We start from the raw sequence: 57,671 nt of genomic DNA on the forward strand, positions 1-57,671 counted from the left end.
ACTCAATCAAATACGACTACAACTTTGATCGCAACGACGTGATCGGCATCCTTAAGAGCGCCGGCGACTATGGCTCTGTTACCGGCACCGAGCGAACTGATCTGCGTCAATTCTGGAATACCTTCAGCGGCACCATGCGTGCTGATATCGCCGGCCTCTCCAAAAAGGTGGTCTTCTCCGATGACAGCAATGCCTGGTACACCGGCTACGACAGCATTCGCAATGAACTCGGCAATCTGGAAGCCGGCACCAGCACCCAAAACCTCAACCTGCTGATCGGCAAACACATGCTCGGCACCGATAGGCCCGAGATTCACCGCAACAGCAGCGGCAACCTGAGCGGGAGCTACACGGAAGCTGGAGGCAATTTATTCATGAACGATGTCAGCTTTGATGATGTTGATCAAGGCAACATGGGCACTTGCTACCTACTCGCCGGCCTCGCCGGTACAGCAAACGACAAGCCGAGCATGATCCGCGACATGTTCACTGACAATGGTGACGGCACCTACAGCGTGCGCTTCTACACCAATGGTCAGGCCGACTACGTCACCGTCGACAACATGATGGCAACCCGGAGCAATGGCGCCTACCTGTATGCCAATGATGGTGGAGACAATGGATCCCAAGATCTTGTGTCTGGAAACAACGAGCTGTGGGTAGCTTTAGCCGAAAAGGCCTATGCACAGCTGAATGAATCTGGGCGACTTGGCCAACAAGAAGCCACCAACTCCTATGCAGGAATCAGTGGCGGCTCCTCAGCACTGGCCACCGAACAGATCACCGGCCTCGAAACGAAGAGCGAAGGGGCTATTCACAACTGGTTCTCCTGGTTTGGGGTTAGCGATGGCGAGCTACAAGAACTTGTCAATGGCAACAACATCGTGACCGTCGGGGGCTTCAACAACAATGCCTCAACCGACGATGATGGCGATGGAGCGATCGACTGGAAAAGCACTAGTTCCACCAACATTGGCCGGGCCGTGCAAAGCCATGCATATTCGATCGTTGGCTACAACGCGACAACGGGGCGCTACGACATTCGCAATCCCTGGGACACCGCCAATCTGAGCCTGACTCACGCTCAACTAAGACAACTCGGTGCCAACATCCGCTACAGCCTGAGCTGAGCCATTCGCAATCAAGACGAAGTCAACACAAGGAGGCAATTGCGCCTCCTTTTCTTTCCTTTCTATCGAGGAGCAAGAGCCTCATGAAATTCACCACACTTGCATTCCTTTCCATCCTCACTATGGCCACCAACTTCTCTACGCAGCAACCTGTCATCGCCTGCCCCAATGGCGAAATTGTCCCTGAATTACTCACGTGGGTCAGCCCAATTCCTATCGCTCAAGCTCATGCGCTTCCCCCTGAAGAACCACCAGCACCAACACCGAGCAGAACAGATCACACCCATGTGCTGCACATGGAACTCCGCTTGCACAACACCACCCGTGATACCCACACCGCTGAAGTGTTGAAAGCCAACTGGAGCCAAAACGGACACACCCATCTGCTCACGTGGCACAAACAACCCGACCTGAGCCCTCTTAACCGGTTCAACACTATTGAGCATCGACCGATTCAGGGCGACACAACACAGCCCCTCACCGTGACCTTGAAGCTCACGATCGATGGCAAAAGCTGCACGCTAAGCAAGGTCACATCCGTGCCAGTGCGCATGGAGTAAGCATCCAGTTCTCAGGATTTAGCCACGAATCGTGGCGTAAAGCACTTTAAACCGAGCCTGCTGCTGCTTGTGATCCACCAGCAGCTCGGGATAACCACGGCGCTCCAAGGCAGCAATCTCACCACTGAGTAGATCCTTGGTGTTCACATGCCTCAACTCCGGCAACCACTGGCGGATGTAATCAGCTTCAGCATCAAACTTGGAGGCCTGGGTGGACGGATTAAAGATGCGCAGGGGCTTTGGATCCATACCGCTACTCGCACTCCACTGCCATCCGCCATTGTTGGCGGCAAGATCGCCATCCACCTCGAGTTCCATGAAGGCGCGCTCACCCCAGCGCCAATCACAAATCAGGTCTTTAACCAGATAAGAGGCCACGATCATGCGGCAGCGGTTGTGCATCCAGCCGCTCTGATTCAACTGACGCATGGCCGCATCAATCATCGGCATGCCGGTCTGACCAGTCTTCCAAGCCTCAAACCAGTCGTTGTTGTTCTGCCAAGGGAAACGAGTCCACTGCTCGCGGTAAGGGCCCTGTTCCAGCTCCGGGAAATGGAACAACGCCTGCTGGTAAAACTCCCGCCAGCCCAGCTCCTGCTCCCACACCATGATCGCCTTGCGCTGCTCATCACTGCGGGCCATCTCTTTCATCTCCTGGGCCGCGCACCAGGCCTGGCGCGGGCTCACCGTGCCCACACTCAGCGCTGCACTGAGAGAGGACGTTCCCTCGACCCCAGGGAAATTGCGATCGGGTTCATAGGCCAGCAACGGTCCGTCCACAAAAGTGGCCAGCTGTTGCGCTGCTGCTGCCTCACCTGGCCGGCAGGGGCAAAGTTCCATCCCGACGAAACCGTGCTCGGCCCGCAACCGCTCCAGCTCACCATGGCCGTAAGCACATAAACGACCCAGCTCACCTTCCCCGCTGGTGAGCGCCTCGAGGGTGTCTGAGTCCAGGTCGCTTAATCCAACGGGGGCTTGAACGGTGCTGGGTTGTCTGCGCTCAACCTGTCCGCGCCAATTGCGCAGAAAAGGGCCATACACCCTGTAGGGGTCACCGCCTCCAGTCTTGATCAGCTCCGGGGCCACCAGCAGCTGATCCCAATCCACCAAAAGCTTGCAGCCATCGGCCTGTAAAGCCTTGGCAACCTGGCGGTCACGAGCACGGGCATAGGGCTCCACATCCCGGCTCCACACCACCGTTGGGGCATCAAGCAGCGACGCCAAACGTGGCAGGAGCTCCACCGGATCTCCTGCAACCACCAACAGCCTGCTGCCGACCGCTCGCCAACGCTGCTTTAGCTCGATCAGGGTTTCAATCAAAAACCACAGCCGAGCCGGAGCCATCGGCGGCAGTTGCTGCGGAGGGGTGATGAGCAATGGATCAAGCACATACACCCCAGTGACCGCAGGCCCCAGTGCAACAGCAGCCTGCAGGCCAGTGTTGTCAGCCAGACGCAGATCGCGACGGTGCCAGAACAAGGTGCGAGGTGATGACATCAACAAAGCAGAAGCAAGAGAGCCCCGATCAACACGATTCCTGCAGGATCAAAAGGCAGGCCACAAGCAGAGGGTGACGCGCGCGATCCTGCTTAGAGCCCCAGCAATTGCTTGGCCCTGAACCAGGCCGTGACGCTCTTGCCATCCAGCCATTCCTCACCAGAGGCCAGTCGTGCATCCAACTCGGCCGGGCTCATCAGCACCACTTCAAGATCCTCATCGTCATCCCCAGCCGGAGGATTCTCAAGAGGACTCAGCTCCCTGGCCAGAAAGCAGTGGATCACCTCATCGGAATAGCCAGGACAGGGCAACATTGGCCCAAGCACGTCCCAGCGAGCAGCGCTGTAACCCGCCTCTTCGCCAAGCTCCCGCTGCATTGACTCCAGCGGATCTTCACCCTCTTCGAGGGTCCCGGCGGGGAACTCCAGCAAACGAGCCTGCACAGCAAAGCGGTACTGACGCAGCAACACCACCTGGCCATCAGCCGTGATCGGCACTGCCAGTGAGGCCCCGGGGTGGCGAATGATCCCGAAGGTGCCCTCAACCCCCATCGGGAGACGGATACGGTTGCACTCGAAGCGAATCTTGCGCGAGTCGAGTGCAGCGATGGTCTCCAACAACTGGGAGGGTTCTGGGGGCGGCAAAGGCGCCATGGGCTCGCGGGGCATTGCTGAGGCCCAGCATGACGGTTGAGCAGCAGGATCGTTAGTGCAACATCGATCCTGCTGCGTTGGTGGGACTTTGCATTGTTGATGGCATCAGCACCCCGTGGCCTTCCCCGTCTGCTGCAGATCAAACTGCTGAAAGACCTTGCACAGGAAGCCGGGTGGCGCCATCTGGTCTTACTGGGCTTGCTCAGCAGCATCAGCAGCCTGCTCGACATTGCCGGCCTCGGATTGGCGGTGACACTGCTGCTGGGATCTGGGTCTGCGGCCGCTGCATCACTACCGCTCGCCATCAGCCTGTCCTTGCCAGCAAGTCTGGCGCTGCTGGTGGGTCTGATCCTCCTGCGCGGTCTGATGCAAGCACGCGTTGCCATCAGCCGAGAACGGTTGCGCTCCGGTTTCACCGATCGCCTGCGCCATCAACTCCTTCACCAGGTGTTCACCGCCTCCTCGTCGCAACTCGACCGACTTGGGCGTGGTGCCCTGCTCGCCCTCTTGATGGGCGACATCAACCGCACCACCCTCAGCCTGGACCAGGCCGTACGCCTGGTCCAGGCCCTTCTGGCCATGGTGATTTACCTCGCCAGCGTGTTGCTCATTGGCCGCAGCGCTGCCTGGCCACTGCTGTTGGCGTTGCTGGCAACAGCAACAGCAGCGCTGCTACAACGCTCGGACAGCTGGGGACTAGGCCGCATCCAGAGCCGCCTCAATGCAGCGCTGCAGCGCACCGTGGGGGACAGCCTGCATGGTCTTAAAGCAGTACGCGCAGCAGCAGCGGAAGCCTGGCTCCTGGAGCGCTTCAGCAAGGAGACCGCACAAGGCCGCTGGCTTCTGAAAGAACGGGTGCGACGTCGAGCCGGCTACAACGCTTGGCGCGACACGCTGGTCGTGGCGATTGCGGGTCTGTGGATGCTCCTCCAAGGAGACGCGCTGACTGCGAAGGTGCTCACCACAACGCTGGTGCTCGCCTATCGAGCCGGCTCCTCCCTCAGCAACGTGGTTCAGGCCAGACGGCTCTGCCTAGGCAATCTGCCCGGATATGAAGCCCTCTGCCAGCGGAGGCAACAGCTGCGACCCATCCCTCGACTGGAAGGCGAAAACACCCTGTCAGACCGTGACCTTGACAGGCTGGGGCTGGCGCCATGGACAGCATTGCGATGGCAAGTGATGCCAACGGCTTCTGCCGCCGTGACCTCTCTCACCCTGAAGCCGAACAGACTGATTGCCATCACTGGGCCCTCTGGCTGCGGCAAGACCAGCCTGCTCGATCAACTCTGCGGATTATTAAGCGAAGAGCACAGCGCCTGGGAGTTGGTCTGCAACACGGAGAGTTGGCACCTCTCCGGCCCAGCCGGTGCCGTGCAAATGCACCAATTGATTGGCTACGCACCGCAACATGCTGTGCTGTTTGAAGCCAGCTTGCGCGACAACTTGCTGCTGGGTGGAGAGCAGTCGCGAACAGTGATCGAAACCTGGCTGCAACGGCTTGGCCTGAGCCATCTACTGCTGCGAGAAGGCGGTCTGGATGCTCCCATGACCCTGGCACAGGATCCCTTCTCCGGCGGTGAGATTCATCGACTCGGCCTCCTACGCGCCTGGCTGCGGGATCGACCAGTGGAGGTGCTCGATGAACCGACTGCATTTCTGGATACCGCTGCTGCAGAGAGCGTGCGTGCGGTCATCCAGGAAAGAACGCAAGGCCGACTGGTTCTGGTGAGCACCCATGATCCACAGCTGATTCAACAAGCCGATCAGGTGATTACGCTCAACCACTCCAAAAGCAGTCCAAGTCACCCATCTGGCTCAGCAGCCATCCTTTGAGCACCGCTGGATTCAAACCGTCCAGTCGACGGATGCCTGCATCGCCGCCAGCAAAGGCTCCATCACGAAGGCACGCAGATGCATCCGAGGGTGGGGCAAGACCAAGCGCGGATGCGCAAGGCGTAGTTCATCCCAGAACAACAAGTCGAGGTCAAGCGTGCGCGGGCCCCAGCGCTGCTCCCGAAAGCGATCCCGCCCGAACTGCCGTTCCAGCGCATGGAGCGACACCAACAGCTCCAGGGCTGCATCCTGGTGCGGCACTCGGTTCAGACCCCGCACGATGACCACCGCATTGAGATACATCGGTTGTTGAAGCGGACCGCCCACTGGTGCCGTTTCGAGCAACGGTGACCAGCGGTAGTGCAAGGCTTCACCGGCCCAATCAGCAAGCAACTGCTCCAAGAGAGGACGCACTGCAAGCAGGGTCTGACGCGGATCCCCGACAGAGCTGGGCAGGTTTGCACCGAGGGCCACTGCCAAGCAACGGGGTTGATCAGCGAGACTGGCGCTCACGCAAGGACCTGGAAACGTTCATGGTGTCAGGAGGGGTGGCAGCAGCGGGTGGTGTGGCCAACAGTGCCGCCCAAGATCAGGCCAGCCGTGCCTTCCCACTGGCGGCGATCACCGGCCACGGCACCCTCAAGCTCGCCCTGCTGCTGGCGGCCGTGGATCCGGCGCTCGGTGGTGTGATCATTGCAGGGGGTCGCGGCACGGGAAAATCCGTACTGGCACGCGGGCTCCATGCCCTTCTGCCGCCGATCGAAGTGCTGGATGTGGAAGGCACAGCTGGCCGCAATCTCGATCCCCTACGGCCTGAGGAATGGGGCGGAGAGGAAGACGCAACCGCTGCCAATCTGCCCACCAAGGTGCTGCCAGCCCCTTTCATCCAGGTGCCGCTGGGCATCACGGAAGACCGACTCGTTGGCGCCGTCGACGTGACGGCCTCCTTGGCCAGCGGCAGTGCCGTGTTCCAGCCTGGCCTGCTGGCGGAAGCCCACAGAGGCGTGCTCTATGTTGATGAGCTCAACCTGCTTGATGACGGCATCGTCAACCTGATGCTGGCGGCCGTCGGCAGCGGCGAAAACCAGGTGGAACGCGAAGGCCTCAGCCTCAGCCACCCCTGCCGACCGCTCCTGATCGCGACCTACAACCCGGAAGAAGGTGCCGTACGCGACCATTTACTCGACCGCTTTGCGATCGCCCTCTCCGCCGACCAGCTGGTGAGCACAGAACAGCGTGTGGAGATCACCGAGGCCGTGCTCTCCCATGGCCAGTGCAGCCGCAGCTTCGCCGACAAGTGGGGGGAGGAAACCGAAGCACTTGCCACCCAGCTGTTGCTGGCGCGCCAATGGCTGCCGGATGTCCAGATCAGCACCGAACAGATTCAGTACCTGGTCACCGAAGCCATCCGCGGCGGCGTTGAGGGGCACCGCTCCGAGCTCTATGCGGTGCGCGTGGCCAAAGCCCATGCCGCTCTGAGCGGCCGAGACCGAGTGGAAGCCGACGACCTGCAAGTGGCCGTGCGCCTGGTGATCGCGCCAAGGGCCCTGCAACTGCCGCCCCAGGACGAGCAAATGGAACCTCCACCTCCGGAAGATCAACCGCCGCCGCCCCAGGGCGAGGAGTCGCCTGAGGACCAAGAGCCGCCGGACGACAACCAGGACGACAGTGAGGACGAACAGGACAACGACGAAGACGACACTCCAGACGACGAGCCCCCACCGTCGATTCCGGAAGAGTTCATGCTTGACCCGGAAGCTGTCGCGATCGATCCCGATCTCCTGCTGTTCTCATCGGCCAAGGCCAAGAGCGGCAATAGCGGCAGCCGATCGGTGGTCTTGAGTGATAGCCGCGGCCGCTACGTCAAACCGATCCTGCCCCGTGGCCCTGTCCGCCGCATCGCCGTCGACGCCACGCTGAGGGCAGCGGCGCCCTATCAAAAAGCACGGCGAGCCCGCCAGCCAGATCGCACGGTGATCGTGGAGGAATCGGATCTGCGCGCCAAGCTGCTGCAGCGTCAATCCGGGGCTCTCGTGATCTTTCTGGTGGATGCCAGTGGCTCGATGGCCCTCAACCGGATGCAAAGCGCAAAGGGAGCTGTGATCCGTTTGCTCACTGAGGCCTACGAGAACCGCGACGAAGTGGCCCTGATCCCTTTCCGCGGCGACCAGGCCGAAGTTCTGCTGCCACCCACCCGCTCCATCACCGCTGCACGCCGACGGCTGGAATCGATGCCCTGCGGCGGCGGCTCCCCCCTGGCCCATGGCCTCACTCAGGCCGCCAGAGTCGGTGCCAACGCCCTGGCAACAAGCGATCTCGGTCAAGTGGTTGTGGTCGCCATCACAGATGGCCGCGGCAACGTCCCCCTCAGCACGTCTCTTGGCCAGCCTGCACTTGAGGGAGACGAGAAACCCGACCTCAAGCAGGAAGTGCTGGATGTTGCCGCCCGCTACCGAATGCTGGGCATCAAGCTTCTGGTGATCGACACCGAGCGAAAATTCATCGGCAGCGGCATGGGCAAAGACCTGGCCGAGGCTGCTGGTGGTAAGTACGTGCAACTGCCGAAGGCCAGCGATCAGGCGATTGCCGCCATTGCCATGGACGCCATCAACACCGTGACTTGAGACCTGAGCCTTTCGGAGCTCTCTCTGGCCCGGAGGCAACAATCAAAATCTCAAGCCAACGACAGGTTGTCGATTCGGAACAACAACACCATCAGCGCTCCGCCAGCACTCAGGGCTTGCTGGTCTCGGCCGGATAGAGCTCCTGAAAAAAAGCACCAAGACCAATCGCCACATCCCGCACCGCCTTGATGAACTTCGGGTCGTCAGTGAGCTGCTCAATGTCCCCGCCAACAGCATCGAAGCGCTGCGTCAACGAACGGGCGTTCGAGACAGTTTGCTTGAGCTCCGAAACAGTTTTGGGGTTATCGAGTGCCGCTGACAAGTTGTTGATATGAGCAGCAGCCTCAACCGCCTCTGCCGTGGCCAGATTGAGGTTGGTGATCGTTGGCGCTGCCCGCTCAAGTTCATCTCCCAACTGACCGAGCACCGTCTTGGCCTCCTTGGCGACAGCATCGAATTCCTTGGAGGAATTCACCAGGCTGGAGACCAACTTCTGGTCTTCGGCTTCTTGGAGGAGACGTTGCATCGAAGCCGTCACCGTGTCGAGACTTGCACCTGCCTCGCCGCGAATCGTCGTGCCTGCACACAGCACCTTGCCCCCTCTGCACTGATCAGATTTCGGACCAGGCGTGGTCGCAGAGAGCAACGCGGCATTACCGCCACTAATCAAATTCACCTGAGCATCACCACCCAACAACGAGCCTGAAGCCACCGTTGCCGTCACGGGGGTAGGAAGACGGAGATCCTCCTGATTGATTTCCAGCACAACCTTGACGGCAGCTGGAGTGACTTTCACTTCCTGCACCACACCGACCACGATGCCGCGATAAGTGACAGGCGAACGCTCGGCCAGACCACCTGCATTGGCGAATTCCGCAGTGACCGTCCAAGTTTCAGCGCCGAGGCTATAGCCGCGAAGCCAAAGCATGGTGCCGGTGAAACCCACCAACGCTCCAACGAGGGAGAATCCGACAATCGCTTCACGGACACTGCGACGCATAGCAATCAGTGATCAGTGGGTTGCATCGGCCCGTGCAGGTTACCGGTCCTGAACTGTTGGACGTAAGGGTTATCGCTTCGGCGGTACTCGTCGATCGATCCATCCCAGCGAAACTGACCGCCATACAGCAGTACGACCCGCTCAGCCGTGCGCTCAATCGTGCTGTGAACATGGCTCACCACAACCGAACAGCCGTTGGCAACAGCAGTGGTCTTCACAATCAGATCCTCAATCCGGGTGCAAGCAACGGGATCGAGACCGGCCGTGGGCTCGTCGTAGAGCATCAGCGGCATGGCCTCCGCATCCCGATCGGGATCATCCACAAGAGCCCGGGCAAAGCTGACACGTTTCTGCATGCCACCGCTGAGCTGACCAGGGAATTGGTCTGCCACATCGTGCAGGCCCACCGCTTCCAGACAGGCCATCACCCGTTCGCGAATCTGACTGGGCTTAAAGCGCCCGAGCCGCATCAATAAAAAGCCGACGTTTTCCTCCACCGTGAGCGAAGCCAAGAGCGCCGGGTTCTGGAACACCAGGCGCACATCCTTGGGATAACGCTGATCGAGGCGCAAATAATCCTGAGGCTCGCCGAACAATCGCAGCTCCCCAGCCGTGGGCAACTGCAGACCAGCCAATAAGCGCAACACAGTTGATTTGCCTGCGCCGGAGGGGCCAACAACCGCAAGCCGCTGTCCAGGCTCCATCCTCAAATCAACCCGATCGAGCACGGGCCGCGCTCCCCACTGCATCGTGAGTTTGCGCATCTCCACCACGGGATGGTGCGCTGAAGGAGTTGAGCTCGCCGTCAGGCTTTGCACGCGAAGAAGAAAACGGTGCTTGAGCCCCATCCTGCATGCTTTTGCAAGGGGGGTGATGGATCCTGGCCACTTCCGTACAGTTCAGGAAGCCCTGCCGATGCCGCCCAGCTGTTGAGCTCGCCTAACCCTTCATCACGGCCCAGGATGAGGCGCAGCAGCCGCACAGACAGGCTGCGTGGGCTGCAATCAGAACGGCAACGCGATCTGATGAACCGGTCGCGCCGGGCCGTGCGCTGGCTACAACCAGGTCTAGTGGTGAAGCGCTGGCTGCTCACCTCCAGTGTTGGGCTGATGCTGGCATTGCTGGGTGCAGCAGTGTGGGCTGACCTGCAGCCGATTTACTGGATGCTGTGGGCCATCCAGGAATCACTGGGCTGGATCACGCGAGTCCTGCCGCGCGAAGTGACGGGTCCCCTTGTCGTGCTTATCGGCATCGGCCTGCTCTTATGGGGCCAGAGCCGCAGCTTCGGGTCAATTCAGCAGGCTCTTGCGCCCGAGAAAGACACGGTGCTGGTGGATGCGCTGCGGGCCAAAAGCCGACTTAACCGCGGCCCGAACATTGTTGCCATTGGTGGCGGCACAGGCCTTTCCACCCTGCTCAGCGGGCTGAAGCGCTACAGCTCGAATATCACGGCCATCGTCACCGTGGCCGATGACGGCGGCAGCAGCGGTGTGCTGCGCAGGGAACTGGGCGTGCAGCCACCCGGCGACATCCGCAACTGTCTTGCCGCCCTATCGACAGAGGAACCACTGCTCACCCGCCTGTTCCAATATCGATTTTCGGCAGGCGGGGGCCTAGAAGGCCACAGCTTCGGGAACCTATTCCTGTCGGCACTCACAGCGATCACCGGCAGCCTGGAAACAGCCATCACCGCGTCCAGTCGCGTTTTGGCCGTCCAAGGTCAAGTCGTGCCAGCGACCAACGTGGATGTGCGCCTCTGGGCCGAACTGGAAAACGGCCAACGCATCGAAGGGGAGTCGGCCATTGGCCATGCACCAAGCCCAATCGTGCGGCTGGGTTGCCTACCGGAACAACCACCGGCCCTACCGCGAGCCCTCGAAGCCATTGCCCATGCGGATCTGATCCTGCTCGGCCCCGGCAGCCTCTACACCTCGCTCCTTCCCAACCTGCTTGTGCCCGAACTGGTGACGGCCATTCAGCGCAGCAGGGCTCCTCGGCTGTACATCTGCAATCTGATGACACAACCAGGCGAAACCGACGGGCTGGATGTGAGCGGCCACCTGCGAGCCATCGAAGCCCAGCTCGCAAGCCTTGGGGTGAGTAAACGCTTGTTCACGGCAGTGCTGGCTCAAGAAGACTTACCCGAATCACCCCTGATTACCCACTACCGATCCCGGGGAGCAGAACCCGTGCTGTGCAATCGCCGGGCACTGCAGACAGAGGGCTATGAGGTGATGGAAGCGCCACTGCAAGGAAGCAGGCCCACGGCCACGCTGCGCCATGACCCCCGCAGCCTGGCGCTTGGAGTGATGCGCTTCTACCGCAAACAAAAGTCCGACAAGCAAGCAGGACAAGGTCAATAAAAACGACCCGGCCCAGAAACAAGCGAGTGAACTAAACCGAAAAAACCTGCAAGAAAAAAAGGGGGCAATGTGAATCACACCTGAAGTCAAAAGAGACCAAAAAGAAAACACCAGCCCCCCCTCAGACCCTGCTAAAATCTTTCGTGCCCTCTAGACAAGAAGGATACAAGAAGAACGAATACAACGACTGGGAGGAGATCAACACCTATCAATCACCCATTTCGTCCTTACCACAATCAATACTTGAATGATGATTTTACCGTAGCTATTTCCATCAACGAGTGCAGAGCATCGACGAGCCGTGAGCGCTCTCCGCCTGCCGGCTCGAAAACATTCTCAACCAAGCAATCAAGTCGAACCCAATCAATAGGCGTCCTGCATTTCGTAAAAGTCAGGCTGCACATAATCCTTGCGCAGAGGCCAGCCCTTCCAATCCTCCGGCATCAATAAGCGCTTGGGATGGGGATGGCCATCAAAACGAATGCCAAACATGTCGAAGGTTTCACGCTCCTGCCAATCCGCGCCACGGAAGAGGCCGTAAAGCGAGGGCAGATGGGGCTCGCCTTCGCGGGAAAGGAACACCTTGAGCCGCACTTCACGCACCTGGTCAACATTGCCCTCCACCACTTCGGCCATCGCCACCAAGTGATAAAAACAGACAAGCCGTTGCCCCGGACCTTCGTCGTAACCGCCCTGGCACTGGAGATAGTCGAATCCATACCCTTTCAAGGCTGCAGCAATCACAGGCAGAAACATCGGTTCAATCCCGATGGTTTCCACACCAACATGATCAGCTGGCAACAGCTCATGCTCGAAGCCTTGTTGCTGCAGCCACAAACTCACAGGGCCACGTTCGCGCGCAGCTGGAAGCTGGCTCTCTTCAGAAGTGCTCGCTGCGGAAGACTTAGGCGTTTCACTCATGGCAATAGCGCTCAGGAGGCAGAAGAGTCAGTCGAAGGCGATTCCGCAGGGGCTGACGCAGGGGTGGAGAATGCTGGCATGGGGAGACCTGCGCCGGGCTGCAAGGCTGCAATTTGGGTTTCAGCTTGAAGGTATGCCCCGGTCACGATCGGCTCAACCGGCTTCATGGCATGTTTCACCGTGCAATAGCGATGCGTTTGCTCCAACTGGCGCCGATCACTGACTGACTCATTCGAAACTTTTTTTCGCAACTTGATCACCGCATCAAAGATCGCTTCCGGCCGAGGCGGGCACCCAGGCAGATACAGATCCACGGGGATCAGCTTGTCAACACCGCGGACCGCCGTCGTGGAGTCGGCGCTGAACATGCCACCGGTAATCGTGCATGCACCCATTGCAATCACATATTTGGGTTCTGGCATTTGCTCATAGAGCCGGACCAGAGCGGGAGCCATCTTCATCGTCACCGTTCCGGCCACGATCAGAAGGTCCGCCTGACGGGGTGAACTGCGAGGCACCAAACCGAACCGGTCAAAGTCAAAACGGGAGCCAATCAGGGCCGCAAATTCGATGAAGCAACAAGCTGTGCCATACAACAAAGGCCAAAGGCTGCTCAGTCGGGCCCAGTTATGCAGGTCATCAAGGCTGGTGAGGATGACGTTCTCACTTAGATCAGACGTGACAGTGGGAGCTGAGTCAGCGGCTCCAGCCACAGGGCCACAGCTGGCAGCCCGCAGATCACGAACAGCTGAGATTGAAGGGGACGTTGATTCAGGCATCAGTCAGCTCCACTCAAGGGCGCCTTTGCGCCAGGCATAGGCCAGCGCCACAAGCAGGATGGCAATAAAAATGAGGGCCTCGATAAAGGCCAACAAACCAAGGCGATGGAATGCCACGGCCCAGGGATACAGGAAGACGGTCTCGACATCGAAGATGACGAAGACCAGCGCAAACATGTAGTAGCGGATGTTGAACTGAATCCAGGCACCACCGATGGGCTCCATGCCCGATTCGTAAGTGATCTCACGCTCACCTTGCTGACTGCGAGGGGCGAGAAGCTTGTTGGTGATCAACGCCAACACTGGCACCGCTGCTGCAATCAGCAGGAAGCCCAGAAAGGCGTCGTAACCCGGCAGCGCAAACATGAATGAGCCCGACCTAAGCGTCAGTCTGGCATTCGCCAGCACCTGACTGCCGCCCCCGATAGAGTCTCATGACCCAGAGAAGCAGCAGTGAGTGACGAGATTTCTGGACCCAAGGCTGCTGCTCCGGCTGAGGCATCCGGCACAGAAGCTGAGGTCGTCAGCACAACGGTGACTGCCACTGAGTCATCGACCACCGAGTCTTCAACCGCCGAAGCATCGACCACCGATCCGCGCACCCATCGCTTTGAGTGCCGCAGCTGTGGCTATGTGTACGACCCCGCCGAAGGGGTAAAAAAGCTTGGAATCGATTCGGGTACAGCCTTTGAAGACCTCGACGCCATTCGTTTCCGCTGTCCGGTGTGCCGCAGCAAGGTGGGCGCCTTCCGAGATATTGGCCCTTCCACGAAGCCCAGCGGATTCGAGGAAAACCTCAACTACGGCCTTGGGGTCAATCGCCTCACACCAGGTCAAAAAAATGTGCTGATCTTCGGCAGCATGGCTCTGGCCTTTGCCTTTTTCCTCTCCCTTTATTCCCTGCGCTGATCGCATCACTGCCATCCAGCCTGCACTCCTGTTGTTCCCCATGAAGCGCCTATTCAAACCCTTGATCCAGCTGCTGCTGGTGGCCTGCCTCGGCCTTGGCCTCGGAGGTTGCGTAGCAACACGTCTGGCAGCGGCGGAGACCAGCCCCTGGCAGGCCATTGCCCTCGACACCCAGTCCAATCCCCTGGATGTGGCGTTCACGGACGCCAACCACGGCTTCCTTGTCGGCAGCAACCGCATGATCCTGGAGACCCAAGACGGGGGTGAGAGCTGGAGCGAACGCAGCCTGGACCTACCTGAAGAAGAGAATTTCAGACTGATCAGCATCGATTTCGACGGTCAGGACGGCTGGCTTGCTGGTCAGCCGGGCCTGCTGATGCACACCAGCGATGGCGGCAGCAACTGGACCCGACTCTTTCTTGACACCAAACTCCCAGGTGAGCCTTATCTGATTACAGCCCTTGGCCGGAATCAGGCTGAACTCGCCACCAACGTTGGGGCTGTTTATCAAACCTCTGACGGAGGCGGCAGTTGGGATGCCGAAGTCAGCGACGCCGCTGGAGCGGTCCGAGATTTGCGCCGCAGTGACGATGGCCGCTACATGAGCGTCAGCAGCCTGGGCAACTTTTACGCCAGCTGGGATCCCGGTCAGTCCGTCTGGCAGGTGCATCAACGGGTGAGCAGCCAACGCCTACAGAGCATCGGGTACCAGCCAGACGGCCACCTTTGGATGCTGGCCCGTGGTGCGCAAATCCGTCTGAATGATGACGCCGACAACTACGAGAGCTGGGGCAAGCCCATCGTGCCAATCACGAATGGATACGGCTATCTCGATCTGACCTGGACCCCAGACGGCGCCATCTGGGCTGCCGGCGGCAACGGCACTCTGCTCGTCAGCAACGACGGTGGGCAGAGCTGGCAAAGGGACCCTGTTGGCGCAAAGCAACCCAGCAACTTCACTCGCTTCGCGATGGTGGACGGGAAAGGGTTCGTGCTTGGCGAGAGAGGCGTTCTGCTGCGCTGGGTGGGCTGATCCAACACCACCCAGCCCACAACTCTGTGTAACCAACAGAGGCAAGAGGCCCCGAGGATCGGACCCAGCCCTTAAGATCATCAAGCTGATACGCCCGAAGCCATGGCTGCCGGCTCCACCGGGGAACGCCCGTTTTTTGAGATCATCACCAGCATCCGTTACTGGGTGATCCACGCTGTGACACTGCCTGCGATTTTCCTCGCCGGCTTCCTGTTCGTGTCCACTGGCCTGGCCTACGACGCCTTTGGCACTCCTCGTCCTGATGCTTATTTTCAGGCGAGCGAGAGCAAAGCACCAGTTGTGAGCCAGCGATACGAAGGCAAGTCCCAACTCGACGTTCGCCTGAAATAAATCATGACGCAGTCCCCTACAACCTCCACACCGCGCAACTACCCGATTTTCACGGTGCGTTGGCTGGCCCTTCACACCCTCGGAGTGCCTACGGTGTTTTTCCTTGGCGCCCTTGCTGCCATGCAGTTTATTCGCCGCTGATCACCTCACAGATCTGAGACACCATGGAGCGCAACAACAATCCGAACAGCCTTCCTGTTGAGCTGAACCGCACCAGCCTGTACCTGGGCCTGTTGTTCATCTTCACCTGCGGGATTCTGTTCTCCAGCTACTTCTTCAACTGAGGAACTGATTCATGAGCGGCAAAAAATCCAATCTTCCTGACGGTCGCATTCCTGATCGTCTCCCTGACGGTCGTCCTGCAGTCGCATGGCGGTCTCGCTGGACCGAAGGAACTCTTCCTCTTTGGCTAGTAGCCACAGCTGGAGGGATGGCTGTTCTTTTCGTCGTCGGCCTCTTTTTCTACGGTTCCTATACCGGAGTCGGTTCCGCCTGAATTCATTACAGCGAAGACTGTCAAACATTTCGCATCCACCCCCCTGTGCTGTTTTAGCCAGGGGTTTTTTGATGGGAGCGTTCTATGCGTATCCGGCATCGCTTAGGACACTCACCGTAGCGACGCACACTCTTAGAGCCGAGCCCTTAAGCCATACATTTAGAAAAGGCATACCAGTGGATTCCATGGTTGATGCGTCGACAGGTTCAATGCAATCTTCAACCTCCGCACCAACCCAGCACCCCAAGCTCCGGCCCAAGCGGCGTGAACTTTTTTGCCCCGCCCATCCGGAGCAGCGCGTCGAAGAAAACGCCAAAAAATACTTTCTGCACCTGGCTGCAGCCTGAGCAACTGCAGCATCGGGGCATGTCAGCCAAGCGAGCTCGCTTAGTGATCAACGCTTATCCAGTGTTTGTACTGAGCGATGAGTGGTTGGAAGAGTTGTTTTGTCTCAAGTGCGGCTGCAGCCATTGGTGCCACATCACTAGGCACGACCGGGTATCCCACAGCGTGCGCTGGTCGCCGCGAGATCTCTGGGAGCATGTAGCCCATGTCGATCCCAATGCCGCCAACCCTACAGTCAGTGAGTAGACACACCGCCACGCTCGCCGTACCCAGATCAAACGGGTCGACGGCAAACGCTTCTTCGTGTGAAGCCCACCGGAATAGAACTCAAACACCGTAGTAGCTGCGATACCAGTCGGCAAAGCGTTGCACCCCCTCTTCAATGGGGGTAGCGGGCTTGAACCCCACCCACTCTTCCAAGGCGGCGGTGTTAGCGGCGGTGGCTACCACGTCACCAGGCTGCATCGGCTGAAAATCCTTCACAGCCTCACGGCCGAGGGCCTGCTCCATCACCTCAATGAAGCGCATTAACGGAGTGGGCTGGCTGTTGCCGATATTGAATACCCGATGGGCAGCCGCAGCGGTGGCGGGATCAGGGGCCAGGGGATCAAAGGCTTGATTAGCCATCGCTGGCTTATCGCAACAGCGCAGGACCCCCTCAACGATGTCGTCGATGTAAGTGAAATCTCGCTGCATCTTGCCATGGTTAAACACCTTAATTGGGTCGCCGGCCAGGATCGCTTTGGCGAACAACATCGGCGCCATATCCGGCCGGCCCCAGGGGCCATACACCGTGAAGAAGCGAAGACCCGTCGCCGGTAGACCGTAGAGATGGCTGTAAGTGTGTGCCATCAGCTCGTTGGCCTTTTTGCTAGCCGCATAGAGACTCACCGGGTGATTCACTGCCTGCCGCTCATCGAACGGCAAGTTGCGATTGCCGCCATACACGGAGCTGCTTGAGGCGTACACCAAGTTCTCCACACTGTGGTGACGACAACCCTCAAGGATGTTTCCGAAGCCCACCAGGTTGCTCTGGATGTAGGCCGCAGGGTTTTCGAGCGAATAACGCACACCAGCTTGGGCCGCCAGATTCACCACCACCCTGGGGCGTTCACTCGCAAAGACACCGAGGAGGGACTCTCCATCTTCCAGAGCCATGCATTCAAAACGCCAGGCCTCAGCTGGAGCCATCGCCTTGATCTGGGCCAGCCTTGCCTGCTTCAGGGCCGGATCGTAATAGGTGTTGAGGTTATCAATGCCAATCACACGATCTCCCCGTTCCAGCAGCCGCTGGCAGAGAGCGGCTCCGATAAAACCGGCTGCACCGGTCACCAGAGTCGGACGGGAGGAAGACAAGGGCATCAGACCAACTGCTGAGAGTAAAAGATCAGGCCTCAGACTCGACACCACCAGCGCCCACGCGCCAGAGATTCAGGCCAGCGGCGGCGACGATTGGGGGATCGACGACTGAGCGAGCATCAAAGATCCAGGCAGGCTGGCGCAGAAGCGGGGCCAGAACGGTCCAATCGAGCTGACGGTACTGCTGCCACTCGGTGAGAATCAGCACCGCATCAGCCCCAGCAATGGTGGCCGCCTCATCGGCCCCTTTCCACCACGTGCCCTCGCCGCTGAGAGCAGCCCGGGACGGGAGGGCAGAAAGGTCTGGAGCTGCGATCGCGGGGAGATGCAGATCGCGGGCAATCTGCTCCGGATCAACCTTGGGATCGTGAATCGATAGCTGAGCCCCCTCCTCAAGCAGATCGCGACAGATACGGATCGCCGGTGCCTCGCGAGTGTCATTCGTATCGGCCTTAAACGCAAAACCAAGCACAGCCAGACGCTTGCCTGTCACCGTTCCGAACAATTTCTGGACGACTAAACGAGAGATGCGATGTTGCTGCCAGGTGTTCAGGGCTACCACGCTCTCCCAGTAATCAGCAACCTCTGGCAAGCCGAAATGACGACAGAGATAGACCAAATTGAGGATGTCTTTCTGAAAGCAGCTGCCACCAAAACCAGGACCTGCCTGAAGGAACTTGGGTCCGATCCTGCTATCTGTACCAATCGCCCGAGAAACTTCGCGCACATCCGCACCGGTGGCCTCACAAAACGCCGCGATCGAATTGATCGAGCTGATGCGTTGGGCTAAAAAGGCGTTGGCGGTGAGCTTAGAGAGCTCACTGCTCCAGAGATTGGTGCGCAGAATCTTCTCTTGGGGAACCCAGTGGGCATACACCGAAGCAAGCGCATCAATGGCTGCTGGTTCTTCTCCACCGATCAGCACCCTGTCAGGGGACTCCAGATCACTGATGGCGGTGCCCTCCGCCAGAAATTCAGGGTTGGACAAGACAGAAAAAGTGCGTGCAGAGTCACCAGAGCCCCGAGCTGCGCTGAGGATCTGTTTGATCGCCTGAGCTGTGCGCACCGGAAGAGTGCTTTTCTCCACCACGATCGTGTGCCCCTGAGACACCTTGGCCACCTGGCGAGCACAAGCCTCCACCCAGCGCAGGTCACTGGCCTGGCCAGCACCTAACCCCTTTGTTTTCGTGGGCGTGTTCACAGAAATGAACACCAAGTCAGCGTTGGCGATCGCCTCATCAACAGCAGTGGAAAAGGTGAGATTGCGACCGCGGGCCCGGCCCACAACCGCGTCGAGGCCGGGCTCATAAACCGGTAACTTGTCTAGGTCGCTGTCGTTCCAGGCAGCGATTCGTTGCTCATTGAGATCGACCACAGTCACATGGATCTGCGGACATCGATCGGCAATTACCGCCATGGTGGGGCCGCCCACATAGCCGGCGCCGATGCAGCAGATGCGGCGGATTAAAGCAGCTGGCATCAAGTGTCAGGGTCTAAGACATGAAGTAAGGAAAGGGTATCGCTAAAAGCCACATAAGGGTTATCACCAAGTGATGGTCGGAAAAATGGACACAACAGAAACTGAAAGAGTCGAAACAAAGTAACGGAGTTTAGCCGAAGAGGACACCGTAAGAGACCGTAAACCATGGAAAGCGAAACCTGGATAGCGAAAGCAGGAATAGCCACAATTTGCATGGAAACCATTGAACTGGCTGAAAGAAAACAGAGAGGGGAAGAAGTCGAGAGGAAGAGAAACAATAAAGCCAGGAAAGATCAATAAAGTAAAAAGCAAATAATCAGTCCATGGCAAAACGAGGAAAAGTATGTATATGATCAAACACCAAATTAGTGAACATCAAAACAGGTAAAGTTCGAATGATCAGAAACTTAACCAGAAAGAGTGAATAAGGTCGTGCTTGAAGCAAAATAGGTGCCAATGCAAGGGAGGATAGGGGAGATATGCAAAACGGAAAAATGGATATAGACGTCCACAAAAGAATGAATGCATGAGGCGGGGAGCCATGCAGGGAGAGAGTTGACGAGATATGACAGAAATAAATGAACAAGTAGCTCGAGAGAGACAGGAGTTGACGACAATGTAAATAAATTCCTGAGCCAAGAGAAAAATCTCGAAAAATGGCGCTAAGAATATTAGAGGATACCTAAAGAGTTAATGACGGAAGGAAGGAAAATAACGCATGACCAAAAAAGAGGAGAGAAGACAAAGCATTCTCGAAAAAATAAAGATAAAACAAAAAATACAAAGAATGAATGAAAAATCATAACGGACAATCCATAAACATAAAAAACAGGCGGCGAAATCAGACCATAGTAACCAAGCGGAATAGCATGAATGGACTTACATAAAGATTTCAGAGCAAAGAAATGGCTACATACATAAGAAGAAGAACTCAACTGGCGCTCCTAGAGTATGAACGGAGCAGGCAGTATAGACAACAAATGAAGCATAAATAAAAAAATGCTCACAAGGGTTAATTGCCTAAAATAAATACGGGATAGATTCTAACAAAAAATTGGAAATGGCAGGAAAATACAACCTGTCAAGTAAGCTCTAGTTTGTTGATCTTAAGACGATAGAGAAGAGCCAATGATGAATCAGAAAGCTAAACAATTTAGAAAAAAATACAATAAGAGAGGGTCAAGAATATAATGTTCGAGGGGAGGTAGATAAAGTTGAGAATATAGAAAAAAAGTAAAGGCGAAATTAGTTACGGGGATTAAGCCAGGTTTCGACCAAGTAGATCACGAAACCAGGAGATAGTAGGAAGCAAGCCTTGATCCAAAGTCACCGATGGTGACCAGCCAAGCTCACGGGTCGCGAGAGAGATATCAGGCTGACGTTGGCGTGGGTCATCATCAGGAAGGGGTAGGTTAATCCAGGGAAGGGAAGGATTGACAAGCAAGCGTACCTTTTCACCAAGCTGTCTGATGGTAAACTCCTCGGGATTACCAATGTTAATTGGTCCAGAATAAGATCCATTCATCAAACGAATCATTCCCTCAATCAAGTCGTCCACAAAACAAAAACTTCGTGATTGAATACCATCACCATAAAGAGTAAGGGGCTCACCCTTTAAGGCCTGAACAATAAAATTACTAACAACACGGCCATCATCTGGCAACATACGAGGACCGTAAGTATTGAAGATTCGAATAATACGAACCTCCAATCCGTGCATCCTTTGGTAATCAAAACATAGAGATTCAGCAATTCGTTTGCCTTCGTCATAACAACTACGAATACCAATTGGATTAACGCAACCCAAATAACTCTCTGGTTGAGGGTGAACTTCAGGATCACCATAAACTTCACTGGTACTGGCCAACAACAAACGTGCTCCTACCCTGCGGGCAAGGCCGAGCATGTTGTAGGTACCAAGAAAACTAGTTTTGGCGGTTTTAACGGGGTTAAACTGATAATGTACAGGTGAAGCTGGGCATGCCAAATGCCAAATCCGATCAACTTCGAGTTTTATAGGGTCTGTAACATCATGGCGGATAATTTCAAAATTTGGATGACCAATCCATTTTAAAATATTGGCCTTACGTCCTGTGAAATAATTATCTAAGCAGATAACTTCTTCTCCATCTTCCATCAATCGGTCGCATAGATGAGATCCAAGAAAACCGGCTCCACCAGTGATGAGATTGCGAGTTATGGAAGAAGGCATTACAAAAAGGGGAAAGAATTGAGTTTACAGGAACTTCACTCTAAAGGCTAAACATGGGATCGCAATAGCCATAATAGTATGTTTATAGTTACAGGATATAGGCACAAACCCTAGCCATATGGAAGAAAATTTAAAGTGAATCACCAAAGACAAAGAATACATTTAAGAAGTACTTGGGGGAACCCAAAGAACAAATGGGAAAAAAATAATACGGATTAGCAGGCGCGAATCAAAAAAATTGGACTGGAGGTTCAAGCAATGGAGTAGTTAAAAAGAAAGACATGCCTAGTGAGTGGTATCTCACGTATGATGCAAGAATGATGGAATGTGAAAGGATCCTTATGACAATTAGCCAGGCAAAGGACTCATGTAGCCATAAGTAGAGAATAACGCTCAAACCGAAACCAGAAAAAATATGGATGGATTTGAGGAACAAAAGACAAAAAGGGAAAGGAAGAATAGTAAAAAACAGGGCCAATGAAATAATATCAACGCAACCTAAGCAGCAGGCAGAAGAAAAAAGGAGGGGATTTGGATAGGGTGAATAAAAATTTTAACAAGTGATATAACTATTGAACGAGACACGGAGTTAGTGATTTTGCTGCCATTCTGGAACCAATTTAGACAATATTTTGAGGGCTGTGGATTCATCATGAGAAAAAACAGCGTCCTCAAGATCATCTATGAGAGGCCATAACTCATCTGGAGGAATAGAGGCTTCTTTAGCTCGAAAAATCAAAGGATGCTGAGTGGGCTCCGATGTAGCATCAATTAAAAGTTCCTCGTACAGTTTTTCACCAGGCCTCAAACCAGTATGAATGATTTCGATATCTCCAGTAGGATTAGATGCATCTCTAAGAGAAAGACCACAAAGGCTTACCATCTGTTCGGCTAAATCTTTAATACGAACAGGATCACCCATATCGAGAAGAAATACATCACCACCTTGAGCTAAAGAAGCTGTTTGTAAAACTAACTGAGCTGATTCGTAAATGGTCATGAAAAACCTGATTATCTCAGGATGGGTTAGTGTAATTGGCCCACCTGAAGCGATCTGGCGCCTAAATAAAGGTACAACGGATCCAGAAGAACCAAGAACATTCCCAAAACGAACCATCGCCAAACGAGTGAATGGAGCAAATCGAGTCTTAGAAAGTTGTGACTGCTCATCTGCAAAAGCCTGTAATATTAACTCTGCAAGCCGCTTACTAGCACCCATAATGTTAGTAGGCCTGACGGCTTTATCAGAAGAAATCATGATAAGAAGAGGTACGCCGCAACGTGTAGCTGCTTGACAGACATGACGTGTACCAAAAACATTATTAGACAAGCCGGAGAGCGGATTGCTCTGAACAAGAGGTACATGTTTATAAGCTGCAGCATGAAAGACTACATCTACCGGAGAGGTAGAAAACAAATGTTGAAGGAGGACGGAATCTGACGTACTACCAAGAACTGCTTGTACGGGTACGTTGGAAGCCTCTGTGGCAAGTAACTCTTGCTCAATAGAATATAGTGAAGGCTCACTTTGTTCAAGGAGAATTAGTCGCTTGGGATTAAGTTTTAAGATCTGACGGCAAAGTTCACTACCAATGGAGCCACCCGCACCTGTGACGCAGACAACAGCCCCTCTAATAGCAGGAGCCATAAGTGAAGGATCTGGAGTAACAGGATCACGACCGAGGAGATCCTCAATAGATATTGGACGCAAAGAGTTAATAAGAGATATACCAGAGGTAAGATCATTTACAGAAGGAATATGCATGACTGGAATAGATAATTTTCTAAGCTCAAACACAATCTGTCGACGTTCACTACGAGTAAGAGATGGGATCGCAAGTAGAACCTGGTCAATTTGGTTATAAATCTGATGAAGAACCTGCGGAGGTTGTATAGGGGTACCGTTGAGTGTACGTTCCCAAAGAAAGGGTGCATCATCAAGAAAAGTAATTATCTGATGATTGCCACCAAGACGGAGAGCTGCTGCTAACTGAGCTCCTGCTTGACCAGCTCCATAAATGGCAACTCGAACCGTTTGCTTTTTCCTGACGGAGTTTAGTGAAAGTAAAATATCTCGGAAAATAAAGCGTATGGCTCCAGTGAAACCTGTGAGTAATAACCATAAGAGTAACCAGCTACTGCGTGGTGGCATTGGCAACCTGAAGGTTATACCGACTAAGACAAGAAGTAAGACAAGAAGACCATTACGGTAAGCAAGCCGATAAACAGCAATACTACCTACGTACCGTGTTAGCCCCTTATATAATCCTGTAAGTGCATAAATGGGTAAACCCAAGAGCAATATCGCCGGTAACATCCAACTGCCAGACACCTGGAATGAGAGGTGAAAAGGATTTGCGAGACGAAGCCAAAAACTGAGCCAAACCGATAAGGAAAGGAGTAAAATATCAATAAATACCAGAAGAAAGCGCCGAAAACTAGGAGGGAGTCGGAGAATAGGATCAAGCAAAACCATTTAATGACTAAACAATTCGAGAGAATCAGGCGCGAGAGGCAAGATGAAAAGGAACAGCAATAAACCTATCTAGCAAAAAACCAAGGACAAGTACCAATAAGCCAGCCAAAACCAAAACCATAAAATCAAAATATAGATAAACAATAGACAAAAATGTAGTTGATAAGATATAAAGAAGAGAGACTTGGCGATGATTCCATCCAGCCTGCGTCAACCTCTGAAACAAATGTAGGCGGTGAGCTTGAAAGATCGGTTGACGAGCTAGGAAACGGCGACAAACACTCAAAGAAGCATCAGCCAACAAAGGGGTCGAAACTATCAAAAAAGAAAGAGCATCTAACCAGGAGTGTGCATATAAAACCAATGCAATAAATATGGATCCTAAAAAAGTACTTCCTGAATCACCCATAAATAATTTTGCTGGACTCCAATTCCAAATCAAGAAACCGAGAATTGAGCCCAACAATGACCAAATGGGCCAAGGTGCACTTAGATGGAAAGCAAGGGTAGCGAGAAGAACAGACATACAACCTGCCAATAAACCATCGAGACCATCCATGAAATTGGTAAAGTTAATAACAGCAGTAACTATAATTATAAACAAAACCAAGGAAGATATGAGAAGAGGCAAATTTGTAATTTGCAAAATAGATTCATGCGGAAGAGGAGAGGTTAATAATATGAAAACTGCCATAGCCAAGTGCGCTCCGTATCGCAAAATACGAGGGAGATCATGACAATCATCTAAAAAACCAACAAATGCAATAGGAACGGTCGCAAGCGGTAAAAGAGCTAATGAAGAGTAGCCTGAGAATATTATGAAGAGAGTACTGGCAATAGAAGATACGAATACAAATACAATACCCCCGCCAACAGGGGTTGGATTGGTGTGAGAGCTACGGTGATTAGGGTTATCGAGAAAACGAAGCTTTAATAAAGGAATTAAGATACCTATAAGGAACCAACTTATTGAAGCAGAAAGCAAGACAACACAGGATACTAATATTACATTCATAGATCTATACCGCGATAAAGAGAAACCTCCATTTGTATTCCCTCATGAAAAGAGATGGGTTTATACCCAAGAATGTGAGCTGCATTAGTGTATGAGAAATTTTTATTTTCGTTTAAGCGGAGAATCTGCTCGGATTTCAATGGTAAAAATAGTTGGAAGAATTCTAACAGTTTGAGCAGGTAAACAACAGGAGTAAAGGGTATATGTATACGGATTAAAGGGCGGCCTAAATAGAAAGCAATCAGACGAACTACTTCGTTATAGGTGAGTGGTTCTTCACCTGAGATATTGAAATCAAGACCAATGGATTCGGGATGTTGCAGGGACTCAACAAGAGTCCATGCAACATCGGATACATGCACTGGTTGTTGAAGAGAGAGGCCATCGCCAAACACTGGAAGGATAGGCCAGCGATCGATCCACCGAACTAGACGTATCATGTTTCTATCCCTATTTGTACCATAAATCATTGTGGGTCGAATGATAGTATAGTCTAAAGAACTAGACTTGATCGAGGCTTCTGCAGCCAAACGAACTTTTTTAGAGCCGGCATTTAATTTCGTATAAATAGAAGTTGTGCTGACAAAAACAACTCTAGAGATACCGGCCCTTTTGCATGACTCAATAATGGAAGGTGCACTTCCAAAGCCAATAGATGCAACATGCAAAAGAGAGCTACACCCCCGAAGTGCATGAACAAACTGCTGAGGATCTTCTAGATCGGCAAAGCGGTATCGTATTCGTTTATTTAACATCCAGGATGGGTCATTACCGGGACGAAGTACAGCAATAAAGGGAAGCTGACGGCGAAGTAATTCAGAACAGACAAATCGACCCGTAAAGCCATTGGCTCCAGAAACAGAAATAGTCATTGGCCAATCACAGTGCGCAACAAAGCATTAAATCGAACGTTAATAAGCTGTCGAGAGTAAACCGTTTTAGAGAGCACAACAGCCCTTTCGGCCATAGCTTTTCTTTCTAGGATAGAGGTTTCAAAAAGTTGTTGAATAGCAAAGGCTAGATCTTCAGGTATACCAGGAAGAGCAGTAAAACCAAGCTTATAGCTTTCAACCTCGGTATTAATATCACCTGGAACTGTAGTTATAACTGGTCGCCCTAAAGCATAAGCATCATAAAGCTTGTTTGGGGAGACTGCATAACGAAAAAGAGGTACGTCAATAAGAGACAACAAAATTGCATCTGCATCTGCCATTATCTCAGGAATTAAAGATTTAGGCACCGGTTCGCTAAACGTGACTGAATTCAAGTCAGAAGCAAGTTGAATTAATTTATCCTTTTCAGGGCCATCTCCGAGAAATTGAATTGATATAGGAAGTGATTTGTTCTCAAGTAAGCGAGCCGCCTCTATTACATTATCAAGACCATTTGCGACACCATGAGCTCCAGCGTAAAGAACCTTGAAATTTGTTCTTTCGGGAGGAAGAGGGGTTGGAATAAACAAGTCTAAATCGGGACCATTAGGTAACCATTCAATATGCCTGGCTCCACGAGCTTCCACATAAGAAACAGCACCTTTAGCTAAGACAACAAGCTGAGAAGAGTGAGAATAAATATAACTTTCCATAAAGCTAAGGAGGCGAACCAGGATATTATTGCGACTTTTGCCGCATTGATCAATCAATACTTGGGGCCAGAGATCACGAACTTCCAGTACGAAAGGTATATGATAAAGACGTGCAATACATAAAGCTGTGAATGCAGCTGGAAGTTGAGGAGAACTCGCAAGTATAACGTTAGGACCTTTGCCGGTGAGAATTCCAAACAATCCAGTAGGAAGCAATCTCAGGGCGAGATGAAAACAGAAACTCAACATATTGAGTTGCCTTCTCCAGTTGTTACATCGGTAAGGGAAAACCCAAAGCCAGAACCAGTGGATACCAGAAGGTGTTTCCTTAGATGCTAATTGGGGAAAACGAAGGCGCCGATATTTACGTTGAGCTAGATTGAAGTCAGACGAAAAAACTGAAACATCCCATCCATTGTTAACAAGACTTGCGGCTACCTCGTATTGACGGGTATGACCAGGGAGATCAGGAGTGTTAGCAAACTGGTTAATAAGCCAAAGTCTAGGCATTCCTATGAGGGTGTAAGGAAGGCAACGGATAGCGGGAGAGTTACTCTGAGAAGGTGGTCACCTGAGGGCAAAAAACCAATGATACAGAAACTTTGACTAGGCAAACGGTGACCTAACCCCATGGCAAACCATGTGGGTTGCCAAAAGGTTTTAACATCTAAGGCAGAGGAAGCGTCAATAAGCAGAGAATTTAATAGTGAAGTAGGGGAGCTGGGAGAAAGATGCAACCAAAGACGGAAGTATAAAGGAACGTGCGTAGAAACACTATCCTCGATAATAAGCGTAATCTGGTCGGAAGAAGCAGCGCTTAGCTGAACACGACGATGATGTTGTGCACCTCTACTGTCGAAACCATTATGGCTGCCTGCAGCGAAGTAGACTTGATCAGATGAATGAGAGCATTCGCGATGTCGAGGTAAGGCTTTTCGACCTGCACGGAAACTTCCCCAAACATCTACAGGTTCAACCCAATCAATTTCACCAGATGGAGAAGAGAAACCAAGTTGCAATACATTATGAGCAGCACCAGACCTTTCGTATAGACGATCTGAACAATAGCGGTAAATACTAGTACCAGTTTCACTGATAACTGGTTGGCCAAAGTAGGTTAGGTCAAAACTCAATTGATCGGAATGGACATGTGCAGGGAGATGTGGAGGACAAGGAACACCACATTTAAAAATGAGCTCCCAACCATATCCAGGTCGTAAAAGCGTCCAGCCAGTTGCAGGTAAATCGAGGACACTAGGAGAAATCGTGAGTGGTCGGCGATTGGAGGAAGATTCTGGGAGGGAAAATAAGGAAGAAGCCAAATATCGCCGCAGGGGAGAAGTAAGAAAGAAGTTGTTTTCTGAACAATGTGATTGATTGAGATATATTTGAGCAAACGATACCACCTCATCAAGTGACGGGGATATATCAACTGGACTGTCGTTGAAACGTGGATATTGGCCATTATATAAACGTACTGAGGAGGCCCATGACGCCATTTTTCTAATGGCGGAAACGAGCCAAGACGGGCGTTGATGGGTAATTAACGCAATGGCAAAACCTAGTTCAACCAAACGGTCTAATAGCAAGAGATGATAACAAGCAGAGCGCTCTTCATGCCCTCCGTCCGATAGTATTTGAGTTTTAATCTCTATTTCAAGTAGGTATAGGGCCCGAATGTGCATGGAATAGGCATCAGGTCCAAAAAATTGAAGACCGCCAAGCGCCAAGGCAGTTAGATTTTCTATCCAATGATTACCTCCATGACAATGCTCAGGATGAGACTGTAACCAACGCAACTGCTGCCAAAGAGATTGTAATCGCGATGAAGATATAAGCTCAGGGCAACAACGGAATAACCAAATCCAATTCCTGGTACGGAGAGAAATAGTGTAACTATTCCAACCATCACCATTTCCAGGTGTATTTGCTGAGATCCAATGATCAAGAAGTTGTTCTAAAGCAATAGCGTCAAATGACCAGGATTTAGATATCAATGCATGTTCGAGCCAATCACGAGCCCAATCAAAATAATGTAAATGGAATTGCCATAGTCGGGGCCAAGAAGAATCATTCCACGAGAAGGGGAAAAATAGTTGACGTTCCTGTTGAAGAAAAGAAAAACGTATTGAAGAAAGAGGTCGTTCTAGACTTGCCGGTGGATGGAGACCATGACAATAAAGCTCACGAAGTACAGGACGCCATCCTGGATTGGAATTATTGGCATCAGCCAAAGCAAGGGAGCAGTTAGAGGGTAGAAAACTATCAAAAAACTTATGAATATCATATACTATGCGACGTTTAAGCCGGATAGGACCTATATCAAGCAAAGTGCGAAATAAGCGCCGATAATAGGAAGCAAAAAAAGGAAAGTTGGGCTTAAACAATGTTAGTGACCCCACAGAAATCTAATATGGGACGATCAAGGAGGCGAAGTCTTTTAAAATCGGTATGAGCAACTAAGAAAACAAGCAGATCAGCATTGGCAAGAACAGAATCGATAGAATATAGTCTGAAGTCAGGATGGCTAACAAGGTTAGGTTCACAGACAAGAACATTTAGACCTGACGAAATTATTTCTGAGACAATATTGAGAGCCGGGGATTGACGCAGATCATCGACATCAGGCTTGAAAGTGATGCCAAGAAGGCCTATTTGTACTGGACGTTCTAATTGAGAGGCAAGAGAATCAGCTCGTGACTTAACTTGTTGTACAACCCAGAGACTTTTTTGATCGTTAACGAGCCGAGCGGCTTGGATGAGAGGGGTAGAGTTAGGAAGAGCAGAGGCAATAAACCAAGGATCTACTGCTATACAGTGCCCCCCAACACCACAACCAGGTTGTAAAATATTAACTCTGGGATGGTGATTGGCCAAACGTATCATATTACTAATATCAATATCTAACTCATGGCAAATAATTGAAAGCTCATTGGCAAAAGCAATATTTACATCGCGGAAGCTATTTTCTGCAAGTTTAACAAGCTCTGCAGTACGAGAGTCCGTCAGATAAAGCTCTCCGTCGCAAAAAGTGGAGTAAAACCTTCTAGCATGCTGAGATGCGCTGTAAGTCAAACCACCAATTACACGATCATTATTGACCAGTTCAGAAAGAATACGTCCAGGTAAAACACGCTCTGGGCAATAGGCTATGCTTAATTGATCTTTAGTGAGACCGCTAATCTCCTCAAGCAATACACAAACTTGCTCAGTAGTGCCTACCGGAGAAGTGGATTCTAGTAATACTAAGTTACCAGGAAGAAGATATGGAGCAATAGACTGTACCGCAGTCAACACAAATTCTATATTAGGTTGAGGGATACTATTGTGAGAGGTGTCAAAAGGAGTGGGCACAGTTATAATAAAAATATCAGCAGAGCATGGAAACAATTGAGCCGAAAGATTACCTGATGAAACACCATCAGCGACAGATTGTTCTAAATCAGGTTCAATAATATGAACATTTCCATCGTTGACAATGTTTACAACATCGGGATTGATGTCTACACCAAAAACACGATGACCTACTTTTGCCAATAGAGCAGCAGTTGGAAGGCCAATATAGCCGAGGCCAAGGATGCAACATGTACTCATTAATCTAATACCTGTAAAAGTAAGCGTTGTACCTCAAAAATTTGAGATATGGGTATAGGACTACTAGAACCAGTAGCAATTGATCTGAGAAAAGCAGCAGAACATTGAACTTGACCTTTATTTTGAGATAAAAGACGTCGAGTTCGGAAACCCTCTACTCCCCAAGCTTGAAGTTTGCGGAAATTGGATAGGCAAAAGACCTTTGTGCCAGCGAAAACCTCGATGCGCTCCTTAGGAAAGGACTTATGACCATTCGCAAAATAGTGAATGGTACCAATTGATCCATCAACAAAACGAAGTTGAAGAGAAAATGTGTCCGAACGGGCCATTGAGTCAGAAGCCTTGAATAGATGAAGGGTGTCTATAGGACTATCTACAAGGAAGCGAAGAAGATCGACAAAGTGACAAGCTTCGCCTAATAAACGTCCTCCACCAATTTTGGAATCATGAACCCAATGGTCAGGTGATACAGAACCAGCATTACAAGTATATACAAATGCCTTTGGTCCTGTAAGGACGGATATATGTTGCTTAAGTTCAACAGTGAGAGGAGCAAAACGTCTATTAAAGCCAACCATAAGTAAACTGTCACCAGTATAACTAGACTCGATAGCTGCTAATTCATCAAGAGAGAGGCAAAGAGGTTTTTCAACAAATACATGTTTGCGAGCGGACAAAGCCTTGATAACATAATATGCATGACTATCGTGGCGAGTTGCTATAACAACAGCATTGACCGATGGATTAGAAATAGCATTATTGGGATCTGTTGTTGCATTACGAAAACCAAACTTCTTACCATAATAAACTGGACCTATGCCAGAAATAGCACAGAGGGTATGAAAACTACCGCCTGCAGAAGCGAAGGCGGGGATAAGTATCCTACGAGAATAGTTTCCACAACCAATAAAACTGAGGGCAGGGATCGAAGGTTTGCTCTTAAAATCGGCAAAAGGCAGATTAACTGTAGATTTGGGAGAAGCAGATTTAAGAGAATATGTCAATATAATGCCCAACGAGGGCTCAGAACTTGTGAGTAACTCATAAGCATTTGGGGCATCCTGAAAAGAAAAGTGATGGGAGATGAGGCCTTCTGTTGACAATGAACCCCGTGAAAGTGCTTCAAGTACAGCTGAAAAATTACGCTGCTCAGTCCATCTAACAAAACCAATAGGATAATCATTGCCAAGAAGCTCGTAAGATGAATCATAACGCCCAGGTCCATAAGAACAACTGACTTGAAAGGAAAGCTCTTTTTTATAAAATAAATCACGCTTAAGTTGCAAACCTGAAACACCAACTAACACAATACGACCACGCTGACGACAGACTGTAGATGCGATATCAACTGGTTCGGAAGAAGTTGTAGAGGCAGTAATGAGAACACCATCAACACCAATACCAGAAGTTTGACTCATACACCATGAAATGGGGTCGTCATGCTTCGAAGTACAGATAGATTGTATACCAAATGTTTCAGCAATCGTGCATTTTGATAAATCAGGATCGAGACCCAAGACACGACATCCATGTGCAATTAATATTTGCCCAGTAAGCAATCCAATTAAACCTAAGCCACTAACTAGGTATGTTTCTCCAAAAGTAGGCTTAGATAATCGAACGCCCTGCAAACCAATGGAAGCGAGAACAGTGAACAGGGCAGATTGATCACTTACATTATCTGGTATACGAGCACAGAGATGATGAGGAACTGAGACAATCTCAGCATGTGGACCATTAGATATGACACGGTCTCCAACAGAGAAGCCAAGTACGTTCTGGCCAACTGATAAAACAACGCCAACATTGCAATATCCAAGGGCTAGGGGATCATCAAGTTTGCTTTGAACGGACTCAATAGCAGGCTTTGGACCATCAGTACGTACTTTATCCATAAGTTGCTTAACCTTATGAGGTTGTTTCTTAGCTTTATCAATGAACCCAGATTTGCCAAAATCTACAAGCATACGCTCTGTACCAGAGGATAATAATGAGGAATATGTTTGTATGAGAAGGTGACCTGTTGAAAGAGAAGGCGAGGGAACCTCCAAAATTTCACATTTACCGGTACGTAGTGAAAGAATTACTTGTTTCATAGTAGTAAATATGGAAAATTAGAGATGGGAAAGGACAAATCTAAGCTTTGAAGAATTAATACGCGGTATAGCTGACACACGAGTGAAATCAATTTGAATCTTGTCTCCCAAACGCATCCTCACTGATTGCAACAACGAGTTCATTAGGTCGTGTGTATTCGAAAGGTTAGTTACATAATACAACTTGGCATGTCCTGGTCGATATTGTACGAACTGTGCCTCTTGAATAAAAGGAAAGTCTTTTAAGATGAAATCCATCCTACCGACTCGAGTTCCATCGCAAAGAACGAGACAATCCTCGATTCGACCATCAATAGAATCAACTAGTCTCCACCCAGAATGGTCGTGCAAATTATTAGGATTAATAGAAACTAGATCTTGAGTGTCATACCGAAAAAGAGGGAAAGCGATATTAAAAAGAGTAGAACCAATCAGTTTATAGGAATTCGGTTGATCAGAAGGGATTAGTTCTACAACGGAAAAATCCTCATCAACTCGCAAATAGCCATTATTTTGTTGTGAAATATTTGCAACATATTCTGCTTGGCCGTAGTGATCAAATATGGGAACTTTAAACACATCAGAAAGAAGTTGTCGTTGGTGCTCTAACAGACTCTCTGCACCTGTAGAAACAACACGCAAATGATCAGATAAATCAAAATTATACTTTTGACAATATGATGCAAGCAATACCAAGAAGGATGGGTAACCATGGAGCCAAGGTAGGCCGGATCTGCGTATTTTAGTTAAATAAGAAAAAGCAGTATCATCATTAAGATGATATGAACTGAATAGGATTTGTTTAGCTGGATAATTTAGCCTCCAATAAGGTGGTTTAGTCTGATTGGGGCTTACTATTGGTCTACCAGCAAATATTCCGCACCAATCATTGAAAGAGATGTTATGAGAGTGACGATAACGCCACCATGTAGCCCACTGTTCTCGTTCGGCAGATAAAGAAGCTTTGAAGACTAGCCCAGTTCCAGTTGTACCACTTGTGTGACATGATATAAGTTTATTAGAGGTATAGGTAGAGATAAAATCAGAAGCAGGTGGTATTATTGCTAGATTGCGTTGAACCTCTTTCTTGGTGATAATTGGCAACTTAACAAGATCATCTAAAGGACACTTGGAGGAGAAAGAAACTCCATAGTCGAGAAATTTAGAACGCCAAAAAGGACTGAAGGAAGCAGCGAGAAAAAGAAGTTTTAATCGTTCATTTTGATATTGACGAATAAAGTCTATCGATTGTTCTGATCTGTAAATAGAGTCTTGCAATCGTTTAGTAAAGTCACCGCCATAACGACGTCGGTTTAGAAAATAACCGTTAATTGAACAAACAGCATTTTGAAATTGACATGGCAGGCGATGATACAACTTTCCTTTCATTATTTTGTTAACGGTTGAAAATAAATCTAATCGAGCTAAATGCCAAACCAACAATTGCTTTAGGGCTATAGATAGAGAAAAGACATAAACGCCTTGTAAAGGGTAGATCCTGGTTGAAAAATATTCTGATTAAAGCGAGAATGCGCCCTAGGTGACTATGGAAAGTTTTTAAATTAGATTGTTCACGAGAAAGGAAATATCGGGAATAGCTAGGAATGCTTTTACCTGTATGTTTGACAGCTAGGGCATAAACTAAATAATAGTCTTCACCTATTCCGCCATAAGTACCCAACATCTGGTAAAGATATGAGAGGCCGAGGGAAGTTTTGTATGAAAGAGTATTATGAAAAGGGAGAGGAAAATACGATAAGCCGGCGTATGGAAGTTTACGTAGGATAGCGTTTTTACTATTGACAATATATACAGGTTCCCAACAATAGTCGCAACCAGAGTTCAGTAAATTAAATATATTTGCCAAACGAGTAGATGGGTATGTATCATCAACATCCCAGATAGTCGTAAAAGGAGATTTCACATGGAAAAGAGCAAAGTTTCTTGCAAACCCACGACCCATATTACGAGGAAGATGAAATAGTCTGATACGAGGATCAGTTGATGCAAGAGTATTACAAATTTCGGCTGATGAATCTGTCGATCCATCATTGACAATGATCCATTCCCAGTCAAAAAAGGTCTGTGCTTTTATAGATTCATGCGTGGAAACGAGAAAAGAATTGACATTATATATAGGCGAAATAATAGAGATCTTAGGAGTAAAGTTAGGGTGACTAGTCATAAGCTGGTCCTATAGTTCGAGGATTGATACTATGATAATATCTAGACGAAATAATTGCAGTAAGAGCAAAAACAACTGAACCCGCAGAGGTAAACAAAAGATTATAATGTAAACTTGCCAAAAGGAAAAGAACAGTAGTGAAGGAGGGTGAAATAGATATCAATAGTATACCAAGCAGAACACTGCCGATAAAGCCAAGATAATAATATATTTCTAAGTAACCAAAATCACTACCGAAACCGACATGATCTAGAACTGAATGCGTATAACCTAAGAGAGGATGCTCAGATGAAAAGACCAGAGAAAGCCGCCAGATCTTATGATCAACAAAAAGATATGAAATATAACGGAGGCTAAACATAGGAAAAATATATTCAGCATAGGTGAAAAACAAAAACAGAATCAGTGAAAAGATTACGAGGATAACAAGAAAAGTGGTAGAAAATTTGAGGCGTTTAGCCAAATATATGGGAAACTGATAATAGGGGACTAGAATATAGTAAAAAATTAGAGAAGCCAATACGAGTCCAGCTGCTGTACCTGATGCAATAAGAATAAAAGCAATGCAAAATATTGCAAAGCTGATGAATGATAAATATGGTTTATTCTTGAGGTAAGAAAAAGATTGAGTAATAGATACAAATAAAACAACCAATAGTGATCCGGTTGTAGATGGTCTGCCAGTTAACCCGTAAACACGAGCGCTTAACAATTGAGTTGAACCTGTGATCAGTCTTGAGCTTTCTTTAAGCATAGAAGTGAATAAGGGGAACGAAGGATAAAACCACTCTAAAAGTAGTAAAGCAAATACTACAAACAGCATACTTAGAAATAGTTTTGGAAAAAAATTGGATTTAGATGGATAATAAAGCTCTAGGGAAGCGGCTGCAAAATCAACAAGAAAAAGAACAAAAAACCAAGCAAAATATTGACGAAGAATAATAATTTCACTGTAAAGCGAGGAGTCAACGAAAAAGAAACGCGCTGAAAAATAAACAATGATAAGCAATATGCCGATACAATATTTTTTTATTGGAATCGCCAAGGAAACAGAGAAATTATTTGAGATAAAAAGAGAAGCTAGTATGAGGAAAAAACCGTAGAAATACAAAGGTTTATAAAAAACAGTAAGAATGAAACAATAGATAGAAGAAAGGAATAGGATAGACATGATTATCGAGATAAATAAATAGACCTACAAGACCGACTCAGAAAAAATGGGTTTGGTCAAATATGAATAAAGTGTGCTTGGTAGATTTGGGGAGGGATTGCTGTAAGTTTGAATAAAGGAGCTTCTAGCGGCTTGAACATCAGAGGAAAACCACCAGTCGGATAAATAAGACCAGTTATCGATCATCATACGGGCGGCTGAGACAGGGTTATCATGCAATATACCTACATCAGATAGAGAAGTTAGATGGTATTTGGCAGATTTACGAACCTCCCAGTAGATAGGATCCCAAAATATAAGGGTGGGGATATTTAGATAAAGAGATTCAAGAAATGTGGTTGCATTATAAGTGCTGATGAATAGTTTAGTAGATGGATATAATGAATAGATAGGTTTGGTGCCAAGATCAATATCAATATTGGGGAAGAGATGTGACCATCGTTCAGACTGATGATTATTATAATCAGTAGGACATAGTCTTACCTTGAGTATGGCTTGGAGATGAGAAGGTAATTCATTGACAAAAGCGCACTGATCACGGAAATAAGAATTCCATTGACATGCAGAGACTGGTACGCTGTACATGTAATAGCTGTAACGTGGCAGAGCACATTGAACTAATAAGGCAAAACCATCAGAATTATAACGATATTTTTTTCCATATAGCTTTAAGTTTCCACCGGGTATGACCTTGGGTTTCTTACGATCAGCCCACCCCCAACTAAGAAAATAGTCACTAATAGATATCTGATGGTCTTCCGTAAAGTTCCATAGAGAAATCCCATAATTACCACCATGCTGGCCTACAAAAAAAGTTGTAGTAGAGTTGGATATTGTTTCAGCCACCCAAGCTTTAAAAAAGTCTTGACTGTGGTTGGAATTGGAATCAAAAATAGTTCTTGGATTATTAGGCCAAGGTGATTTCAAAATAAGGTCGATAAGATCTAAGTATCCTTCTAAATAAATAGTAGGCAGGTGCCTAGGAATAAAGATGGACAAAAGCTTGATGAATTCATCACTAATGGAGGGTATGCTACAGTTTTGTAGATTTAGTTGAAAACAACGAGCGTTAATGTTGAGAGAGCTATGTGAAATATGGGGAGAAAAGTTGTGTATAGGAGTCTGGCGAAGAAGAGTGAGAAGAGCAGAATTTAAAGCAGAGCTAAAGTATGTTGAAATGAAGAAATGCTTTTGGTTCTTTAGGGGAAACTTATACAGAATTGAAGAGATTGAATAGATCAACCGTCTGAAGAGGATTGAAATACGGGGAAGTACATTAAATAACTTAGTCTCTGCGCCTGCTTCAACCAAACTGACTCGTTCAATGGCATGAAATTCTAAGAAGTTGAGAATTTGGCCAAAAATCATTTCATTCCAAGGGTCATTTGTAATCATTTCATTGAAAGTCAACATATCTCTTGGAACAAGATCATATATATTGCGATTAATAATGCTTACATATGATATGTCATATAGATTTATAGCGTATTTAAGCATGTACCAACGATCAAAGAGTATTTGCGTAAATGTTCCAAGCCAAGGAGCGAGAAGTATCCTCCAATAACGCTTATCATAGGACTTGTTATGAATGAGATTAAGCTGATGAGTGAGAGTGTCTAGAAGATGTTCGTGAAGTAAGCTTAGAGAACAGTAATCCCTATATAATTTAGTGCGGTCATTCCAATGATATTTTACTGTTAATGAATCAAGACTGCTCCAAATATGTTTACGTGGAAACAAACAACACCATTCACCTAAAAATAATACAGGTTGAGCATCATGAGGCCATGTAGCCTCAATTGGGGTGGTGATCAAAACTCTCTTTGCCATAGTATTTAAAGTTCATTAGTTAGATGGGGTTGATTGAGGCTGGCATGGAAGAAGTTTGCTAAAGCATTCGATCTACTAGCGAATAATACATAAGATCACTTATGTAAGATGTAGTTGAATACTACATCACGGAAAAAAGAGAAATGGTGCCACAAAATTAGCATGTTGTTGGCAGATGCAATTATGTATAGGATAAATAACTATGCATTAAACAAATTCTTCTTGATGATAAGTATTTAGTGATCTTAAAATAATCAATGGGCAAGGGGTGCGTCGCATAGATGTATTATAAGAGGAAATATGGGTTGGTATGAATTGGTTATAGAGCAATGAATCTAGAGTAAAAGAGGCTATAGACTCGATAACTTACTAAACATGAGGTTTGTAAGAGGCTGAAAGCAGCATGACTTCTTTAGAGAACCGAACCCATTTAGATGATGACTTGAAAATTGATGGAATCAGTAAACGTGTAATCTCGGCTAAAGGAAAAAGGTATTTGCCATAATTGCCCCAAAGAATAGGAAGTTGACGGAATTTTTGAACCTTAACAGAATCGAAACCGTGAATTAATAGAATGTCCCGTAATGAAGAACTCATAAAAGGGGTTCTATGTGTATAGTCTTCAAAGTAGATTCGATAGTTATAGGTCCAATCTGGACATAAAATGATTGCCAAACCCCCTGGCTTAAGAACCCGATAAACTTCAGAAATCATACGTTCAGGATAATAAAAGTGTTCAATGACAGATTTTGAATAAACAACATCGAAAAAATTATCTTCATAAGGAATACCATCAATTTCTATATCGGATATTTTAAGTATGGCTTGTGGGCAGTAATGTTTAGCAGCAATTGACTGATCAACACCGTAACCATTTACACCCTGGTCAATAAAACCAGCAAGAAATTCACCACGGCCACAGCCAACATCGAGAAGCTTGTCACCAGACTGTATATTGAAACGCTCAAATAGATAACGAGTTAATTTCTTCGGGTAGGAAGTCAGAGGACGATCAACCTCGTTGTAAACAACAGATACATAATCAATGCGCTTATCAGCCATAAAGAAAAAATTCTGAACTGAACGGAGGAATGTGAAAGGGATATGGTGTTACTGAATAAATCAATCAAGCATCAGTTGAAAATCAAACTTTGTCTTCATTCTAGCTTTCGAAAAGGGGGCTCATGAAGATTCTCATAAATTTTTCATACAAGTAGATTTGACGGGTAAGGGCTAAATATGGCAATTATATGTAGGCTATTCAAATTTAGTCAAAAATCTACGCCAGAGAGGTAAAGACAAATCACAGTTAAATATTTTAGTAGCGTCAAATTGGTGATCAGATGCTTCGTCTATAAATGTTTGGCAAAACAGTAAGAGATCGTCAGCAGAACGAGCATAATGCACAAAAGAAGAGGATCTTAAAGGTGAGTTATTCAAAAATTGCTCATCATGAAACAAGCAAACCTTAAAACCCATGAATAGACAATCTAAAATAACGGAGCTATTAGCAGGTACAATAGCTAGTTTGTAGAGAGGACGGAGGCTGGATAAAGGAAGATAGGAGATTTCTACAAATGGTATGGACTGCTTAACAAAAGAGAGAGTGGATGCAGTTGACGAGGGATGTGGTTTAAACAAAAAAGTGTATGTTCCGCCAGAGAGTGAGTATAGTTTTGATACAGCTGAAATCATTGACCTTGTATAGTTGTCATAAAAATCACCAAAAAATAGTATAGTAGGCTTGATATGCGAATTGCCAATAGTAGAAAAGGGTTTATGAGCCAGAGAATCAACTCTACGTACTAAATGAAGATAACGAAGAGATTCAACACGTATAACTCTGGATGGGTGAATGCCAAATGAGGTCCAGATCTGATCGGATAGAGGTCCAGATGAGGCAATGATGTCTGCAGAAAGCCTAATGTCCTGGAGTAGTGTATCGTCAAGTGGTTGACGTAGCGAATTATCAAATAGCTTTAAATCCCAAAATCGAGTAGTTGAGTGAGGGTATGCAACAGATCTGCCGGAATGATTATTGTGAAATGCTTGAAGAGCAAGAGATTCCCAGCCAAAGCCCTCAGACAGATATAGGAAGAGAATAGACGGAGGACTCGCTCTGAAGGCAGTATCGAATAAGTGAGAAAGTAGAATAGAATGAATAGCTTGTTTCCCGAAAAGAGAATTAATATACTCTTCTAAAAGTAGGGGATAAAAATCAAATTCTAAGATCTTGAATCTAGGCACATGAGTGTTGCTGACAAGTATTTTAAAGTAATCACAAATTGTGCTTTTGAGCACTTTTAGCGAGACAAAGGAAGAAATATCGAGATGAATATTATTTCCATTGTTATGGGCAAGTAGTTTAAAGAATAACTTTATAGACGGCAAAAGACCATTTGAGGGCATATATATATGCAAAAAACGTAAGGGGCTATTTGAATATGCAGGCAAAGCAGAAGGTAGACTAGCCCAAAACTTGTCTGTCAATGATTGGTCAAATATGGAGGAAACTGTAGCGTAGTTAAGTACAATAAAACTAGAGGGTAAAGAAGCCCATCGCTTAATATTCAAAAAGAGAATTGGAAAGCGAATGAAGCAATAGCCAAGTAGCCAAGAGAGTGATTTAAATGAATAAAGAAATTTTCGCGTGATCGGTAGTGAATCAATTTTGTTGATTGAGGTTTTGAAAGGAGAAGATGTCCGATGATTGAGGACTGAATAAGATTTTTGTGTATCCGAAAAAATACTTCTTAGCAATAAGCATTCAGTCTCAAGGTATACATTAACGCGTGCTTTGTCATCATACGTATCATTTATCCAACAACTAAATGCAAGACATTTAAGAATCAATGGTATGCAGCTGTTTGCTGAAAGATTATGCTTTTCATAAATAGTTGAAGCAGGCCAAATGTCAATATTGTTTGACAATGTGGAATAAAAAGGGATAGATTTGCAAATATCAGATTTAAGAGAGTGAACCCAATTAAGATAAATATCCTTGACTTGATTGGCATAGAGCTCGATGATGCGAGTAATAGGTAGGGCATTTATTGCCTCATGAGAATTATTATTCCACAGAATTATGGAGTCATAGCCGTATGTCGATGGATTATGCTTTGAATCCCAAATTAGTATATTAGGCATATTTATAGAATTAATTGCGCAACAAAGTCAAGAAATGCGTTTCAAGTTTGACATTAATATATGTGCAGCATAGTTCTTGTTGTTGTATTTAATGGAAGCGTAGTAGCCCTTATGTGCGTATTCATATGCCACAGCACGGTGAGTGAGAAGATACTTCAGTTTATCATATAAAGACCAATTATATGTTACTAACCAACAGTCCTTAAAACCTGGATTGATAAATGGATTTTTGTACGGATCGGCTGAGGTCAGGAGTGCATTAAAGTTGGCAAGTGCCTCGTATGCAAATAACCCTGGTGCCATAGAATAAAGCTCGTTGATTACAATGTGGCTTGGAGGAGTTCTAATTCATCGGCGGCATGATGAAAATATTGCACAAGTTCTACTGTTGTCTCATCAACAATCAAGAGTAATTTTTCCTCAGGGAGCATACCTCCAAAATGGGAGAGAAGATATCGAGAAACATTGGAGAGCTGGGTAAAAGAAGAATCATTAGTCATAGTTCATTCATAGATGTGATGATCAAAATATGTATCAGGATGGATTAGTAAATAAATTAAGGGATGCAGGGAACGGACATGCTCAGAAATAGATCTGGTATCACCAGATTGCAATTTTCCATGCGAATAACATTTCCATTGAGTCCACTCAGAGTCACTAATGTAGAAAGATGAATTAAATAAATTAAAACTCGGAGAATTGTCATAGGCCTCATAAACAAGGCCAAACTCTTCAGGATTACGATCAACCCAAAAATCTAAATTGTTAAATCCTGTCATGCCGCCGTGACTAGCTACACCACGGACTGATATATCGAGAATAGTGTTCAAAGTTGATAAATCCCTACGTAAACAATCTGCCGGATCTTCATGCCAGATACAGGCTTGGTCAATAATTTCACTATGATAACCTATTTCATGTCCTGAATCGCGAATTGACCTTAAAATTTTATAACTTTCGAAAGAGAACGGGTTGTATTCTTTTGCATGTAAGCGGACAAAAAAAGTAGCATTAATCCCTAGCCGATTAAACATCTCTTTCAAGCGATCTGCTTTTTTGACAGACATATCGATATCTACTCTGTTGACAATGGTTAGAGGCGAAAGATTGCATTTTTTTTGAGAGTATTCAAAACATGAAATAAATTCATATCCAGCTTTAATTGCTGCAATATATTGATTTTCCAAATTTTGATATGTAAAGCTAAATTTTTTTTTCATTTTAAAAGCCCATGAATTAATTTGTTGTCTGGGAAATTTACTAACACTCCCATGCCTTGTTTTTGAAACACAACCATACTGCCTAGAGCTACTGCAGAAGAGCCACCCTTCTTCACAACATTAACAATATCCTGTAAGTTGCCTGCACCACCATGAGCAATCAGAGGAATAGACAAGGCGTTGGCAACACTATGTACAAGCTCGAGATCAAAACCATTCCAAGTTCCTTCGCGATCGATAGAAGTAAGCATGATCTCACCAGCGCCGAACATTTCAGCTTTCTTCGCCCAGACCACCGGATCAAGGTCTGTGCGCCTTCGGCCATTCCGAGTACGCACAGTATTTGCTCCGAAAAGTCCTCTCTTGACGTCAATAGAGACAATAACTGCTTGGCTCCCATAAACGGTCGATATTTCGCGGATAAGATCAGGTCTCTCTATCGCAGCAGTATTGATAACCACCTTCTCAATACCGGCAGCAAAGATAGCGCGAGCATCCTCCAACGAGCGGACACCGCCACCGATACCAAGTGGCATGAAACACTCATCAGCCAGGTCAGCAATTAGGTGATAATCGGGTCCGCGATGAAAACGATCTGGAGTAATATCTAGTACTAATAGCTCATCAACCTCGAGCTCATTGAAAATACGAACGGTATTACAAGGGTCTCCGACATATTCAAATCGATTAAATTGGATAGTCTTGACTAGACAACCCTCACGAACAAGCAATACAGGAATAACTCTGGTTCTTAACATGAAAAGTACGCAAAGTTTTTTAATAGCTGCATACCGAAGCGGTGACTCTTCTCAGGATGGAATTGTGCACCCATTATGTTTGAATGTTGCACAGCAGCAGCAAAATCCTGTCCATGCCTGGTTCTCAGGACCGTGTCATGCGGATCGTCAGTTTTAACACAAAACGAGTGAACGAAATAGAAGCGAATCTCCCCATCAAGGTGATCTGTGAGCTTAGATTGACGAGTTCGTTCCGCAACGTTCCAGCCCATATGCGGAATCTTGATACCAGATTCCGAAGGGATCCGACGAGTGACCGCAGGAATCCAACCTAAGCCAGGTCGGGTACCTTCCTCGCTTCCGCGTGTTAGCAGTTGCATTCCCAGACAGATTCCCAATATAGGCACCTTTTGATGCAGAGCTTTATCGTCTAACACTTGCCGAATTCCTGAATCATCAATCCTTTCCATCGCGGCATCAAACGCACCAACACCAGGAAGAATGATGCTAGAAGCATTCGAAATTCGCACCGGATCACAGGTTACTTCACAATCAACCTCAACCCGACGGAGCATATTAACCACCGAGCCTAAGTTGCCCATGCCATAATCAATAATAGTAATCATTCAGATTATTTAGATGGGAAACAATACTTCAAATAAAAGCTCATGGGGACTAGATCAGCTTTTGCGAGCAACTTAAACAGTAGTCTAAACCGCTCAAAACGTCTTTTATAGGTAGGGAATTCGGACCAATCACGTGGTGGCTCGCTCATGACAAGAGAGTACTCAGAAGGAGAGATATTAAGTCTCTTTAAAAAGTAGTCAAGCAATTGCCGCTCAACTATTGGAGGTGAATTGTACTCAGCCCAAGCAGTAGCGCGATCCATAGATCCATTGCGAACACGAGCTGCAAGTGTGTTATTCCGAAGATCACCACCGAATTTTTCCGGCATGTAGATACTATGGTAAAAAGCCGTCATACGGTTTTCAAGATGGTGTCCACCGTAATATTGCCAGCCATAACGCTGATTAAGAAGAAGTTGAGCTTCTTCCTTGGAGTAGTTAAGATACCAAAGAGGACGGATAAATTTCGGCTTGTCGATAATAGCTGACTTTAAAAACCTCGAAAACGTCATCAACGGATAGGTCCGTAACTGCTGCTCACCAAAAAGTCGATGGATAGACTGAATGTACTTGCCGTCGAAATAATTCCGCCCGAGTGGAGTAATACCTTCCTCAATAAATGAATGTCCTTCCAATATTGCACTAATTCCGTATTTAGCAGCCACTCTCCTCAGTGTATATGCATAACCCAAATCAGTAGAGGCTTCAATTTCAGCAACACCCGCGAAAAAAAAGGATCGAAAAATATCATCAATTTCTTTATTGTTTACAACGTGAGTGTATAAATCAACCCCTGTGCTAAAAAGAACTTTACGAATATTCTGAGTCGCGATCGCAGTATTCCATGTGTTGTCGTAATGAACTGCAAGTGGTCGCAAACCCTGTTCGACTGCCCAATGAATAAGATATGACGAATCAGTCCCTCCACTAACGCCGATAACGCAATCATATCTTTTTTTTCGACCTTCAAAACGGATCTCATCTATAATTTTTTTAAGGCGATTTTTACCATTTAACTTTCCTGTAGCGTACTGCGCTGACAAACTTTCGACCTGTCTACAATAGTTACATACACCCTCCGAATCGAAAGTGATAGAGGGTACGCGTTCATCGTAAATACATCGACTGCAAATACGAACGTTAGCAAGAGAAATATCCGGATTAAGCCTATACATTGCTGTTTCGGTCATTAACAACAGGTCCAACTATTTGACATGGATTTCCGTAAGCCTTCATTGCATTTGGCACATCATTCAAAACAACACTATTTGCTCCAATAATACAGCCATCTCCGATACTTACACCTTTAGCAATGATAACGTTTGGACCAACATAACAATTACTCCCAACCGTTGTAGGAGCCCGCTCAATTTCAACATTGCCACCAGAAGTTGCCCATTTCACGGAATCGTGAGTATAAATCTGCACCCCCGCGGCAATAGAGCAATGCGAACCAATTGACAAACTCCCGGTACCATCAAGTAACACCCAAGGACCTATCCAAGTATTAGCGCCAACAGATACATTGCCCAATACAATAGAACTATCGTAGATACTGGCTCCCTCTCCAAAACCAAGAAGTCGTGCTTTTTCCCATCGATTAACGATATAATCACCGAACGGTAAAGTTCGCTTAATTTTAGTATTCAGATCATCGCGTGCAGCACGCCATACGGTTTGGAGCCGACTCAAAGTATATTCTTCGTTCATGACAAAACCTCATTTAAATACTGATCTACATTTAAGATTGACCAAATTAAAAGACGATTATTACGTTCACCACGCAAATGTTGTTCTATAAGGGGGACGATAGCATTGCGGTCCAAAACAGAGTAGATAACGGCGTCATTATCAACGAGTCTATGTCTAACGAAATCGATGCTCTCGCCCCGAAACCAGCTTGCATCGGGAGAAGAAAAACCTTGCTTTTTAGCTTGCACTGCCTCGCTGGGGATATATTTTGCCATAACTTCGCGAAGTATCTGCTTCCCATCATTAGTCTTCTGAAAGTAGATATTCGGTTTATCGCTATGAACATTCTCATTGATTCGTAGAACTTCTGAAAGATTATTGAGCTTCAAGCCTACAGGACAAGACATAGCAAAATCCACAAGTTCGTTATCCATAAAAGGGACCCTATTCTCTAAACCATTCGCCATCGAAAGCTTATCTTCAACCACAAACAATCCATGCAGAAAAGTCTTGGCCTCAAGATATAGAGAATGATTGATATAATCTTCTGGTTTTACCAACTCATTGTCATGAGTTGCAAAGACACTCCTAAAGACATCTCGAGTCCATACTCCATCAACTTCATTAGCAATTGGTGCAAACATTTTTTTAAGTTGCTTGTTGTCCACTAGGCGCTGCCAGTAGAGATAATACTGATCGATGTATTGCTCGAAGTTCTGGCAATTAGCGGCCCTGTAGTACCGCCATGGATAACCGCCGAAAAGCTCATCTCCACCACTACCAGATAACACAACCTTCACAAACTTACTAGTAAGTTTTGCTGCGTAATAGTTTGGATAACTCTGCCCAACGCGGGGCTCCTCAAGGTGACGCGCCACATGAGGCAGTGATCGTTCCATATCTCCTGCCTTGAGAACCATCTCGTAGTGCTCAGTCTTAAACTGAGCGGACATAGCTTCAGCTTTCGTACGTTCGTCAAAAGATAATTCAATGCCAGAGGCGGAGCTGAGATCGAATCCGCAAGTGAAAGTCTTGAGGTTAGAGCAACTCTGAGCAGCGATAGCTGTAATTGAACCCGAATCCATGCCTCCTGATAGGTATGCACCGAGCTCTACATCGCCCACAAGTTGCCTATTCACAGCTTGCCTGAAAAGCCGGTCAAGTTCCTCTACATACTCTTCGCGGCAAAGTGGGCTCTGAGGCTCACGGAAGCGGTAGTCCCAGTAACGATGGAGCTCCAAGCAATCAGCTTGGTCTAATCTCAGCGTCAGGAAGTGACCAGCCGGCAAGATGTTGATGTCCTGCAGCAGTGTCTGGTCGGTGAAGATGTTCTGAAAGGTGAAATATTCGAGCAATGCCGGCTTATTAAGCTCTCGTCGAAAACCTGGATGGGCAATGATTGCCTTCTGTTCTGAGCCAAACGCAAATCGGCCCGACTGGTCGCTGTAGTAGAGGGGCTTGATCCCGTAGCGATCGCGCGCAAGCAGCAGAGTTTGTTCCTTGCGGTCCCACAGAGCCAGCCCAAACATGCCGTTGAATTTCAGAAGCGCCTCCGTGCCCCAGCGCGCAAGCGCATAGAGCACTACTTCGCTATCGGTTTGGCTGCGGAACCAGAACCCTTCTGCTTCTAATTCGGTGCGAAGTTCGCGGTAGTTATAGATCTCACCGTTATAGCTAAGCACCCAGCGGTGGTCAGCGCTGATCATCGGCTGATGGCCCGCGGGGCTCAAATCGATGATGGCCAGACGCCTATGCCCGAGGCCAACATTGCCTTCTATCCAATGGCCTTCACTGTCAGGACCGCGGTGCTCAATCGCATCGGTCATCTTTTTGAGAATGACCGGAGATATCGGATCCCCGTTGAAATCGATCAGACCCGTAATGCCACACATCAGAGCAACCGACTAAGCACAACATCAATCACATGCTTCTGCTCATCGGCGAGCATCCCATGAAACAGGGGCAACGAAATACTGCAATCGTTGGCAGCCTGAGCTGCAGGGAACTGTTCAGCCTTTAATTCGTACTTCTTTCGGTAGTAGCTGAGCATGTGCACTGCATGAGTGGCAGGGCGGGTTGACACACCCTGCTGCTGTAACTCTTCCATCCAGGCATTCCGCCGCTCATGCACTGCGTTGAGCTGCTGCTGATTGCCCGTCTTTAGGGCCTGGTGCACTTGGATGGGTTCAAACAAGCATGGGTAGCTCTGAAAGCCGTGGCCGTAACCGGCTGGCGCCGCCGGTGTCTGCAGCCAATCCAGATCAGCAAAGGCAGTGTCATAGGTCGCTGCCAGATGTCGGCGTTCAGCCACGATTGCATCAGCGCGTTGCATCTGAGAGGCGCCCAGCGCAGCCTGGAGGTCGGTCATACGCTGGTTGTAACCGGCCTCAGGATGATCTGCTAGCAGATAGGGCCTCGGACCTAGGTGCCGCTGGAGATCACTCATAGCCGCACCGTGATCCCGCAGACGTCGCAACCGCTCAGCCAACTGGGCATCGTTAGTGGTGATCATCCCCCCCTCGCCAGTGGTGATCGCCTTTCGAGGGTGAAAACTGAAGCAGCCAGTATTCCCTAGTGACCCGACATGGCTGCCCTTAAAGGTTGAACCGAATCCGCAAGCTGCATCCTCCACCACCCAGAGCCCATGGCGCCGGGCTACGGCATTAATGGCCTCCATATCAGCAGCCAGGCCGAACAAATGCACCGGCAAAATCGCCTTAGTACTAGGGGTGATCAGCTCTTCAAGGCCGGCGGGGTCAATGTTGAAAGTTGCCAGATCAATGTCGGCAAACACCACGCTGCCACCAAGGTGCTCCACCACGTTGGCGGTAGAAATCCAGGTAAAAGCGGGCACAATGGCTTCGTCACCTGGACCAAAACCTAAAGCCGCCAAAGAGAGATGCAGGCCTGTTGTGCAGCTGGTAACCGCAATACTGTGCTCAGCCCCCGTGAACGCGCTCCAGGCCTGTTCAAAATCCCGCACCTTGGGGCCCTGCACCAACCATCCGCTACGCAACGGCTCAAGCACGCTTTGAATTTCAGGCTCAGTGAGGCCTGTGCGAGCAATCGGAATGTTCATTGAAGGATGATTGCTCATGCCGAGACCCTCTGTGCATCGCGACGGGCTTCCACCTCAGCCTTATGAGAAGAGCGCCAATCGATCAAGCGCTGCAGGCCCTCCCGGAGATCGGTCGCAGCGGTATAACCGATTTCTTGACTTGCTTTCTCAGGACAACCGATACGGTTACGAACGAGAGTGGCCTGGCTACGCGGTGCATAGTTAATGGTGTTCGATGTGCCCGTGAGTTCGATCAACAACTCAGCTAAATCTTTGAGAGATGTTCTAATTCCTGTTCCGACATTGTAGAAGGAATCAGAAGCTGTCGCCTTCATAGCGCACACATTAGCTTGAGCACAATCTTCAACAGAAACAAAATCAAACGCCTCTGAGCCGTCTCCAAGAATGGTTGGACTTTCGCCACGATCAATAGCATCCAACATCTTCATAATTACAGCGATGTAAGCTCCCTGATAGTCCTGACGGGGCCCGTACACGTTCATGTAGCGCAGACCCACATAATCAAGTCCATAGCGATGATGAAATGAGCGCAACATCGCTTCGCCGCATATTTTGGTAGCTCCATAGAAATTTTTATTATTAAAGGGATGGTCTTCGGTCATTGGCTCGCTTAGGGCATCGCCATAAACAGAAGCCGATGAGGAGTAAACCAGCCGCTCTACCCCTGCCTTAGTGCATGCCTCCATCACATTGAAGGTGCCGCGGACATTCACATCAAATGCGGAGCGCGGAAACTCATGACACTGGAGCAGCCATAGCGCTGCCAGATGGAACACACCGTCAGCGCCCTGCATAGACGCCTCCAGGATGTCGCTTTGAAGAATATCACCGCCGATATCATAAACCTTGAAGCGTGGGTCCTGGCGGGCCTGAGCCAGATTTTCCATGCGCCCACGCACAAAGTTGTCATAAACAATCACCTGACCTACATCTTCTTTGAGAAGTGCATCAACCGTGTGGGAACCTATCAGGCCGGCACCACCAATCACGAGGAGCTTCTTACCGCGAATGTCCATCAGTTAGAAAACAAAGAAGATTGATCAAGGATGAGGTCAGCCAAAGCGAAGCTAGCCGTGAACGCAGGGGAAATAGCATTCAGCACATGTGTACTGGAATGGCCATGCTCCAGTCGAAAGTCCTGCACTAACTCCCCTGCTCTTCGATCGTAGAGCTGAGCACGAATGCCTACCTTCTGACTCGGGATTAGATGCTCACTGCGCAAGCCCGGTACCAAGGCCTGAGCTGCTTTGAGAAACAAGGGCTTGATGCCATGCAGGGCCTGCTCTCTCGCATAGCGGCGAAAGCCGCCTGCGTTGCGCCACCACTGGCTAGCTAGATCGCCCATGAACTGAATGGCCATGAGCGGCTCAATCCCCTCGAAACCTCGGTAGTTTTCACGTCCCAAGGCCGGGATAGCCGTTGGCCCAAGGCTAACCGTGCCATCCGGGCTGGGTGTCACATGAACACCTAAAAATGGTACGTGCAGATCTGGAACTGGATAAAGATTGGTGCGAAAATTAAAGGGAGCACGTGGATGAAGCTGCCAGTAGATGCCCTTAAATGGCAAAAGTGTGCAGCATTCTCCTAGTCCAAATGCACGCGCCACACGATCGGCCTGTAAACCTGCAGCATTAAATAAAAAACCATATGTAAACGTAGTAGTGGTGTCGCCAAGTTGTGAAACGCGGAGCTGCCTCGCTTGCGGGTTAACAGCATCCAACTGAGCTCCGACAATAAACCTTACTCCCCGCTCCTTGAGCCGTTGCTCTAACCGCTTAAGAACCAGCTTGGGCTTTACCACGCAAGTACTTGGACTCCATAGAGCTCGACTCGAGGCTGTGTGGCCATCAGGCACCAGCTCGAGAAACTTCTCTTCATCGATCAGCTTTACCTCAGCACCATTGGCACGACCGCGCTCGAGAAGCAACTCCAACTGGCCATCAAGCTCAGCAGTCTGAGGCACAATTACCTTGCCACAGGCCAGCACAGGTAAGCCCTCAGATTCACACCATGCGCGTAAGCGCTTGGCTCCCTGCACGCATACATTTGCCTTGAGAGTTTTCGGAGGGTAATAAATTCCGGCATGCAAAACACCACTATTGCGACCGGAACTGTGTCGCCCGATCTCGGGTTCCTTATCGATCACAGCAATCGAAAGATGTTTGTCATGTTCGATGAGTTGATTGGCTATTGCCATCCCAACCATTCCACCACCCAATATGACAATATCGCTGATGACCTCAGTCATGAGTCAATGCTCCAATGGCAGGTGCACCGATCGGCCATCACGGGCAGAGCGATAAGCGCCGATCAGCAATTCCAAGCTACGTAGCCCCTCGAGACCGTCACACATGGCTTCTGCCTTACCCTGCAGAGCATCAAGCATATTGGCATAGTATGGCAGATGGCCAAAACCATATACGCTAGTGGTTAGGTAACTGGCATGCTGCACCTCGGCATCATCTGCGCTTTCGTCGGCGAAGGCCCAATGCTCAATCTTGTTAACAGCCGGCCCACCGATCTTCACCGTACCAGTTTCTCCCAATAGCGTGATCGAACCCTCCAAGTTCTTCGGGTAGGCAAGCATCGTCACTGCCATCGTTCCCAGGGCACCGTTACACCAACGCATCTGCAAAGCAGCGGTGTCTTCTGCCTCAATCTTTCGACCCAGAGTTGCAGTTGAAGCACTCAAACTTTCGACCGGACCAATCAACCAGTCAAGAAGATCGATATAATGACTTGCCTGATTCATCAGAGCTCCGCCATCCATATTCAGAGTCCCACGCCATTCATCTTGATCGTAGTAACTTTGGGGTCTTTGCCAAAAGACATTAACCGCCACCAATGCCATCTGACCAAAGCGGCCGCTCTGTATTTGACGCTTGACTAACTGCAGTGTGCTATTAAAACGATTCTGCTTCACAACAAATAACCTCACGCCCGCTTGATCACATGCCTTGACCATTCCCACCCCATCATGCCATTGAGTAGCCATCGGCTTTTCAGTGCAAACGTGAATTCCAGCTTCAGCTGCTTGAATGGCTTGACTGGAATGAAGGCCGCTTGGAGTTACTAAAACCATCAAATCCACTAACGTAGATTTAGTCTTGACAGCTTGAACCAACTCGCCATAGCTGGTGAACTGATCCACATTCTTAGCAGCACCCGGGTATTCGCCCGCTGCATCAGCGATCAATTGCTGGGCCTGCTCCAGGCGGTCGGCCTGGGTGTCGCAAATGGCCACAAGCTCTGCCCGATCTTGATGCGCTGCTATCGCTTTGATGTGGTTTCGGCTGATCCGACCACAGCCCACCAGGGCAATTCTGATGCGGTGTTCGGTAATCGGAGTACTTGGTTTATCCATCTAGTCAAGCCCTAATGACGTTGTTGGATGGTTGAAAACGCCCTCGGCTATCAATCATCACCTGGCTGTGGCTGGCAAGGAGCGTGTATTCAAAGGCGTCATGGTCTGTAGCCAGTACCACCGCATCAAAAGAGGCCACAGATTCGGCTGTGAGCACCACACTTTGAAGCGCAAACTGGTGCTTCCGCATCGGAGGAAAGCTTGGGAAGAAGGGATCGCTGTAGTGCACATCTGCCCCCTTCGACCGGAAGAGCTCCATCAACTCCACAGAGGGCGACTCGCGCATATCATCCACATTTTTTTTGTAGGCAATCCCCAGAACCAACACCCTGCTTCCCATCAAAGGTTTACCAGCCTGATTTAGAGCATCGGCCGTTTTTTGTACTACATAGGCGGGCATAGCTGTATTGATCTCTCCCGCCAGCTCAATGAAGCGGGTATGCATGCCATATTCTCGCGCTTTCCACGTGAGATAAAAGGGATCTATCGGAATGCAATGGCCGCCGAGGCCAGGACCAGGGTAGTAAGGCACAAAGCCAAAGGGTTTGGTCGACGCAGCTCGGATCACCTCATAGAGATCGATCCCCATGCGATCAGCAAGAGGCTTCAGTTCATTCATCAAACCAATGTTCACAGCCCGGTGAATATTCTCGAGCAACTTGGTCATCTCAGCAGCCCTTGTACTGCTTACCGGCACCACCTGGCTGATCGCCTGTTCATAAAGCGCTATGCCCACTTCTCTGCAAGCTGAAGTGCTCCCTCCAACTACCTTTGGAATCGTAGCTGTATTGAAATCAAGATTGCCAGGATCTTCACGTTCAGGCGAGTACACCAAGAACACATCTTCGCCGATCGTAAAGCCACGCTGCTCGATGAGCGGCCGAAGCTCTTCCTCAGTGGTGCCCGGATAAGTGGTGCTCTCCAGGCTGATCACGTGACCGGAGCGCAAGTAGGGAAGCAGTGCCGCCATCGTGTTGTGAATAAAACTGAGATCCGGCTCGCGGTATTGATTCAGCGGCGTGGGCACACAAAGAATCAAGGCATCCGCTTCCACAGCCCTAGTGAAATCCGTTGTGGCATCAAGCCGTTGCTGCTGCAAGGCCTTAACAACACGCTCACTATTAATGTGATTGATGTAGCTCTGCCCTTGATTGATCGCCTCAATCTTGCTCGTGTCGATATCGAACCCTAGAACTCGGTATCCCTGCTCGGCATAGGTGAGCGAAAGAGGTAAACCCACGTAACCCAAGCCTGCCACGCCAATCAAAGCTTCCTTTTTGCGCAGGCGCTCCAGGAGAATTTGATGATGCTGAGAGGAAGAGAAGGCAGACATTCAGCGATTTTTACTTAAGGTAGTGATTGAGGTGCAGCCAAAGATGATTCATTTCGTTAATGCAAAGCTGCTGTCACCGCAGAGACCACTTGATCCTGATCCCGCTCGGACAGATAGGGATGCATGGGCAAGCTCATCACCCGCTCGCTGGCGCTCTTTGCCAAGGGAGTCGAACAGATACTGGTGGAGCTACTTTTAAACGGCTGAAGGGCGGGCTGCTGAGAGAGCAGGAGTGGGTAGTGCACCGCGGTGGGAATGCCATAGGCTTTGAGGTGCTCTTGAACAGATGTGCGATTATCCACCTGAATCGTATATTGCGCATAAACACTTGTATTGCCCAGCTCGAGATAGGGCGTAGTGATAACACCAGCCTTCTGTAAGCATTTGCTGTAACGCTCACCAATCTGCTGGCGACAAGCTACTTCTCCATCAAAAACTTCAAGCTTTGCCAGTAAAATCGCGGCTTGCAGCGTATCAATACGGCCATTCACACCAACCTCGGTATGGAAATATCGCCGGCTTTGACCATGGCGGGAAATACGGCGCATCAGACCCGCGATCTCAGCATCATTGGTGAAACATGCTCCGCCATCGCCGTATCCCCCAAGAGGCTTGGAAGGGAAAAAGCTGGTAGTACCGACTGTGCTGAGACTGCAGCTGCGTTGCCCACGCTGTTGAGCCCCAAAGCTCTGGGCACCATCTTCAATGACAGGCAACCCATGGCGCTCGGCGATCGTGTTAATAGCGAAGAAATCGGCCGGCTGCCCATACAGGCTCACCGGAATAATGGCCTTAGTGCGGGGCGTGATCGCCACCTCAATCTTGCTGGGATCCAGGTTGTAAGTACGCGAATCAATGTCGGTATAGACTGGTACCGCACCGAGCAATGCAATGGTTTCCGCGGTCGCGATGTACGAAAACGGCGTAGTAATCACCTCATCTCCAGCTCCAACACCAAGCGCCATCAGGGCGATCAGCAGAGCATCGGTACCACTGGCCACAGCGATGCAGTGCTCAACTCCCACATAAGCAGCCAAGCGCTTCTCCAGCTCAGCCACCTCAGGGCCAAGGATGTATTTGCCGTGGTCCAGCACAGCTGCAATCCGGGCATCCACTATCTCCCTCAAGCTTTGCTCATCTGCTAAACGCTGTTGCTGCTGAGCTTTAAGATCTATGAATTGCATCGTGATCATCCGGCGGAATGAGCTGATGGCGCAGGTTGGTATCTCAATTGCTCTCCGTACAGAGCATATTGATCACCGGTATGAGGACAAATCCATTTGCCAGCTCCAGACAATGGAAGATCAACCCGCTCGCCATAAGCACTCATCCATCCAATCTGACGCGCAGGTACACCGACCATCAAGGCAAACGGTTTCACATCCCTGGTCACTACAGAACCAGCGCCCAAAAAAGCGTGATGACCTATCCGAATTCCGCATACAATAGTACAATTGGCACCAAGAGTGGCACCGCGCTCAACCCAAGTTTCACGGTATTCTTCTCTACGAGATACTTTTGAACGTGGATTATACACATTTGTGAACACCATGCTCGGCCCGCAAAACACATCATCCTCCAGAGTCACGCTTTCATACACTGAGACATTATTCTGAATTTTAACGTTGTCTCCTATCCGAACTCTGTTGCCGACAAATACGTTCTGACCAAGCGAGCATCCCCTACCAATTACCACACCTGAGCTAATATGGACCCAATGCCAAATGCGACTAAAGTCACCAATAACTGCGCCTTCGTCAACAATAGCAGTGCAATGAACACTAGCTGTAGGATGAACCGACATGAGTCGCCTGCGAAAAAACAGCTTTAACCAAGTTACTAGAACAAAATCTTACTTCAATACCAGCAAGAGAACACGGGATTATTTTTAAGTGGAATGAATACGCATTGCCAACATTAACCACTCGAAACGGATTACCTGCATTCAAAAAGGGGGAGAAACATTTTAACAAGATTTCATCCCAGAAAGGCAGATTTTCGGCGAATAAAGCATGTCAATTCAACATAGCAGCAACAGGAATGAGGCGAGGCCTCATTTTAGCCTAACTACTTCATCATAATAGCCCGGATAAGCTGACTGATTTTAAGCCTACGGGAAATAAGCGCTTTTTAGCCCAGCTTTAACGATTCACCAGGTCTAACAACGTCCAAATTGTTACAAGGCCAGTGAGCGGTTGGCTCACCGCCCCAATCGCATCACTACCTTTAGCCATAAGACTTCGTCCAACACGCACTGTGTCTCCCTGCCGAAGCGGGGGGTTAGAAGCATTAGAAACGCCTTGACTCATGTCGAAACGGAAGCGCTTTAGAGTGGCGGTACCATTTCGATTGATCCGCACCAACTCAACATTGCCACCATTCGCCCTCCAGTCTTTCAAGCCCCCAGCTGCTAATATTGCTTGTACAAGTGGTGTATTTGCCATTAACTCAAGACGACCAGGACTATTCACCTCGCCAATCAAATTCACTTCGATCATCTTTGGCGAAAGGTTAGCAGCCGCCAGCTCAATTGCTTCGGATGGCGGTTCCTCAGCGCGATCCAACCGGATCATGTCTCCATCAAAAAGAAAAGGATTTTGCTGCTGATCTCCCTTCAGCACTAGATCGAGCAAGTTTAGATGCGTGCGTTTGTAACGAAACGGTGTGCCGGGCAATCGTCTCTGCAGCTGAACCACTCTCAAATTTGCCTGCTGGGAGATTCCACCTGCCTTTTGTATCGCATCCACCACCGTTGGTAGACCGCTCATACTCAAAGCGGGAGCGCCTTCAGTTTGGGTGGTTTCCCTCGTGGTAAGTGAATACAAACCAGGTCGCTCCACAGCCCCCACCACTGTCACGCGAATAGGCCTTGGCTTGACAATGAGCAGCTGAAGCTCAGGCCGTAAAAGTTGATCTCCAAGCAGCTGTTGTGCCCAAAGACTGGCCTGCTGAATCGTGAGACCACTCAGACGCACACTCCCCACTAATGGTAAGGACACGCTGCCGTCGTTCAAAACTTCTAACGTCCCTGAGAGATCCGGAGCACCGAACAGCTTGAGCTCAAGAAGATCGCCAGGACCGATGATGTAAACGTCATCTTGCAGAGATGGATATTGGGCTTGCAGCTCCCTCTCGGGAGGAACGTTAGGCAACACAACCTCTTGCCCACTAGCCGCCAATCCAAACGGACCAGACACAAGCAGCATCAAGGCAAGACTCAAGCGACTCGCTCGATTCACGGCAACAGCAGCAACCACAACACTTCGAGGCTTTCATGCCTTTAGTCAAAAGGGTTTGAACCCTGTACAGTTCGCGTTCCGAATGCTTTGTGAATGTCGAGTCTGATCCCACGACCGGGCACTTCGCCCTCGGGGCCAGGTCCTGAAATTCAGACGGTGCACGTGCGTGATTTAGGCACGACTGGACAGCCCCTAAAGCAAGGCAATGACAACAATGACGTTGATCTGCGCGAGCTTTGGCAGGCACTGGTCAGACGGAAAAAGCTTGTTGGCGTAACCGCCGGATCCATCATCGTGCTGGCTGCGTTGATGACTTGCTACCAGCGCCTCTTCCGGCCTGTCTATCAGGGTTCTTTTTCATTGCTGATCACCGATCCAATCAGCAGTGATGGTCGGGCTCCCAGCACTGCCACTGGAGCAAGCGGCGCGGTCTTTGAGGATCTGGCGCTCAACACGACGAGGAATGACATCCCCACCCTTATTGAGGTGCTTCAAAGCCCACTGCTGCTATCACCAGTCGCCAAGCAATTCGGCCTGACCGCCGGAGAATTGAATGAGCGCATTTCGATTACCACTGGAGGAGAAAAACGCAATGAGGCCAAAGGCGTTCTCAACGTGAGCCTCATAGGACGCAAGCCCAATGAGGATTCGAAGCTACTTGAGGCTGTCAGTGAAGTTTACCTTCAGGCGGCCTTACAACAACGCCAGCAACGACTGTCAGATGGCCTGGAGTTCCTCAACAAGCAGGCTCCTTCTCTAGAAAACAAAACTTCCGAGCTCCAAGGAAAGCTTGCCTCTTTCCGCGAACGTCACTCCCAACTTGAGCCAAGCGTTGAAGGAGGAGCTCTCAAAGAACGCCAGATTGCTCTTGAAACAGTTGTAATGAACATAAAGTCCGAACGCAACAGGCTTTCCAGAGTGCGAGCAGAAATTGCCGCGGGCAACCTCAGCGCGCGAAGCTTTCAGGAAGCCGTTAGCACCGGCAGTAGCAATGCAAGCAGCGGCCAAACTCAAGGCTTATCAGTAACTGATGCTGACCAAACCCTGCTACAGCAAACTCTCAAGGTGGAAAGCGAACTCGCCGAAGCACGTTCCAAATATCAGCGCAACTCTGCGATGGTGCGAAGCCTGGAATCGCGCCTCAACCAACTCCAGCCACTGCTCCGCAAAAACCAGCTCGAAGCCGTTGATGCTGCTTTAAAGCTGAACGCGGGGCGGCTAGATACTGCCAATCGCCAGCAAGAACAGCTGGAAAGTCGCTTTCTCAAGCAACCCGCCTTAATCCAAGAATACGAAGCTCTGCAACAGGATCTCAACATTGCCAAGGCAAACCTGTCAGGGCTCGTGAAAGCACGCGAAAAATTTCAACTGGAAATGGCTCAGCGCTCTGTGCCATGGCGGGTACTTTCTCCTCCAGAAATCAATCCTGAACCGATCAAACCCTCGGTGCCCCGCAACATGGCCCTGGGAGTGTTGATCGGTCTGATCTCTGGTGCTGGAGCAGCTCTGCTGCGAGAACGTTTCGATCATGTCTTCCGCAAACCCGAAGAAGTGAAGGACGATTTGGGTTTACCTTTATTAGGCCATGTGCCCCATGTACAGTTTTTCGAAGGGGTAAGAGAAAACAAACGTTTTCTACTCGAAGAACTTGATCGCTCAGTCTCAAGTGATGCAAACACACTTGAGACCACAGATTCAGAGTCACGACGTCAACAAATCTATCAACGCTTTTTCTAT

General features: G+C 48.9%; 53 protein-coding genes (1 of these 53 running past the window's edge). 14 read left to right on the forward strand and 39 right to left on the reverse strand.

Annotation, left to right across the window (positions count from 1 at the left end; translation table 11 throughout):
• Together DXY16_RS05505 and DXY16_RS05510 are read left to right on the forward strand one after the other, a co-directional pair.
• The coding region (locus tag DXY16_RS05505) for a C2 family cysteine protease (RefSeq protein WP_244281565.1) at positions 1-1,130 on the forward strand (1,130 nt) is incomplete at its 5' end.
• 83 nt (positions 1,131-1,213) lie between these two features.
• Positions 1,214-1,690: a hypothetical protein gene (locus DXY16_RS05510; RefSeq protein ID WP_115120256.1), complete on the forward strand. Its 477-nt coding sequence runs from the start codon at positions 1,214-1,216 to the stop codon at positions 1,688-1,690.
• Positions 1,691-1,708: 18 nt separating this feature from the next.
• On the opposite strand, the gene DXY16_RS05515 is transcribed toward DXY16_RS05510, so the two are convergent.
• A complete protein-coding gene (locus tag DXY16_RS05515) occupies positions 1,709-3,187 on the reverse strand; it encodes a deoxyribodipyrimidine photo-lyase (protein WP_115120257.1) in 1,479 nt (492 codons plus the stop codon).
• 92 nt (positions 3,188-3,279) lie between these two features.
• Positions 3,280-3,840 (reverse strand): NUDIX hydrolase, encoded by a 561-nt coding sequence (locus DXY16_RS05520; protein WP_115120311.1) that lies wholly within the window; start codon positions 3,838-3,840, stop codon positions 3,280-3,282.
• Positions 3,841-3,876: 36 nt separating this feature from the next.
• Between DXY16_RS05520 and DXY16_RS05525 the strand changes: the two genes are divergently transcribed.
• A complete protein-coding gene (locus tag DXY16_RS05525; RefSeq protein WP_244281566.1) occupies positions 3,877-5,673 on the forward strand; it encodes an ATP-binding cassette domain-containing protein in 1,797 nt (598 codons plus the stop codon).
• A 12-nt stretch (positions 5,674-5,685) separates the two neighbouring features.
• On the opposite strand, the gene folK is transcribed toward DXY16_RS05525, so the two are convergent.
• Complete coding sequence (gene folK, locus DXY16_RS05530; protein ID WP_115120258.1) at positions 5,686-6,186, reverse strand: 2-amino-4-hydroxy-6-hydroxymethyldihydropteridine diphosphokinase; 501 nt, start codon at positions 6,184-6,186, stop codon at positions 5,686-5,688.
• A gap of 20 nt (positions 6,187-6,206) precedes the next feature.
• Between folK and bchD the strand changes: the two genes are divergently transcribed.
• Positions 6,207-8,297 carry a magnesium chelatase ATPase subunit D gene (gene bchD, locus DXY16_RS05535; RefSeq protein ID WP_115120259.1) on the forward strand — a complete coding sequence of 697 codons (2,091 nt, stop codon included), beginning with the start codon at positions 6,207-6,209 and terminating at the stop codon, positions 8,295-8,297.
• 109 nt (positions 8,298-8,406) lie between these two features.
• Here the strand turns inward: bchD and DXY16_RS05540 are convergent, their stop codons facing one another.
• Positions 8,407-9,297 carry an MlaD family protein gene (locus DXY16_RS05540; RefSeq protein ID WP_170953858.1) on the reverse strand — a complete coding sequence of 297 codons (891 nt, stop codon included), beginning with the start codon at positions 9,295-9,297 and terminating at the stop codon, positions 8,407-8,409.
• Between the two features lie 5 nt (positions 9,298-9,302).
• A complete protein-coding gene (locus DXY16_RS05545) occupies positions 9,303-10,046 on the reverse strand; it encodes an ABC transporter ATP-binding protein (RefSeq protein WP_115120315.1) in 744 nt (247 codons plus the stop codon).
• Between the two features lie 276 nt (positions 10,047-10,322).
• Between DXY16_RS05545 and yvcK the strand changes: the two genes are divergently transcribed.
• Entirely contained in the window at positions 10,323-11,660 is a 1,338-nt protein-coding gene (gene yvcK, locus DXY16_RS05550) for a gluconeogenesis factor YvcK family protein (RefSeq protein WP_244281567.1), read from the forward strand.
• 363 nt (positions 11,661-12,023) lie between these two features.
• On the opposite strand, the gene DXY16_RS05555 is transcribed toward yvcK, so the two are convergent.
• The 3 genes from DXY16_RS05555 to DXY16_RS05565 are packed head-to-tail and all read right to left on the reverse strand — an operon-like array spanning position 12,024 to position 13,726.
• A complete protein-coding gene (locus DXY16_RS05555; protein WP_115120261.1) occupies positions 12,024-12,581 on the reverse strand; it encodes an NAD(P)H-quinone oxidoreductase subunit J in 558 nt (185 codons plus the stop codon).
• Between the two features lie 11 nt (positions 12,582-12,592).
• On the reverse strand, positions 12,593-13,360 hold the full coding sequence (gene nuoB, locus DXY16_RS05560; protein ID WP_115120262.1) for an NADH-quinone oxidoreductase subunit NuoB: 768 nt from the start codon (positions 13,358-13,360) through the stop codon (positions 12,593-12,595).
• A 3-nt stretch (positions 13,361-13,363) separates the two neighbouring features.
• Entirely contained in the window at positions 13,364-13,726 is a 363-nt protein-coding gene (locus DXY16_RS05565; protein ID WP_115018877.1) for an NAD(P)H-quinone oxidoreductase subunit 3, read from the reverse strand.
• Positions 13,727-13,894: 168 nt separating this feature from the next.
• Between DXY16_RS05565 and DXY16_RS05570 the strand changes: the two genes are divergently transcribed.
• The 8 genes from DXY16_RS05570 to DXY16_RS15125 all read left to right on the forward strand — a co-directional run bounded on the left by DXY16_RS05570 (position 13,895) and on the right by DXY16_RS15125 (position 16,740).
• Entirely contained in the window at positions 13,895-14,269 is a 375-nt protein-coding gene (locus tag DXY16_RS05570; RefSeq protein WP_371410873.1) for a rubredoxin, read from the forward strand.
• A 40-nt stretch (positions 14,270-14,309) separates the two neighbouring features.
• Positions 14,310-15,302, forward strand: a complete 993-nt coding sequence (locus tag DXY16_RS05575; protein WP_115120264.1) for a photosynthesis system II assembly factor Ycf48 — start codon at positions 14,310-14,312, stop codon at positions 15,300-15,302.
• 102 nt (positions 15,303-15,404) lie between these two features.
• Positions 15,405-15,653, forward strand: coding sequence for a cytochrome b559 subunit alpha (psbE, locus tag DXY16_RS05580; RefSeq protein ID WP_115018872.1), 249 nt, complete (start codon positions 15,405-15,407; stop codon positions 15,651-15,653).
• Positions 15,654-15,656: 3 nt separating this feature from the next.
• Positions 15,657-15,794 carry a cytochrome b559 subunit beta gene (gene psbF / locus DXY16_RS05585; protein WP_115120265.1) on the forward strand — a complete coding sequence of 46 codons (138 nt, stop codon included), beginning with the start codon at positions 15,657-15,659 and terminating at the stop codon, positions 15,792-15,794.
• 23 nt (positions 15,795-15,817) lie between these two features.
• Positions 15,818-15,937, forward strand: a complete 120-nt coding sequence (locus DXY16_RS05590) for a photosystem II reaction center protein L (protein WP_115018870.1) — start codon at positions 15,818-15,820, stop codon at positions 15,935-15,937.
• Between the two features lie 11 nt (positions 15,938-15,948).
• Entirely contained in the window at positions 15,949-16,149 is a 201-nt protein-coding gene (locus DXY16_RS05595) for a photosystem II reaction center protein J (RefSeq protein ID WP_006042408.1), read from the forward strand.
• Positions 16,150-16,334: 185 nt separating this feature from the next.
• Positions 16,335-16,496 (forward strand): hypothetical protein, encoded by a 162-nt coding sequence (locus DXY16_RS15120; protein WP_244281568.1) that lies wholly within the window; start codon positions 16,335-16,337, stop codon positions 16,494-16,496.
• 19 nt (positions 16,497-16,515) lie between these two features.
• Positions 16,516-16,740: a hypothetical protein gene (locus DXY16_RS15125; RefSeq protein WP_244281569.1), complete on the forward strand. Its 225-nt coding sequence runs from the start codon at positions 16,516-16,518 to the stop codon at positions 16,738-16,740.
• Between the two features lie 81 nt (positions 16,741-16,821).
• Here the strand turns inward: DXY16_RS15125 and DXY16_RS05605 are convergent, their stop codons facing one another.
• The 31 genes from DXY16_RS05605 to DXY16_RS05730 all read right to left on the reverse strand — a co-directional run bounded on the left by DXY16_RS05605 (position 16,822) and on the right by DXY16_RS05730 (position 55,901).
• On the reverse strand, positions 16,822-17,850 hold the full coding sequence (locus DXY16_RS05605) for an NAD-dependent epimerase (protein ID WP_371410871.1): 1,029 nt from the start codon (positions 17,848-17,850) through the stop codon (positions 16,822-16,824).
• 31 nt (positions 17,851-17,881) lie between these two features.
• On the reverse strand, positions 17,882-19,333 hold the full coding sequence (locus DXY16_RS05610; RefSeq protein ID WP_170953860.1) for a nucleotide sugar dehydrogenase: 1,452 nt from the start codon (positions 19,331-19,333) through the stop codon (positions 17,882-17,884).
• A gap of 1,258 nt (positions 19,334-20,591) precedes the next feature.
• Complete coding sequence (locus DXY16_RS05615; RefSeq protein ID WP_115120267.1) at positions 20,592-21,545, reverse strand: UDP-glucuronic acid decarboxylase family protein; 954 nt, start codon at positions 21,543-21,545, stop codon at positions 20,592-20,594.
• Positions 21,546-22,134: 589 nt separating this feature from the next.
• Positions 22,135-24,021: a nucleoside-diphosphate sugar epimerase/dehydratase gene (locus DXY16_RS05620; RefSeq protein ID WP_115120268.1), complete on the reverse strand. Its 1,887-nt coding sequence runs from the start codon at positions 24,019-24,021 to the stop codon at positions 22,135-22,137.
• A gap of 25 nt (positions 24,022-24,046) precedes the next feature.
• Positions 24,047-25,006, reverse strand: a complete 960-nt coding sequence (locus DXY16_RS05625) for a glycosyltransferase family 4 protein (protein WP_244281570.1) — start codon at positions 25,004-25,006, stop codon at positions 24,047-24,049.
• Positions 25,007-25,032: 26 nt separating this feature from the next.
• Positions 25,033-25,908 carry an SDR family oxidoreductase gene (locus DXY16_RS05630; protein ID WP_115120270.1) on the reverse strand — a complete coding sequence of 292 codons (876 nt, stop codon included), beginning with the start codon at positions 25,906-25,908 and terminating at the stop codon, positions 25,033-25,035.
• Positions 25,905-27,131: a glycosyltransferase family 4 protein gene (locus DXY16_RS05635; RefSeq protein WP_115120271.1), complete on the reverse strand. Its 1,227-nt coding sequence runs from the start codon at positions 27,129-27,131 to the stop codon at positions 25,905-25,907. Before DXY16_RS05635 ends, DXY16_RS05630 begins: the two co-directional genes overlap by 4 nt.
• Before the next feature lie 2 nt (positions 27,132-27,133).
• Complete coding sequence (locus DXY16_RS05640; protein ID WP_137007031.1) at positions 27,134-29,008, reverse strand: heparinase II/III family protein; 1,875 nt, start codon at positions 29,006-29,008, stop codon at positions 27,134-27,136.
• Positions 29,001-30,215, reverse strand: a complete 1,215-nt coding sequence (wecC, locus tag DXY16_RS05645; RefSeq protein ID WP_115120273.1) for a UDP-N-acetyl-D-mannosamine dehydrogenase — start codon at positions 30,213-30,215, stop codon at positions 29,001-29,003. The genes DXY16_RS05640 and wecC overlap by 8 nt, the downstream gene beginning before the upstream one ends.
• On the reverse strand, positions 30,215-32,266 hold the full coding sequence (locus tag DXY16_RS05650; RefSeq protein ID WP_198410753.1) for a bi-domain-containing oxidoreductase: 2,052 nt from the start codon (positions 32,264-32,266) through the stop codon (positions 30,215-30,217). Before DXY16_RS05650 ends, wecC begins: the two co-directional genes overlap by 1 nt.
• A 63-nt stretch (positions 32,267-32,329) precedes the next feature.
• Positions 32,330-33,700 (reverse strand): phenylacetate--CoA ligase family protein, encoded by a 1,371-nt coding sequence (locus DXY16_RS14345; protein ID WP_137007032.1) that lies wholly within the window; start codon positions 33,698-33,700, stop codon positions 32,330-32,332.
• A gap of 7 nt (positions 33,701-33,707) precedes the next feature.
• Entirely contained in the window at positions 33,708-34,496 is a 789-nt protein-coding gene (locus DXY16_RS05655) for a glycosyltransferase family 2 protein (RefSeq protein ID WP_115120275.1), read from the reverse strand.
• Positions 34,489-35,667: a hypothetical protein gene (locus tag DXY16_RS14350; protein WP_137007033.1), complete on the reverse strand. Its 1,179-nt coding sequence runs from the start codon at positions 35,665-35,667 to the stop codon at positions 34,489-34,491. Before DXY16_RS14350 ends, DXY16_RS05655 begins: the two co-directional genes overlap by 8 nt.
• A 24-nt stretch (positions 35,668-35,691) precedes the next feature.
• The gene (locus DXY16_RS05660; RefSeq protein ID WP_115120276.1) at positions 35,692-37,497 is read right to left on the reverse strand and encodes an LIC12162 family protein; all 1,806 of its coding nucleotides are present in this window, start codon (positions 37,495-37,497) and stop codon (positions 35,692-35,694) included.
• Between the two features lie 369 nt (positions 37,498-37,866).
• Positions 37,867-38,559, reverse strand: coding sequence for a class I SAM-dependent methyltransferase (locus DXY16_RS05665; protein WP_115120277.1), 693 nt, complete (start codon positions 38,557-38,559; stop codon positions 37,867-37,869).
• Between the two features lie 195 nt (positions 38,560-38,754).
• Entirely contained in the window at positions 38,755-40,644 is a 1,890-nt protein-coding gene (locus DXY16_RS14355; protein ID WP_137007034.1) for a hypothetical protein, read from the reverse strand.
• A 320-nt stretch (positions 40,645-40,964) separates the two neighbouring features.
• Positions 40,965-41,144 carry a hypothetical protein gene (locus tag DXY16_RS14360; protein ID WP_137007035.1) on the reverse strand — a complete coding sequence of 60 codons (180 nt, stop codon included), beginning with the start codon at positions 41,142-41,144 and terminating at the stop codon, positions 40,965-40,967.
• 3 nt (positions 41,145-41,147) lie between these two features.
• Positions 41,148-41,864, reverse strand: coding sequence for a hypothetical protein (locus tag DXY16_RS14365; protein ID WP_137007036.1), 717 nt, complete (start codon positions 41,862-41,864; stop codon positions 41,148-41,150).
• Positions 41,861-42,622, reverse strand: coding sequence for an AglZ/HisF2 family acetamidino modification protein (locus tag DXY16_RS05670; RefSeq protein WP_115120278.1), 762 nt, complete (start codon positions 42,620-42,622; stop codon positions 41,861-41,863). Before DXY16_RS05670 ends, DXY16_RS14365 begins: the two co-directional genes overlap by 4 nt.
• Positions 42,616-43,227 (reverse strand): imidazole glycerol phosphate synthase subunit HisH, encoded by a 612-nt coding sequence (hisH, locus tag DXY16_RS05675; protein WP_115120279.1) that lies wholly within the window; start codon positions 43,225-43,227, stop codon positions 42,616-42,618. The genes DXY16_RS05670 and hisH overlap by 7 nt, the downstream gene beginning before the upstream one ends.
• 5 nt (positions 43,228-43,232) lie before the next feature.
• Positions 43,233-44,417, reverse strand: coding sequence for an N-acetyl sugar amidotransferase (locus DXY16_RS05680; protein ID WP_198410755.1), 1,185 nt, complete (start codon positions 44,415-44,417; stop codon positions 43,233-43,235).
• Positions 44,395-44,937 (reverse strand): DapH/DapD/GlmU-related protein, encoded by a 543-nt coding sequence (locus tag DXY16_RS05685; protein ID WP_115120281.1) that lies wholly within the window; start codon positions 44,935-44,937, stop codon positions 44,395-44,397. The genes DXY16_RS05680 and DXY16_RS05685 overlap by 23 nt, the downstream gene beginning before the upstream one ends.
• Positions 44,934-46,811, reverse strand: a complete 1,878-nt coding sequence (gene asnB / locus DXY16_RS05690; RefSeq protein ID WP_115120282.1) for an asparagine synthase (glutamine-hydrolyzing) — start codon at positions 46,809-46,811, stop codon at positions 44,934-44,936. Before asnB ends, DXY16_RS05685 begins: the two co-directional genes overlap by 4 nt.
• The gene (locus DXY16_RS05695; RefSeq protein ID WP_198410756.1) at positions 46,811-48,016 is read right to left on the reverse strand and encodes a DegT/DnrJ/EryC1/StrS aminotransferase family protein; all 1,206 of its coding nucleotides are present in this window, start codon (positions 48,014-48,016) and stop codon (positions 46,811-46,813) included. Before DXY16_RS05695 ends, asnB begins: the two co-directional genes overlap by 1 nt.
• Positions 48,013-49,014 (reverse strand): NAD-dependent epimerase/dehydratase family protein, encoded by a 1,002-nt coding sequence (locus DXY16_RS05700; RefSeq protein WP_115120284.1) that lies wholly within the window; start codon positions 49,012-49,014, stop codon positions 48,013-48,015. The genes DXY16_RS05695 and DXY16_RS05700 overlap by 4 nt, the downstream gene beginning before the upstream one ends.
• Positions 49,014-50,246, reverse strand: a complete 1,233-nt coding sequence (gene lhgO / locus DXY16_RS05705; RefSeq protein ID WP_115120285.1) for an L-2-hydroxyglutarate oxidase — start codon at positions 50,244-50,246, stop codon at positions 49,014-49,016. The genes DXY16_RS05700 and lhgO overlap by 1 nt, the downstream gene beginning before the upstream one ends.
• 3 nt (positions 50,247-50,249) lie before the next feature.
• The gene (locus DXY16_RS05710) at positions 50,250-51,362 is read right to left on the reverse strand and encodes a Gfo/Idh/MocA family protein (protein ID WP_115120286.1); all 1,113 of its coding nucleotides are present in this window, start codon (positions 51,360-51,362) and stop codon (positions 50,250-50,252) included.
• 4 nt (positions 51,363-51,366) lie between these two features.
• Positions 51,367-52,695: a nucleotide sugar dehydrogenase gene (locus DXY16_RS05715; RefSeq protein WP_115120287.1), complete on the reverse strand. Its 1,329-nt coding sequence runs from the start codon at positions 52,693-52,695 to the stop codon at positions 51,367-51,369.
• A gap of 56 nt (positions 52,696-52,751) precedes the next feature.
• The gene (locus DXY16_RS05720; protein WP_371410872.1) at positions 52,752-53,888 is read right to left on the reverse strand and encodes a DegT/DnrJ/EryC1/StrS family aminotransferase; all 1,137 of its coding nucleotides are present in this window, start codon (positions 53,886-53,888) and stop codon (positions 52,752-52,754) included.
• Positions 53,885-54,499, reverse strand: a complete 615-nt coding sequence (locus DXY16_RS05725; protein ID WP_115120288.1) for an acyltransferase — start codon at positions 54,497-54,499, stop codon at positions 53,885-53,887. Before DXY16_RS05725 ends, DXY16_RS05720 begins: the two co-directional genes overlap by 4 nt.
• Before the next feature lie 337 nt (positions 54,500-54,836).
• Positions 54,837-55,901: an SLBB domain-containing protein gene (locus tag DXY16_RS05730; protein WP_115120323.1), complete on the reverse strand. Its 1,065-nt coding sequence runs from the start codon at positions 55,899-55,901 to the stop codon at positions 54,837-54,839.
• Between the two features lie 195 nt (positions 55,902-56,096).
• Between DXY16_RS05730 and DXY16_RS05735 the strand changes: the two genes are divergently transcribed.
• Positions 56,097-57,671, forward strand: the 5' portion of a protein-coding gene (locus DXY16_RS05735) for a polysaccharide biosynthesis tyrosine autokinase (protein ID WP_244281572.1). 819 nt of this gene lie beyond the right edge of the window; the window shows 1,575 of its 2,394 coding nt (coding positions 1-1,575); its start codon is at positions 56,097-56,099; the stop codon falls past the right edge of the window.

The organism is Synechococcus sp. UW105 (assembly GCF_900473935.1).
Classification (GTDB): domain Bacteria; phylum Cyanobacteriota; class Cyanobacteriia; order PCC-6307; family Cyanobiaceae; genus Synechococcus_C.

Bases quoted from the DNA above. Each gene is read 5' to 3' on its own strand.
- psbF (WP_115120265.1), top strand. From the start codon at position 15,657: ATGACGCAGTCCCCTACAACCTCCACACCGCGCAACTACCCGATTTTC.
- DXY16_RS05685 (WP_115120281.1), bottom strand. From the start codon at position 44,937: ATGAACGAAGAATATACTTTGAGTCGGCTCCAAACCGTATGGCGTGCT.
- DXY16_RS15120 (WP_244281568.1), top strand. From the start codon at position 16,335: ATGGTTGATGCGTCGACAGGTTCAATGCAATCTTCAACCTCCGCACCA.
- DXY16_RS05655 (WP_115120275.1), bottom strand. From the start codon at position 34,496: ATGACTAGTCACCCTAACTTTACTCCTAAGATCTCTATTATTTCGCCT.
- DXY16_RS05715 (WP_115120287.1), bottom strand. From the start codon at position 52,695: ATGTCTGCCTTCTCTTCCTCTCAGCATCATCAAATTCTCCTGGAGCGC.
- DXY16_RS05520 (WP_115120311.1), bottom strand. From the start codon at position 3,840: ATGGCGCCTTTGCCGCCCCCAGAACCCTCCCAGTTGTTGGAGACCATC.
- DXY16_RS05665 (WP_115120277.1), bottom strand. From the start codon at position 38,559: ATGGCTGATAAGCGCATTGATTATGTATCTGTTGTTTACAACGAGGTT.
- DXY16_RS05615 (WP_115120267.1), bottom strand. From the start codon at position 21,545: ATGCCTTCTTCCATAACTCGCAATCTCATCACTGGTGGAGCCGGTTTT.
- DXY16_RS05620 (WP_115120268.1), bottom strand. From the start codon at position 24,021: ATGGTTTTGCTTGATCCTATTCTCCGACTCCCTCCTAGTTTTCGGCGC.
- DXY16_RS05670 (WP_115120278.1), bottom strand. From the start codon at position 42,622: ATGTTAAGAACCAGAGTTATTCCTGTATTGCTTGTTCGTGAGGGTTGT.
- DXY16_RS14365 (WP_137007036.1), bottom strand. From the start codon at position 41,864: ATGAAAAAAAAATTTAGCTTTACATATCAAAATTTGGAAAATCAATAT.
- DXY16_RS05660 (WP_115120276.1), bottom strand. From the start codon at position 37,497: ATGGCAAAGAGAGTTTTGATCACCACCCCAATTGAGGCTACATGGCCT.
- DXY16_RS05610 (WP_170953860.1), bottom strand. From the start codon at position 19,333: ATGCCAGCTGCTTTAATCCGCCGCATCTGCTGCATCGGCGCCGGCTAT.
- DXY16_RS15125 (WP_244281569.1), top strand. From the start codon at position 16,516: ATGTCAGCCAAGCGAGCTCGCTTAGTGATCAACGCTTATCCAGTGTTT.
- DXY16_RS05630 (WP_115120270.1), bottom strand. From the start codon at position 25,908: ATGACTATTTCTGTTTCTGGAGCCAATGGCTTTACGGGTCGATTTGTC.
- DXY16_RS05710 (WP_115120286.1), bottom strand. From the start codon at position 51,362: ATGGATAAACCAAGTACTCCGATTACCGAACACCGCATCAGAATTGCC.
- yvcK (WP_244281567.1), top strand. From the start codon at position 10,323: ATGAACCGGTCGCGCCGGGCCGTGCGCTGGCTACAACCAGGTCTAGTG.
- DXY16_RS05575 (WP_115120264.1), top strand. From the start codon at position 14,310: ATGAAGCGCCTATTCAAACCCTTGATCCAGCTGCTGCTGGTGGCCTGC.
- DXY16_RS05590 (WP_115018870.1), top strand. From the start codon at position 15,818: ATGGAGCGCAACAACAATCCGAACAGCCTTCCTGTTGAGCTGAACCGC.
- DXY16_RS05545 (WP_115120315.1), bottom strand. From the start codon at position 10,046: ATGCAGTGGGGAGCGCGGCCCGTGCTCGATCGGGTTGATTTGAGGATG.
- bchD (WP_115120259.1), top strand. From the start codon at position 6,207: ATGGTGTCAGGAGGGGTGGCAGCAGCGGGTGGTGTGGCCAACAGTGCC.
- lhgO (WP_115120285.1), bottom strand. From the start codon at position 50,246: ATGACTGAGGTCATCAGCGATATTGTCATATTGGGTGGTGGAATGGTT.
- DXY16_RS05595 (WP_006042408.1), top strand. From the start codon at position 15,949: ATGAGCGGCAAAAAATCCAATCTTCCTGACGGTCGCATTCCTGATCGT.
- DXY16_RS14355 (WP_137007034.1), bottom strand. From the start codon at position 40,644: ATGCCTAATATACTAATTTGGGATTCAAAGCATAATCCATCGACATAC.
- DXY16_RS05695 (WP_198410756.1), bottom strand. From the start codon at position 48,016: ATGAGCAATCATCCTTCAATGAACATTCCGATTGCTCGCACAGGCCTC.
- wecC (WP_115120273.1), bottom strand. From the start codon at position 30,215: ATGAGTACATGTTGCATCCTTGGCCTCGGCTATATTGGCCTTCCAACT.
- psbE (WP_115018872.1), top strand. From the start codon at position 15,405: ATGGCTGCCGGCTCCACCGGGGAACGCCCGTTTTTTGAGATCATCACC.
- hisH (WP_115120279.1), bottom strand. From the start codon at position 43,227: ATGATTACTATTATTGATTATGGCATGGGCAACTTAGGCTCGGTGGTT.
- DXY16_RS05730 (WP_115120323.1), bottom strand. From the start codon at position 55,901: ATGCTGCTTGTGTCTGGTCCGTTTGGATTGGCGGCTAGTGGGCAAGAG.
- DXY16_RS05515 (WP_115120257.1), bottom strand. From the start codon at position 3,187: ATGTCATCACCTCGCACCTTGTTCTGGCACCGTCGCGATCTGCGTCTG.
- DXY16_RS14350 (WP_137007033.1), bottom strand. From the start codon at position 35,667: ATGTCTATCCTATTCCTTTCTTCTATCTATTGTTTCATTCTTACTGTT.
- DXY16_RS05680 (WP_198410755.1), bottom strand. From the start codon at position 44,417: ATGACCGAAACAGCAATGTATAGGCTTAATCCGGATATTTCTCTTGCT.
- DXY16_RS05540 (WP_170953858.1), bottom strand. From the start codon at position 9,297: ATGCGTCGCAGTGTCCGTGAAGCGATTGTCGGATTCTCCCTCGTTGGA.
- asnB (WP_115120282.1), bottom strand. From the start codon at position 46,811: ATGTGTGGCATTACGGGTCTGATCGATTTCAACGGGGATCCGATATCT.
- DXY16_RS14345 (WP_137007032.1), bottom strand. From the start codon at position 33,700: ATGAAAGGAAAGTTGTATCATCGCCTGCCATGTCAATTTCAAAATGCT.
- DXY16_RS05720 (WP_371410872.1), bottom strand. From the start codon at position 53,888: ATGATCACGATGCAATTCATAGATCTTAAAGCTCAGCAGCAACAGCGT.
- DXY16_RS05635 (WP_115120271.1), bottom strand. From the start codon at position 27,131: ATGCCTAGACTTTGGCTTATTAACCAGTTTGCTAACACTCCTGATCTC.
- DXY16_RS05565 (WP_115018877.1), bottom strand. From the start codon at position 13,726: ATGTTTGCGCTGCCGGGTTACGACGCCTTTCTGGGCTTCCTGCTGATT.
- DXY16_RS14360 (WP_137007035.1), bottom strand. From the start codon at position 41,144: ATGACTAATGATTCTTCTTTTACCCAGCTCTCCAATGTTTCTCGATAT.
- DXY16_RS05725 (WP_115120288.1), bottom strand. From the start codon at position 54,499: ATGTCGGTTCATCCTACAGCTAGTGTTCATTGCACTGCTATTGTTGAC.
- DXY16_RS05555 (WP_115120261.1), bottom strand. From the start codon at position 12,581: ATGAGTGAAACGCCTAAGTCTTCCGCAGCGAGCACTTCTGAAGAGAGC.
- nuoB (WP_115120262.1), bottom strand. From the start codon at position 13,360: ATGCCTGAATCAACGTCCCCTTCAATCTCAGCTGTTCGTGATCTGCGG.
- DXY16_RS05510 (WP_115120256.1), top strand. From the start codon at position 1,214: ATGAAATTCACCACACTTGCATTCCTTTCCATCCTCACTATGGCCACC.
- DXY16_RS05700 (WP_115120284.1), bottom strand. From the start codon at position 49,014: ATGGACATTCGCGGTAAGAAGCTCCTCGTGATTGGTGGTGCCGGCCTG.